Source organism: Halalkalibaculum roseum, from assembly GCF_011059145.1.
Classification (GTDB): domain Bacteria; phylum Bacteroidota; class Rhodothermia; order Balneolales; family Balneolaceae; genus Halalkalibaculum; species Halalkalibaculum roseum.
Genome location: NZ_JAALLT010000001.1, coordinates 865,073 through 922,743, shown reverse-complemented (window position 1 = coordinate 922,743; position 57,671 = coordinate 865,073). Strand labels below are relative to the sequence as shown.

Below are 57,671 nucleotides of genomic sequence, written 5' to 3'. Positions count from 1 at the left end.
GCATTACCGAGCGTGCCTCCGAACCGGGCATTCTCTGGCTTGCCACGCAGAATGGCGGATTGAACCGGTTTGATTCACACACAGGTTCGGCAAAACACTATACCATGGAACGGGGCCTTCCCAGCAATACGCTTTATGGCCTTCTTGTAGATGAAGCAGGAACGCTCTGGATGAGTTCAAATAATGGCATTTCTAACTTTGATCCGGAAACCGAAACCTTTCGCAATTACGGTCTCGATGACGGACTGATGGCGCTTGAGTATAGTCAAAATGCCTATTTCAAAGGCAAGGGAGGAGTAATGTACTTTGGAAGCGGGAAAGGTGTTACAGCCTTCAACCCGGAGCAGCTTCATATCAATGAAATTCCCCCACAGGTAGTCATTTCCAGTGTCAAGCTCTTCAACAAACCGCTTGAAGTCGGTGAAGATTCACCTTTGAAACAACCCTTAACTGAGGTTCCAACCATCACGCTTGCTCATACTCAGAATGAGCTGACATTCGATTATGTAGCGCTTCATTTCGCCAATGCTGCAAAGAATAGCTATGCTTACAGACTGGAAGGATTTGACAATGAGTGGGTGTCAGCAGGAACCAAACGCTCAGCCACCTATACTAACCTCTCTCCGGGTGACTACACTTTTAGGGTAAAAGCCTCAAATGCCGATGGCATCTGGAATGAAAACGGAGCATCCGTGAATCTTTCCGTGCTGCCGCCCTGGTATCAGACCTGGTGGGCTTATGGATTGTTTGTGGGAATATTCGGCTTTAGCGTATTCGGTGTGGACCGGGTTCAGCGTTACCGTCTTTCCAAAAAAGAAAAAGAGAGAAGTAAGTTAAGAGAGGCCGAGCTGCGTGCCGAGGCCGAAAACAGGCGCCGGGCCGATACAGAGCAACTCAGCAAAATCGGTAGAGCCATAACCTCCACCCTCTCCGTCGATAAAATCATTGAAACCGTATACGAAAATGTAAATAAACTGATGGATGCCGCTATTTTTGGGGTAGGCATATACAACGAAGAGCAAAAACAGCTTGATTTTCCGGCTACCAAGGAAGAAGGAGAAATGCTACCAGCCTATACCAATGAACTCGATGATGAGAAGTGGTTGTCGGTTTGGTGCTTTAAAAACCGCGAAGAAATCATCATCGGGGATTTTGAAAACGAGCACAAGCAATATTTACAGAAATACGAAGCCCCATTGGTTGGCAAAGTACCTAACTCCGTGATTTACCTGCCTTTGGTTCAGCAAGATCGAACCATTGGGGTTATCACCACTCAAAGTTTTAATAAAAATGCATACTCCCCTTATCATGTAAACTTACTGCGAAACCTGGCCACTTATGCTGCCATAGCTCTTGACAATGCTTCTGCCTACAGACAGCTCAATGCCACATTGAGTGAACTCAAAACTATGCAGCAGCAACTGGTGCAGCAGGAAAAGTTAGCCTCATTAGGACAGCTGACAGCGGGAATCGCCCATGAGATTAAAAATCCGCTCAACTTCGTTAATAACTTCTCGGATCTAAGCATTGAATTGATAGAAGAAGCAAGAGAAGAGATCAAAGCTAAGCTTCCTGCCGACGGTGAATTGATAAATGACATTTTGAAAGACATTGAAACCAACATCCGCAAGATTCATGAACACGGGAACCGGGCGGATTCTATCGTCAAATCAATGCTTCAGCACAGTCGAGGAGGAGCGGGAGCAAAAGAACCGATCCCACTTAATAATTTAATAAAGGAGTACACGAATCTCGCCTTTCACGGGATGAGAGCCGGAAAGCATCCTATCAACGTAGACATAGACTTTCATTTTGATGAAGAAATCGGGGAACTGTCACTGGTTGCTGAGGAGTTCAGTAGGGTGATTTTAAACTTATGTAACAATGCTTTTGATGCGATGAGGGAAAAGATTGACGGCAACAATGAAGGGAAAGATACCTACACTCCCAAATTATCGGTAGGCACCCATAAGAATAGCACGCATGCGGAGGTGCAGATTACCGACAACGGGCCTGGAATCCCTGAGGAGTTGAAAGATCTTATACTGCAGCCATTCTTTACCACCAAAAAAGGAACTGAAGGAACAGGCTTAGGACTCAGTATATCCCACGATATTATCAAAGCGCATGGCGGAACTTTAGAAATTGAAAGTAAAAAAGGAGAATTCACAAAATTTATCATTAACATACCAACATAAAACCTAATATTATGAAGTTTTTAGTCGTAGATGACGAAAAAGATGTAGAGATGCTATTTCGTCAAAAATTCCGAAAGGAAATCAGAAACAAACAGCTGGAACTGCTTTTTGCATTCTCAGGAGAGGAGGCTCTGGAAATACTGGAGTCAAAAACACCCCCTGATGTGATGTACATTTTCTCGGATATCAACATGCCGGGTATGTCAGGTATCGAGCTCTTACAGCATGTAAAAAAGCATTACCCGGATATAAAGGTCAGCATGATCTCTGCGTATGGGGATTCAGAAAACTATAACCGGGCTATTGATTCAGGGGCAAAGGAGTTTTTTACCAAACCCATCAATTTTGAAACTCTTAAAGAGGAAGTTCAAAAAGAGTATAACAATAGCAAAGATGAACAATAAGGAAGTAGGAAGATTATGAGAACGCATAAAATAATGGTAGTGGACGATGAGCCTGATCTACAAATGCTCATCCTCCAAAAATTCCGCAAAAAAATTCATAACGATGATTATGAATTTTATTTCGCTGAAAATGGCCAGGAAGCCCTGGATTTGCTAAACGTAACCAGTGATATCTCTCTGATTCTTTCTGACATCAACATGCCGAAAATGGATGGGTTGACCCTGCTTCAAAAGCTGCAGGAGAAGGAGGAACAGGCACTAAAGACGGTAATCGTCTCTGCTTACGGTGATATGGAAAATATTCGTACCGCCATGAATAGAGGTGCTTTTGATTTCGTGACCAAACCCATTGACTTTACAGATCTGGAGGTGACCATAGAAAGAGGACTCAAGGAGATTCATTACATACGGGAAAACCTGAAGCAAAAGAATCTGCTGAACTCGGTACAGCAAGATCTGGACACCGCATCACGTATACAGCAAAAAATCCTACCACAGGATTTTCCGGCCTTTCCGGACCGTAAGGAGTTCCAGGTATACGCAGAAATGCACACGGCCAAGGAAGTAGGCGGCGATTTTTATGATTTCTTCATGATCGATGATAATCACCTCGGCTTTGTAATAGGCGACGTATCCGGGAAAGGAGTTCCGGCATCGATCTATATGGCGGTATCAAGAACCATGTTAAAAGCTATTGCTTCACAACTTAAAGATCCTGCGGAATGCCTGCAGACTGTAAATACCATGCTCATTCCCGAAAGTGACCTGACTACCTTTGTTACGATTTTTTACGGGGTGCTAAATACCGATACCGGTGTTGTTAAATATTGCAATGGCGGACATAACCTGCCCTATCATATGAAAGACGACGGTTCGGTAGTACAGGTTGAAAATACGGAAGGATTGCTGCTTGGAAAAATTGAACCTATTCAGTTCCAGACCAAAGAGATACAGCTAAAGCCCGGTGAAAAGATGTTTCTGTATACCGACGGACTTACTGAAGCAATGAATGAAAACGACGAGATGTATGAAGACGAACGGGTAGAGGAATACCTGCGTACGCACAGCAAAGACAGTGACGGGAAACTGTTGCGCGGAATTATCGTGGACACCCTCAAATTCATGAATAAAGCCCACCAGTCGGATGATATAACTCTATTGGTAATGGAGTATGTAGGCAGGGAGTGAGTGAGGGATTGATTTACTGATTTACTGAGTTGGTGAGTTGGTGAGTTGGTGAATAGAAAAAATTGTTAGGGGTCTTTACTTTATCAAAATTATTTAGTTATCTGCAGAGAACTTATTTAAACCTTCATCAATCGCTGATGCAACGCTTATGAGTGGCCTGGGGAAACTTTTGGGACTCGTTTTTTTTATTTTTGTATGCTTTATCGTCGGTGATATTCTTTACAGAATTACCGGCAGCCTATTTATTACTCTGGTTATCGGTTCTGTTCTACTTTTGGTTTTCATGCGCTACAGGGCCAAAAATCACAAGGTATGAGCCAACCTCTATATTATCTTGCATCCTGAATTTATTATTCCCTAAACCTCAAGGTTACATCCTCAAAATATCATCAAGTGTGATTCAAACCTTTTTCAATTAAACTCGATTTACGTTCATAAGTGTAGGTCATTTCACCACAATCTTTAGAGGCAAAATGACTATTGACAACCTTTAGCTATAGCGTGTAATTGCAGGTAAAACAAGGAGGTTGTTATGGAAGAAACTAAAAAAGGAAAGACACCTTTTGACAGACAGGAACTCGAATATTTCAAAAGACTGCTCCTGGAAAAACGTAGTGAAGCCGAAAAAGAACTGGAAAATATTGACCGTAACATTGACAACCTGAATGAGGCCGATGACGCCGACTACTCATCCGTTGATCACCATATGGGGGATGTCGGATCTGATGTTGAAGAGCAGGAGTTAAGTTACCAGCTTAAAGAGAGGACGCAGAAGTTCATCCAAGAGATCAATGATGCTTTGGAACGTATTCAAAACGGCACCTATGGTATCTGCCAGGCTACCGGCAAAGTGATCTCCAAAGGCCGCTTGGATGCTGTACCGCATACGCGATTCAGCAAGGAGGCTAAAGAGAAGGGATTGAGTGAAACCCCTTAACAGCAGCACCATTCTCTGTTTTTGAGATTACATACCATATAGCTTGAGGTAAACAGCCATACATTTTTACGGGAAAAGTATTATTTTCGCAATGATATCTGCGAACTTCCCGTAAAACCATTTGCCATGCGACTCCCTTTGCTATCGGTAGCAATCATATTGCTGCTCTCTGTAAATACTACCCCTGCACAAAATTATTCAGAATATAACCAGCAACTGGTCGATGAACACATCTACCAGGGCATGCCGGGTTATGACAATATCCTTTTCCGAGAAGCTTATATACTCTCCTATAATCATAAACACCGTATCCCAAATTGGGTTGCCTACAAAGTGGAGCCGGGTTATACAAATACGGTCCCACGATACGGAATCTTCAACTCATTTCGAGTGGACCAAAATATCCCGAATCCGGTAAGAGACCAGGAATACGTAGGACTTTACAACGGCGGGGAAGGATATGCCAGAGGACACCTGGCGCCATTTAATATTTCCGGAGGCGACCGCGACGGAGACGGACTCTATGGAGTAGCTGATACCAATGGTGACGGAGTAGTGAATGCAGATGATATGAAAGATCTCGAATTGTGGGAATTTGTAAGCGATGCCAATGAAATATCGAGAGTATATGAAATCAATCATCTCTCCAATGTAGCTCCCCAAGACCATGACGGATTCAACGGTGGCGGAGGGATCTGGCGTGATCTCGAGCGGTATATTCAGGATACCGTAGTAGAGGAGCAGGAAAAAGAGGTGTGGGTCTATGCCGGCACCGTACTTGGAAGAGGTGAGATGGAAAATGTTGGCACTAACAATGACATCACCGTACCTCCGATGTTTTTTAAAATAGTCGTTCGTAACGATAATCACGGCAAGCCACTGGTACTTGCTTTTCTACTTCCCCATCACAAAGAAGCCCACGGTGAGATCCAGGATTTTTTGGTTAGCGTCGATATCATTGAGGCTCTTACCGGACTCGATTTCTTTTCCAAAATGGACGAGGATATGGAAGGGAAGCTCGAGGCTGAAGATACCTGGTTAAACTGGGGTGAATTTTAAATTTCGATTTAGTCTCACTCAAAAAAGCTGAATTAAATTTCAGATATATAGCTAATCGGGAGAGACAAAGGTGTACTGCAAGTTACTTTGCAAAGGAGCAACTCCTATCCCCAAATTTTTAAATCCTTTGTAATCTATCCCACTACAGCAAAAGCTTTTATTCTATTACATGTTCAATAGTACTAATAACTTATAATAGGTTAAGTAAAGTGTGTATCAGTAATTGAATAATTGTATCTATTCTATAATAAGGAGGTGTTAACAATGAAAAAATATAGAAAATTAAAAGCGGGATTTATGGTTCAGGTTCCCTTTCTCTGCCTTTTGTTATCCATATTCATACTGCAGAACAGCACCACTTATGCCCAGCAAGTAGAGGTTAAGAAAAAAGAGGTTCCGGCAGCTGTCGTTAAAGCAGTTGAATCTGATTACATGAGTTGTAAAGACAATATAACATGGCAGATTATGGATGAAGCTTCCGGGGTGGATTATTATGTGGCCAGGGCCAGTGGCAAAAACATAAAGTGTGAGGCTGTTTATGATGCCGAAGGTAATCTGATCAGTGCAAAAACAATTTTAACGAATATGAAATTGTCTGCCGAAATACAGGAAAGTTTATCAGCAAACTACCCTGGATGGAAAGTTTCCGGAGATCAGGTAGTAGTGCGTAATTTTGATCAGAATATAGGGTATACGGAAATCACTCTGGTAAACAAAGGAGAACGAAAAACAGTGTACTTTAATACCAGGGGTAAAGAAACAACCCCCGATCTGGCTCTCAATGTTCCAAAAGTAAAAGTGAGCAAGAGGAATATACCCCGAAATGTTACTAAAGCAGTTAACAGTGACTATCTCAGTTGTGGTGGCAAAAAAGTTTCTTGGTACAAGCACAATCGGGGCGGTGATGCCAATGAGTATATAGTTACGGCAACAGGCAAAAACATCAAATGTGAAGCCACGTATGATGCCATGGGTAGGCTCATAAGCTCAAAAACAGTTGCAACCAATGTTAAACTACCATTGAATATCGCCCAGTCAATTTATAAGGATTATCCCAATTGGACTATTACTGAAGACCAAATGGTAATCAGGAATTTTGACGAAAGTACAAAATACTATCAGGTTGTTATAGCCAAGGAAGGAGATGAACAAACGCTTTACTTTGATTCTAAAGGAAATAAAGCTAAAAAACCTAAGAACTCTATTTAAGGAAAAGCGATTACTACTATCTACTCAGATTTAAGAATGAGAAAAGTAATAATTAGCAATAAACTATTTCATTCCATATCTCATATTAAATCAATCTTTTTACCGAATGATTGCGGGGTCGTTTAAGGTGCCCCGCTTTCATCTTCTTTAACGGCACGCGCCTGTTCAGCCGGACTTGCAAAAAGAATCCAAAGATAGTCCTTAAAACCCTCAGCCTTCTTTAAATCCTTCCAAATATCAATGAATTCATGAAATACCAGATACACCGGATTGTAGGATTCAGGGGGTTTGGTAATACCGTAATTGGGCGTATTCAGTTCCGGCTGAAAGGTACCGAACATCCGATCCCAGATAATAAAAGTGGAGCCGTAATTCTTATCCAGGTAATGATCGTCCTTGGCATGGTGTACCCTGTGATGGGATGGCGTAGTAAAAATAAACTCAATAGGACGCGGAAGCTTGTCAATCATTTCCGTATGAATCCAGAACTGGTAGAGCACCGCGATCTGATGGCAAATGAAGAAGACCACCGGGTGGAAACCGGCCATGGCTACCGGTAAAAAGAAAAGCACCTTAAACCCTTGCACCCAAGAGAGCCTAAAAGAAACCGAAAAATTATACTGCTCAGAAGAGTGATGAGGCACGTGTGTAGCCCACCAGATGCGCTGCTCGTGCGCTATACGATGTGCCCAGTAACGACAGAAATCCAGAAAGATAAAACAGAGCGGATAGGACCACCACTCATAGGGAACCCGCCAGGGCATCATATTATAGAAGAAGAGTATAAGTCCGAAAATACTGACCTTCGTCAATGAACTCACAACGATGTTACCCACACCTATAGCAGTAGATGCCCAAAAATCCTTTGCTTCATACCTGTCCTTATTTTGCCAGGCACTAATCCCCCATTCCAGGAAAACAAGGGCAAACATTACGGGAGCAGCATAAATAATGATAGGCGGCAAACCCATTGCCAGGAGTTCTTGAACAGTAATTAATTCGGGCATAAAATGGGGTAGCAAACATTAATAATAAGAAGTGCACAAGATATCGCTTCTGCGTGCCAATCTAAAAGTATTTTTGAATTCTTGATTCTTTGGATGTTCCAAAAACCTTAGATAGTTAAAACTGACAGGACCCCACTGGTTTGTTATACTCTTATCAAATTAATCAAGCAGGAACCTTTAGACTCTTTTTTTACTTATAAGCATGCATTTTGTAAGCAATTAAAACGGACACAAAAATAATTGTCATTGAGATGATTTTTCGACTTTCACTATTACTGCTGTTTCTGATTCCGTCTTTCGTGGGCGCACAAAATATCGAGGACGATCCAGAAGCACGGAAAATATTTGAAGAGGTAGACCAGCGACGCAATAAAATCAACAGCGAACAAGCAGATATGCGCATGGTGATTTTTGACAGCCGAGGTAATACCCGGGAGAGAGACCTTCTCTCTTTCAGCATGAATGACGGTGAGATCAGCAAAAGTCTGCTGATATTTGAATCCCCGGCAAATGTCAGGGGCACCGCCTTTTTGAGCATCAGTGAGGGATCCGAGGAGGTGCAAAAGTTGTATCTGCCGGCACTCGGCCAGATTCAAATCATCTCGGCGGCTGAGAAAGGTGACCGGTTTATGGGAAGCGATTTTACATACGAAGATCTGGGCGATCAGGACCCTGAAGACTATGAGTTTGAATTGCGTTCAAAAAGCGACTCAACTTACGTATTGAGAGCTGAAAAAACGGAAAGCAGCGAATATAATTACCTCAATTTTTATATAGATCCTGAACGCTACGTCCTTCAAAAAATTGAGTATTTCAATGATGACGGGCAGATGATTAAAAGACTGGAAGCATCAGGCTATTCTGAGGTGTTGGATGAGGTATGGCAACCCGGAAAAATGATAATGTACGATCTGCGCAATGACAGAAAAACAGAACTATCCTGGTCAGACAGAAATGTTAATGCATCCATCCCCGGTTGGCGATTTACGGAGCGCGGACTTAGACGCGGTCTTTAAGATGATTCAAAGAGCTTTACTGTCTTCTTACTTCTTTTCTTCCAGGTCAGGCTTAACTGATATGACCGGTAGTCTAAGGTGCTGGGTGACTTTTTCTGCCGTTGAACCGAGGAACAAGTGAGAGAGCCCGCTGTGCCCGTGTGTAGCCATCACCACCAGATCAGCTGACTCAGCAGCGTATTCACGTATCGCATGGTGTGCAGAAACTCCCTTCTCAATTACGGTAGTTATATCAATGGTAGCACTTGAGGCCCCCTCGTTGTAAACAAGCTGATCATCATACCCTTCCCCGTCGCGCAACTCGATTTTGTCCCACGACTGCTTGAAAAAGGTATCCATGGCATCAAACAGGATGTCATAAATATTGTCTTTTTCTGACCGCATGGGATTTGGCTCAACGTTCTCAGTCATGCTTCCGTGAAGTTCAAGAACATGATACAATGTTAAGGTGGCATCAAAAGTCAGCGCCAGGGATACTGCAACCGGCATGGCTGAAAGCGAAGCCTGTGAGCCATCGGTGGGGACCAATATTCTTTTAACTCCTTCAATACCGGTTTTATCGGTTGCCAGTACGGGAATAGAAGAATATCGAATCACCTTTTCGGTGACGGTACCGCGTAACAAATCGGACTCATGTTTGCCATGAGTAGCCATTAAAATAAGATCATAATTTCCCCTTTCTCCCTCCTCAGCAATAGCTCTGGATGGCTTGGGAGCAATTCGTACAATAGATTCGCCCCTGTTTTCTTCCTTGATATAATCTTCCATCAGGCTGTCCAGTTTAGCCATGGATTCTTCCTGAACTTTGGGATAGATATCCTTTTCCATGCTGAAGGGAAGGCCAAGGTTGGAAATACTCTCATTAAAATACCTTAGCGTTGGTACAATATGTATGAAATCAATTTTGGCATTGAATTTAGATGCCAGCTGCTGTGCAGGATTGTATGCGTGAGCAGAATTTTTGGAAAAATCAGTCGGAACCAAAATCTTATTAATCGCAAACATGGCGTGATCCTTTATTTTAATGAGAGTTTAATATGATCGCATTCTAATTCCATTTTCGTAAAAAGTCCAACCCTATTACCATAACAAGACCTATCAGCATACCGATCAGTCCATGCCCAAAATGCTCGGTCCCAGCTCCCTCCTTGCTGTAATAAGGGATAAAAGGATCGGACTTCACCAATTTTTTCTTGACCGTCACCAGTTCGATTTGCTTCAGTTCGTCAAATGTAGCATTCGGATTTACAACTTCCCCCAGACGCCGGTAAGTAGGCAGGTTGGTTTCAGGTGGATTTTCCCGCAGCTCCATCGCCCGCTCCCCGGTATATTCGATGACCTCTGTTTCGGTAATAAACTCTTCATAGCTTCGATCCTGGTACGGCCAGATGACGTACAAAGATCCGATTAAGAACCCGATCAGAACCGCAATGGTCTGCACATAATAATGATCCAGGAGCCATGATAGCAGCCTGGTAAAAAGTGCCAATCCTGTAATGGCACCCAGAACGAATGGGAGTATCATCAATAGGCCTTCAGCTGTTTCAACGGTACCCAGCTTGCCTACCTGACTGAGGATATAATCATATTTGCGCAAGATTAGCAGAATATAAGAACCGGATATACCGGGAAGAACCATGGCACAAATAGCAATACTGCCGCTCAAAAATACAAATAGCGGGGATTCAGAAGTGTCGGCCGGTACCAGGGTAACCACCCAAAAACCAATCAATGTTCCCAGAAGTACATAAAAAGCATGCCACCAACCGAAAGAGTCCAATGCCTTGAGCAGTATCACGATAGAGCCAACGATGAGACCGAAGAATAGACCGTATATGAGTTCGGGATCCGTAAACATGTAGACCTGTAGCGGTACGATCTTGGTAAAAAATAGAATAGCTGAGAAAATACCGGCAAGCAGAACCGTCATGAAACGCCAGTGCACACCCGAAAGCGCGGAGGAGAAACGAAAGGTCACCAGATCTTTAACAAATCGGGTATCAAAACTTTTAATGGCATGTATCAGTCGTGAATATATGCCCACGATCAGTGCCATGGTGCCTCCGCTGACACCGGGCACGATATCTGCCGATCCCATCAGAAATCCCTTTATTAACAAGAATGGCGACTCTTTCCAGGTAGTTTCGTCCTGTTCTTTTTGTGATGCTGCTTGCTTATCCGTCTGCGTACTTTTTTCCAAGAATCTTGAGAATTATAATTTGAAAATTAGGAATTGAGAATTCGTTATATAACACGCATCATGCCACCAACTGATGTGCCGAACACAATGCTACTTTTCTAAATCACTGCTGCATTTCGGTCCACAATTTCCATTTCTAAATTCGTAATTCCTAATTCACAATTCGTAATTGCTAATCATCCTCTCCCTTCCACCCCTTCTTTCCTATGAGTGGCACAAACTTAAAGTCATGATAGGTCTCCTTCTCAAACTCTCCTTCCCTTATTTTAATAATGCGCTGCATCTCCTGTTTTTGGGCTCCCCCTACAGGAACCACCAGGCGCCCATTTATTTGTAGCTGTTCTACCAGGTCTTCAGGTACCACAGGAGCCCCCGCAGTAACTACTATGGCATCATAAGGTGCGTAGGCCGACCACCCCAAGGTGCCGTCGCCAAGCTTCTGATGGACACGGTACCCCAGTTTTTTCAAAATTGCCCTGGCTCTTTCATACAATTCTTCGTGCCGTTCAATACTGTAAACGGTTGTTCCCAATTCACACAAGATTGCTGCCTGGTAACCCGATCCGGTGCCTATTTCAAGTACTTTTTCACCTGGCATTATTTCAAGCAGTTCGGTCTGCCGAGCCACAGTGTAGGGCTGGGAAATGGTCTGATCTTTACCAATAGGAAGTGCCGTATCTTTGTAGGCACGGTCTTCCAGTGCGGTATCAATAAATTCATGCCGAGGTACCATATTAAAAGCCTCCAAGACCCTTTCGTCTTGTATACCCTTATCCCTGAGCGTGTCCACCAGTTTTTGGCGGCGTTTTTTGAATTTCAAATCCCTTTTACCCGATTTGTCCGAATTCCAGCTCAACATATTGTGATTTTAAAACTTTTCAGTATTTGAACGGAGCAAAGCTGCTCCAACTGCAAACTTAAGGAACTTGTATCAATTATTTGGACTTAAATTAACTGGTTACCATTTAAAAGTTGGTACTTTAACGTATATTATTTCTAAAGAGAATCAGTCATTCATCTATGAAAACATTTTTGAGAATTGCAGGAGGTATCCTGGCATTTCTTTTACTAGTCATTCTGGGATTAAATATTTATTTCACCGATGCGCGCCTTCAGAAAACGGTGATGCCATACGTCAACGAAGCTGTTGGCCGTGACGTACAGGTAGAATCCATGTCACTTACTTTTTTCAGTACCTTCCCCCAACCGGGACTGAGCATCTCCAGAATGAGCGTCCCCGGTGAAAGTCCGGATGACACGCTCATGTCGCTTGACGAACTCGTGGTCGGTGTTAAGCTATTTTCCCTATTCGGCAACGAAATCAGCATCAACGAAATCATTCTGGACAACCCGAAATTTACCTACCAGGTATACCCCGACAGCACCACCAATATTGATTTTTTGTTTGAAACGGAAACCGAAGATGATACTACAGCTTCCGGTTATGCCGTAAATATCCCCTATTTTGAAGTCATCAACGGTCAGTTTGGTTATGTTGACGAAACATCGGCGACTGACCTTCGCTTTCAGGATCTGAACGCTACGATCTCATTACGCTATGCCGAACTGATCGAAAGTACCGTTGACCTGGAACTGGGCGGTCTGTCTGCCACGGTCGACAATACTAGTTATGCCAGAGGGTTGCCTCTCAGTCTATCGCAAACATCCACAATTGACCTGGAAAAGGAAATTGTAAATCTGAGTTCCGGGACTTTTTCTATCCGTGGTCTTGCACTGGATCTTTCAGGTTCAATATCCGATTGGAGCAACACTACAAGCGTAGACCTCAATTTCAATACCTCCTCGGATAATTTCGGTGAACTTCTCCGTCTGGTACCGGCCCAATATCAGGAACAGGTAGAAGAGCTGGAAACAAGAGGCTCGCTGGCTATGCAGGGTACTATTAACGGGGCGCTAAACTCAGAACAACTCCCTCGTTTCAGCGCGTCCATTATGGTTGAAAATGGGTATTTGAAAAATCCTGACCTTCCGCAGGCAATAGAAAATATTCAACTCAACGCCAAGGCATCCAACGATGAGCTTACTATTGAGAACCTGAATGCAAAAGCCGGCTCGAACGCTATATCAGGCAGCGGAAATCTTCAAAAGCCGCTAGAGGAGAACGGCGCCTTCAGCTTTGATATCAAAAGTGATGTTGACTTAGCAACCATCAGCAGTTTTTATGATATCGGACAGTTCGATATTGAAGATATGAGTGGGCAGATGAATTTAAACGCCACCGGACAGGGAAACAGAGCTAAGCCGGAAGCGGCAACATTTAATGCTGACCTTCGCCTGTCAAACGGCACGCTTAAGTACAGCGGGGTTCCTAAAGCCATCCAGGATATCAATGTCGATGCTAAAGCTAACCAGGATCTTGTTACCATAAACCGCTTTGACTTGGCAGCTGCACCCAATACTTTTTCCATGAAAGGTTCTGTGAGGCAACCCCTACAGGAGGCCAATAGAACCATCAATTTGGATACTAACCTGAGATTTGACCTGGCCTCCCTTAAAGATTTCTACCCTATCAGTGAAGATACCCTAGAGATGAACGGTATTCTTACAGCACAAGCAACATTGGATGGGAAAGCCGACCAGATTGAGCGATCGGTAAAGAGCGGAAGCATCACTCTTAAAAACGGATTTCTCTTTTACAAACCACTCGGGAATCCACTCCGCGATATAACCTTTGAATCGGTACTCGAGGGTGCAAAGATGACCATCGTGGAAGCCAGTTTCAGAAGCGGTGAAAACAATCTCAAAATGGGCGGCCTGATCACCAATTATCTGGGCGAAGACCGCTCCATCGATCTGAAACTGGAAGGTTTTGCCATGCTGAACCAGATTACCAACTATTATAATCTCGAACCGACCATAAACCGCCTGGATGGTACTGCAAGGGTAAATTTACGGACACAGGGGCGTCCGGATACTCCTGCTGAAATGGCCTTCAATGGCAGCCTGAATATTGATAATATGAATATGGACGGTGAAGATTTCGTACATCCTATTACCGATCTTAATGGGGTAATGAGGCTTACCCCTTCCTCAGCAAACCTTGACTCACTGTCATTTAATTTTGGTAACTCCGACATGCTTCTCAGCGGGTCACTTGAGAATTACCGTGAATACCTTAAAGAGAAAAGTGACAGGAATACCACTCCCCTACTTAAAGGAAGCTATTACAGCCAATTTCTTCATGTAGATGAGATTATTGACTGGAGTGATACCACAGGAGCTGATGAACCGGTACTGATTGAACTGCCTGATCTTAATAGTTCGGTAACTGCCAATATTGACCGTATGCTGATAACCGGTGTCAATATTCGAAACCTGAAAGCCCAGGCAAGCACTACTCCCACACAGATAGAATTGAATGAGGCAGCTGCCGAGATGTTTGAAGGAAAAGCCACAGGTTCTCTTACCTGGGATGTTCCGCAACCTGACAGTACCATGATTACTTTCAACGGTTCCCTGCAGGGTGTACGTGCCGAGAGATTTTTCGAAGAGTACAAAGTACTGGGTAAAAAAAGCAGAATTCACGAGTATATTTCCGGAGCGTTCAGCAGTGACCTTCAGTACTATTCGGCGCTCAACCGGTTCCTGGATCCGATAATCGGCACTACGAAAATGGACGGGAATTTTGGTATGACAAAGTCCAGGCTCAAGAATCATCCCCTACAGTTGCGTATTGCTTCCATGCTCAAGGCTCAGGAATTGGAGAGCGTATCACTTGATGAATGGGAAAGTACCTACACGGTGAGTGACACCGTACTCACTCTTAAAGACCTAAGGCTCACCAGCAGCGACGTCGGTTTGGAACTGAACGGTACCCAGCACCTGGTCAGCCAGCAAGTCAATTACCAGATGAAGCTCCTGCTTCCTCCGAGATTTAAGAAGGGAATTTCAGCTATTCTAACCACACAGGCTACAGAAGCCCTCACCCAGGAAAACGGAACCATCATGATGCCTTTGAGAGTGACCGGCACACTCAACAATCTCAACGTAAAACCGGACGAAGAGGTCATCAAACCAATTATTCAGAAATATCTAAAGGACAAAGCCGGCAATGCATTAAAGAAAATTTTTGGGGATGGCTAGGGTACCTGTGCCGTGGTTTAAACAACTGTACACTGAGCACTTAAGATTGTATCTTTGCGCAGATTGTTTTTTTGAATGAAGCTTTTTCGACTGTTAACTGGAGGATACCGCTAAATGGACGATTTACATATCTACAACACCCTTTCGAGAGAAAAGGAGAAATTCGAACCCATTGAAAAAGGCTTTGTAGGCATCTATGTGTGTGGCCCGACAGTATACGGCGATCCGCATCTCGGTCACGCCAAAAGCTATGTATCCTTTGACCTGGTTATACGTTACCTGCGATACCTGGGATATAATGTCCGTTATGTGCAAAATATTACCGACGTGGGGCATCTCACCGATGATGCCGATCAGGGAGAAGACAAGCTTGAAAAGCAGGCCCGGAAGGAGAAGCTGGAACCCATGGAGATTGCCGAAAAGTACACCTATAACTACTTCCGGGATATGGACAAGCTGCAGGTACTGCGCCCCGATATCTCCCCACGGGCTACCGGACATATCATCGAACAGATTGAGATGGTAAAAAAGCTCATTGAAAATGATCACGCTTATGTTACCGACGGAAATGTGTACTTTGATGTCTCTTCGAATAAAGATTACGGCAAACTAAGCGGGAGGTCGGTCGAGGAGCTTGAAAGCGGCTCACGCATTGAAACTGCATCTGATAAAAAATCACCGGAAGATTTTGCCCTCTGGAAGCGCGCCGAAGAAGGACATATTATGAGATGGCCCTCTCCATGGGGTGAAGGTTATCCCGGTTGGCACGTAGAGTGCTCAGCAATGTCTACCAAATATCTGGGAGAACATTTCGATATACACGGTGGTGGTCTTGATAACCAGTTTCCTCATCACGAATGCGAGATCGCCCAGAGCGAAGGCGCTTACAATAAGCCTTTCGCCAATTACTGGATGCACAACAATATGGTAACCCTGGAGGGTCAGAAGATGGGCAAGTCGCTGGGCAATGCCATCTCCCTGGATGAATTTTTCAGAGGAGACCATGAGCTGCTCAGCAGAGCCTGGGACCCTCAAGTCATTCGCTTCTTTTTGCTGCAGAGCCATTACCGCAGTACAACTGACTTTTCTGAGGAAGCCCTGAACGGCGCGGAATCCGGACTCAGAAATTTACAGGATATCATTCGTCTGATCCGGCAAACCGAACCGGGTCAGGGCGATGCCTATGATGTAGACAGTCTCAGGGAGAATCTGGAGAGCAAGCTAAATGATGATTTCAACTCGGCTCAGGCCATTGCCATCCTTTTTGAAGAACTGAAAAAACTGCGAAAGCAAATCAACCAGAATCAAACGCCTGAAAATCTTGACGATATCAGCACTTATCTGGAGGAGTTTGTGGATGGAGTGCTGGGCATCTGGCCCGAAGAAGAGAAGGCCTCAGGCGACGATAAAACTGGAGAACTGGTCAGGCTGCTTATCGAACTCAGGAGCAGGGCAAGAGATAACAAAAACTTTGAGCTTGCCGATGCCATCCGCGACCGCCTGAATGATATAGGCATTGAGCTGATGGATTCACCTGAAGGCACCGATTTTAAGATTAAATGATTTTTAGTTGTGAGTCTTGAGTCGTGAGTACTAAACTGAAGCTAAATTTTCACTCATTACTCAAGACTCAAGACTCAAGACTCATGGCTATCTACTCACGACAAAAAAATATTCACACAACATTACTAGATGCAACCAAACAATTATTTTATCTGGGACGGTGATCCGATAGCATTCAGCCTCGGTACCATTGATCTTCCATTTCCATTAGCTATTTGGGGAATAGTCCTCGCCGTTGTGGTCTTTTTCTGGGGCTTTTCAAAGATGGTCCCTGAATCAAGCAAATACGAAGAAACAAAAGAACCCCCTGCCTGGAAAGTACTGTTGCTTGGACTGGGAGCACTCATCGGTGGGCAACTGATCTTCCTCATTTTACCCTCACCGACCATAGATCAAATCGGTCCCATAGAACCACGTTGGTACGGATTCCTATTTATGGGGTCGTTCGTCGTCGGTTTTTTCCTGATGCGCCAAATGTACATAGCGGCCGGCAGGACCATGGAGGAACTCGACAAATTGCTGCTCTATGTACTGATAGCCACGGTTGTAGGCGCACGACTGGGACACGTAATCTTTTATGACCTTGGGTACTACCTTCGTAACCCTTCGCAGATCATTGCCATATGGCGGGGTGGACTGGCAAGCCATGGTGCCGCCATCGGAATCATCCTGGCCATGTACCTCTACGTGAAGAAAGTGCCAAAAATGAGTTTTCTCTGGCTGGCCGATCGAGTAGTAATAGTAGTCGCCTTTGCGGGTGCCATGATCCGAACAGGTAACTTCATGAATTCGGAAATTATCGGTAAACCTACCGAGCTTCCCTGGGCTGTGGTCTTTGAAAAAGTGGATATGATTCCACGTCACCCCACCATGTTATACGAAGCAATACTCTGCCTGGTGATATTTGCACTGCTATGGATAATCTACAAACGATATGAACAACAGCCGCCGGAAGGATCTATTTTCGGACTCTTTCTTATGCTGTTATTCGGGGGGCGTTTCTTCCTGGAATTTACCAAGGTGAATCAGGCTGCATTTGCAGGTGAATGGACTATCAATATGGGACAATGGCTAAGCATACCGCTGGTAGCTATAGGCGTTTGGCTGGTTTGGAAAAAGGTAAACTGGAAGAAAAAGGGAAATTAAATCCACCTTCCATTAGAATGATAAGAGCATCCTTGCACCGACAGCCAGAGAATTAGGTGTCCCCGGCACCATATTTGGATTCATGATATATTGCAGATCTGCTTGAACACTAACCGATGGGTTTAGTACCGCCAGATAGGTAAATTCAAAATTTGTTTCTGCTCTCTCAGATGGACGATTATTCAGCTCAAGGCTGACCGACCGATATGCTGAGCTGTTAATAGCATGAGCTACTGAAAATCCCAAATCGTCCCGGGATCGACCGTCAATCAAGCCCCTATAGGTAATTCCGCCCCCAAGATATCCGGCTAACCTGTTTATTTGTTCATTTGCGATGCTCGCTCTCCCAAAAACTGTTATTCCTTGCACCGGATCAGCAGGTTCCGAATAAATTTGATACTCACCCATTGCATATAATCCTAAATCACGCTTTTCTGACTCATCCTGTATCCAACCCGAACGTCTTTGGGAATAAGCCCATCCCCCTATTGCAAATTTATAACCGCCCCTCTCGGCGGCTCCCCGATCCAGCAATCTCTGTAGCCGTGCGGTACGGCTGCGTCTTTCCAATTGATTGCCTTTTATAGAATACAGAGCTAGTTCAGCAAGATATAAGAGTCCGTCATCCTCTCTCCAGAATATTTTGGTCCCCCGGGTATTGGCAGGATTTGATGGTACTCCGTCCAGTACAGCTACTTTAAAAACCCAACCTCCGGAAGGGTTTATTTTAAAACGCCCACCTAAAGAAGTAAATGGAAAAGTTGAAGGGCCTAACACCCCACTCAGTGCCAATGAGGCATCCAGACCATGAGAACTGTTTAGAAAGAGCAGGCTGCTTTCCAATACATTAAATTCAGAGTTGATATCGTACAAGCCAACGAGTACAGAACTGTTTGCCAGAAAAAATTTCTTCTGAGCCCAAACTTCAAAGAAACGCCATGAATTTTGTGCTTCAATATTGCTTAACCCCTGCAAATCTCCGGTGAGCTGCGAGATGCTGTTCCCCTGGTTTCCCAGCCCGTAAATATAGACGGTCGTTCCTTCCAGCCCCAGGGGTAAAGCCTCGAAATCAATCTCAAGATTTACATCGATATTATCTAAATAGGCAGTTCCCCTTTCCACACCACCGGAAAGATTTCCCCAAAATTCACCCGTATAGGTTACACTAACCCTGAACGGATTTTTCTCATCCGCACTGTTACTCTGAGCGAGAGCCAGGGGATGGTATGTGTATCCCAAAATGAATATCAGAAACAGGCATATCTTAAAATTATGCTTCCGGTTATATTCTCTTGAGGTGTTTTTCATAAATTAGTGTGATTAACTTCCATCAAAATTTAACTTCATTTTATAGGCAAGTCATATTACTAAGATATAATCCTTGTCCCCTTTAGCATCCATACTTCCAACAGCAAAAACTAAAGAGAAAATTCAAGATTCGTTGTTTTGAAAATTGCACTCTAGTTAAAATGACTTATTAGCAACTGCCGAAAAGCTAACAGAATGCAGGTCCCTTCCGTTTATATAAAATGAGCCTCGGAGATAAAACATCTCACAGATCAGACAAATCAGAACCTTTTGTGTCTAATGACAGGTTAAAAAAGGCTTTACCAATACCATGTATAAAAAGGAAAAATAAATCCGCATCTTTTTTCCAAAATATCAGCTTTTTTATTTTTTTGAAGGTCTAGAGAGCAACCAGATTTTATTATGGAAAGCCAATTTAAATTTTATTAACCATAAGCATCATGAAAGCACTTGACCAGAACATACAGGATAAAATTAATAATTGGCTGGAGGGTAGTTACGACCAGCAGACCAAGAATGAAATAAGGTCAATGCTTGATAAGGAAAAATATGAAGAGCTGACGGATGCTTTTTATAAAGATCTGGAATTCGGTACCGGCGGAATCCGAGGTATCATGGGAGTCGGTCCAAACCGGGTTAACAAATACACCTTCGGAATGGCTACCCAGGGATTCAGCAACTTTCTGAAGAAGGAATATCCAAAAGAGCAAATCAAGGTGGCCATAGCGCATGACTGCCGCAACAATTCGGACACGCTTGCCCATACCGTTGCCAATATATTTTCTGCTAACGGCATTCATGTGTACCTGTTCGAAGGGCTGCGTCCTACCCCCGAACTCTCCTTCGCAATACGCGAACTCGGATGTAAAGGCGGGGTGATGCTCACCGCTTCCCACAACCCAAAAGAATACAATGGTTTTAAAGCCTACGGTTCGGATGGCGGGCAGCTGGTATCTCCACAAGACAAGCAGGTCATGGAAGAAGTGCAAGCTATTGACAGTGTAGGAGCTATCAAGTTTGAGGGTGTAGAAGAGCGGATTGAACGAATCGGGAAAGAGATCGATGAAAAATACCTGGAAGCTATTGCAAAGCTTTCTGTTTCCGGAGATGCCATAGAGCGGCAAAAAGATCTAAAGATTGTGTTCTCTCCCATTCACGGAACAGCAGGTGTTCTGGCCCCTCCCGCACTAAAAAGATATGGGTTTGAGAATGTAACACTGGTCAAAGAGCAGATGACCTTTGACGGTAATTTTCCAACCGTTGAATACCCTAATCCTGAGGAAGAAGAGGCGCTGACTATGGCGCTGGACAAGGCAAAAGAGATTGATGCCGAACTGGTGATGGCTACCGATCCCGATGCCGACCGTGTGGGTATTGCGGTGAAAGATTTAAATGACGAGTGGACCCTTCTCAATGGTAATCAGACGGGTACCTTGATCATTAATTATATGCTCAAAGCCTGGAAAGATGCCGGAAAACTTAAAGGCAAGGAGTATATCGTCAAAACTATTGTAACCACCTACCTCATCGATCGCATCGCCGACTACTACGATGTTGATTGCTATAACACCTTAACCGGCTTTAAATATATCGGCGAGTTGATGACAAAACTCGAAGGCAAAAAACAATTTATTGCCGGCGGCGAAGAGAGTTATGGTTATTTGATCGGCGAACATGTGCGGGATAAAGATGCTATTGTTTCTTCCGTAATTATTGCAGAAATGACTGCCTACTATAAAGACAAAGGAAGCAGCCTGTACGAAGCTCTGCTTGACATCTATAAGCAGCACGGTTTATTCCGAGAGAAATTGGTTTCTATCTACAAAAAAGGTCGTAAAGGGGCCGAAGAGATTCAGCAAATGCTGAAAAACTACCGCAGCAATCCGCCTGCTAAACTGGGAGGATCTCAAGTGGTAACCATCAAGGATTATAAAACAAGCGAAGAGAAAAATATAAGTACCGGGAAAACCGGAAAGATCGACCTGCCATCCTCCAATGTACTGCAGTTTATCACCGAAGACGGGTCTATGGTTACGGTACGTCCCTCCGGCACCGAGCCAAAGATCAAGTTCTACTGCAGCGTGAATACCAACATGAAGGACAAAAGTGACTACACCGATCTAAGTGAAAAACTGGATGATAAAATTGACCGCCTGATGGACGATCTTATGAAGTAGTCCTGGGCCGTGGAAGCTGGAGGTTGGATGCTGGATGCTGGATGCCGGTATACTACGCTGAAGCTTCGTAGCCAGCATAGGCTGGAAGTTAGAAGTTGGATTCTTANTTGGATGCTGGATGCTGGATGCCGGTATACTACGCTGAAGCTTCGTAGCCAGCATAGGCTGGAAGTTAGAAGTTGGATTCTTTTCACTCCTCACTCCTCACTCCTAACGCCTCACTCCTCACTCATTACTCATTACTAAAAAGACTATTTAATCCCATTCTAAATTTGCATCCCCTGGTGTAATACGACCTTCTCTTTAGTATATTCGCTTCTAAATCGAGAAGACACCCGTAAATGAACTTATTCAGCGACCCCATCATTGATGTTTTCATCTATGCGATGATTACGGCCTTGGCAACCGGCCTGGGGGCTCTTCCCTTCTTCTTCATTAAAAAAATGAGCCGCAATTGGCTCGGTTTATCAAACGCCATAGCTGCGGGACTAATGCTGGCGGCCAGCTTCAACCTGATCTACGAGGGACTCGAGTATGATGTCTGGATGGTGGTAGGTGGAATTCTGCTTGGACTCATTTTTATCGTGCTGAGCCAGCGTGTATTGGATAAATACAACAATAACTTTCGCATCTCCGACATAAGCAGAGCCGATACACAGAAAATTCTTCTTATACTCGGTATTATGACGCTTCATTCCTTCACTGAGGGGGTCAGTGTGGGCGTTTCCTTCAGTGGCAGCCTCGACCTGGGTTTGTTTATCACAACCGCGATAGCTATTCACAACATCCCCGAAGGATTAGCTATCAGCCTGGTGATGGTGCCGCGAGGTACCTCCCCAATCAAAGCAGTCTGGTGGAGTATTTTTTCAAGTCTTCCCCAACCGCTGATGGCCGTTCCGGCCTTTTTGTTCATAGAGATATTCAGAGAATACCTCCCCATGGGCCTGGGCTTTGCGGGCGGTGCCATGATCTGGATGGTACTGGCTGAACTAATTCCGGAAGCCAACAAAGAGATCGGCTCCAGAAGTACAGCCATAGCTGTGACTTTTTCTATAGCACTGATGATACTTTTTCAAGTACTTATTGAATAAGCGTCTCTCCTGATTCTCCAATAAAATGCTATAGAGTCAACCTTGGAGGTGATTGACTATTACAGGAACTTCCCTACACAAATTTTAATGGTTACCATTACCAAAGATCCTGCCTCAAAGATGAATCTTCCTGAATACAAGTAACGCTTAGCGCGAAATTCTGCTGACAAGCTACTTATGGAAGAGAATAAGGATATCCGTAAAAAGGAAGAGCCACCCGAACACACCTTGCATAGTAAGGAAGCCTTGGTTCATCGTTATCAGGAGTTTCTGGGAGAATTTGTCTACGGGGGAATAGACGGTAGTGTAACAACATTTGCTGTGGTTGCAGGTTCTGCAGGTGCCGGTCTGGATTCGTCAGTTATAATCATTTTGGGCTTTGCCAACCTTATAGCCGACGGCTTCTCCATGTCGGTGGGCAGTTATCTATCCAACAAAAGCGAGCGAGAATACTTTGAAAAACATGAGCAGATAGAGCACTGGGAGGTAGAAAATATCCCGGATAAAGAACGGGAAGAGATAAGAGAAATTTACAGGTCCAAAGGGTTTGAAGGAGAGCTGCTGGATGAGGTGGTTGATGTAATCACATCCGACAAAGACCGGTGGGTAGACGTGATGATGAAAGAGGAGCTTGGTATGATGAAACAGAACAAGTCTCCGCTGGCTATGGGAGTGGTAACCTTTATCTCTTTTATAATGGTAGGTTTTATTCCTTTGCTTATCTATGTAATGGACTATGTTACTGAAACAGAAATGAGCCACCTCTTTCTCACTTCCATACTGCTTACCACCATAGCTTTTATACTGATAGGACTGCTGAAATCGTTTGTCAATGAGAAAAGCATCTTAATCGGTATATCCGAGACCCTATTTCTGGGATCTGCAGCCGCAATTCTGGCTTACTATGTGGGAAATATCCTTGAGAAAATTATTTGAAATCACACTTAGCTACGCTTTTTACCAGAGCAAAGCTAATTATTAAATCAATCATACAGACTTTTTTACCTGAGTGTCTAAGTGCTAAACAGCACTTGTCTGACTAGACATTATTTACTTAATTCACATCAAAATGATCAACAGCTAACCTAACTGTCATTATGCAACTCCACCACACACGTTTTTCGGTTCTCTTCATTCTGCTTTCCTTCATGCTGGTGCTGCCACAGACTTCGAATGCCCAGCAGAACGCCCAATACAGCAGTGTAAAAGAGGCACTTCAGTCCTCTACAAAACTGCGCGGTTCTTCGGGTCCGCGAAATGTTAACTGGATTGATGATGGTGATCGCTACTCCTACATGCAATATAACAGTGACACTGAGAGCACTGAAATCCGTGCCTTCAATCCCGCTACCGAAGAGGACGTGCTGATCTTCAATAACAAAAATTACACCTTCCCTGACAGCCAACAGTCATTTGACTATCGCTCTTTCCAATGGTCGAAGGATTCAAAGTACATTGTGTTTCAATCTAACTTCCGTCCGGTGTACCGAAGATCGGGTATATCCGACTACTACCTCTATTCAATAGATGATGATAATTTGCAATTATTAGTCGAGGATGCCAGAACCGCTGAACTTTCACCAGATGGCACAAAAATCGGTTACGAGCGAGAAGGTGACCTATATGTTCATGATCTTAATACAGACACTGAAAAGCAGCTAACGGATAGCGGAAGTGACAACTTCTACAACGGACGGTTCGGCTGGGTTTATGAAGAGGAGTTCGGCCTTGCCCAAGCATGGGAATGGGCGCCTGACAGCAAAAGTATTGCCTACTGGCAAACCGACGAGACCCGGGTTAACATCTTCCAGATGACCAACTATTCCGGACAGCATCCCGAGTACGTCCAAATACCATATCCCAAAGTGGGAGATGAGAATCCAAAAGTGAAGATAGGAGTCGTGCAGATTGATAGTGGTGACAAGCAATGGATGGATCTGGATATCGGAGACGGATACGTGCCGCGCATTTACTGGACTTCTGTTGCTAACCAGCTTGCTGTCGTACATTTGAACAGGCCACAAAATCATTTAAAGCTCACCTTCCATAATACAAAAAGCGGTGAAGGACGTCTGGTTATGGAGGAACAATCCGAAACATGGATCGACGTTTTTGATTTTTTCGCCGGCATCAACCACCTGTTTTTCTTTCCAAAGCAGAGCAAGGAATTCTTCTGGATTTCCGACCGCGACGGTTTCAGTCACATATACCGCTACAATTACAGCGGGAAGCTGAAAAACCAGGTCACGAAAGGCGACTGGGAAGTAACCTATGTTCATACAGTCGACTACGGTCAGAACAAAATATTTTTCAACTCAACTGAGGTTTCTCCACTACAACGCCACCTCTATTCTGTTGATTTCAATGGGGAAAACAAGAAGAAGCTGACTACTACTGAAGGTACCCACAATATTACCATGGGGCCGAATGGTCGGTATTACCTGGATAGCTACTCCAATATCAATACACCAACACAGGTAGAGTTGAAAAGCACGGAAGGTGATTTACTTAAGCGTCTTGAAGATAACGCTTCCGTTAAAGAGTACCTGCAAGAGCATGTATATGCCCCGAAAGAGCTCTTCAGCTTTACAACTTCCGACGGCCAAAAACTTGACGGCTCTGTGATCAAGCCGGTAAATTTCGACCCGGAAAAGCAATACCCTCTGATAATGGCCATTTATGGCGGTCCGGGAGCCCAAGGGGTTTATAACACCTTTGAAACCTGGGGGTGGGCACAGTATCTTGCCCAGGAAGGGTATGTTATCGTGAATGTAAACAACCGCGGAAGCGGAGGCTATGGCAGCGAATTCGAAAAAGTGGTTTATAGGCAACTTGGGAAATGGGAAGCTCACGATTTTGTAGAAACAGCAAAATATATGGCTCAGAAACCTTGGGTAGATGGCGAAAATATGGCTATTCGCGGACACAGTTACGGGGGATATATGAGTTCCTACACGATGTTCACCCATCCGGATGCTTTCAAATTAGGCATCGTCGGAGCCCCTGTAACCGACTGGAAGCTCTACGACAGCATATATACCGAACGGTATATGGGGCTGCTAGAGAACAATGCGGAGGGTTATAAGCAAAGTGCGCCAATCACGCATGCTGATCAACTTAAAGGTAAACTTTTTGTTGCTCATTCAGCCTACGATGAAAATGTTCACGTACAAAACACCATGCAGTTGATGACCGCATTAGCTGAAAATGGTATTGATGCCGATTTACGTATTTATCCGCCCGGCGCCCATGGTGTATCTTTCAACTCTGCAAGTTACTACTTGCTTTATGAAACCTACACCGAGTATTTGAACCGATATCTCAAGTAAATTGCCTTAGAGGCACGGTCACCTGCTAAGGCCGTGCCTTTTATTTTTGAAGTTGCGAATCACGGCCAAGTCTCCCTCCATAAATTTTCGGAAACTACCGCAATTTTTTAAATCTTTTTGCAGCCTGAGATTAGACCTTGCCCCTCGAAATTCTTAACTACAGGCGCACCTTTTTCGGGATTAAATAAAACATCCATATGTCTCTAATAAGATTCATTGCAGGAGCATTTTTTTTTCTACTGTTACTGATATCCTCTTCTTCGGCACAACAGACCGAAACACTTAGAGTGTTCTTGGATTGCAACCGCTGCGACCGATCCTATATCAGGCAAGAGATACACTTCGTAGATTATGTACGGGATAAAGAGGACGCGGATCTTCATTTAATCATAACCCGTCAACGTACGGGTAGTGGCGGAATAGAATATACGCTTCGTTTTATCGGAAGATCTGCATTTAGCGACAAGGATAACAGATTAATCTATGTATCCCCGAATTCCGATACCCAGGACGAGGAACGTATAGGACTGGTTCGCTATATCAAAATCGGCCTTATTCCCTATGTTTCCGGCACTTCTGCAATAGACAATTTGGATATTATTTATGATGACACCGACTTAGTTCAAACTTCATCAGAGGAGGATAAATGGAACAATTGGGTGTTTGAGCTGGATGGCAGATCCTTTTTTGATGGGGAGGAAAATCAAAAAAGTCTTTTTCTTTCAGGCGGTGTATCGGCAGACAGAGTGACAGAAGATTGGAAAATAAATCTAGGCTACGATTACGACTATAATAAAAGGACATTTACTGATGAAGACTCCCTGGGTAATGAGATCACCGATATATTTATAACCAGAGGACAACGATTCGACGGCAGACTGGTAAAAAGTATATCCAATCACTGGTCGGCCGGTGTATTTACCGAAGCATTTTCTTCATCTCGGAATAATATTGATATCAGCGGTCAGGTGAGTCCGGCACTGGAATACAATATATTCCCCTACAGTGAATATGCTGAACATGAAATAAGTTTTCTCTTTTTAGTATCCACAGCTTTTTACAGTTATGATGAGACAACCATTTATAACAAGGATGCGGAAGTTCTGATAAAACCACAGCTGCGGTCACGACTTGATTTCACACAACCCTGGGGTGAAATAGAAGGGCGACTCAATATATCAACATATATCCATGATTTCAGCAAAAACAGAGTAGATCTTAGACTCGAATTTGACTTTAGAGTCTTCCGGGGACTGGATTTCAGCATTGACGGCCGATACTCTCTGATCAATGACCAGCTATCCATACCCAAAGGTGATATTTCAAATGCCGAACAGTTACTAAATCTCAGGCAACAACTTACCTCTTATTCTTACGGCGGATCCATTGGCATCGAATACAGCTTCGGTTCTATTTACAACAATGTCGTTAATCCTCGATTTTAAGATTGGCTAAAACAAGAAATGCCATGTTTTGGTTAACATGGCATTTCTTTTTGGTAGATCTACGTTTTACCTATTGACCATTCGAAACGTTTTTACCGTTTTGAAGCATCGTATTCAGTTTCTCACCGCCCCGTATTCCGAAATCCAGCGTGCGAATAGGGAATGGAATCATGATGTCATTTTCGTCGAAATGCTTAGTAATCGCAATGATTGCATCGCTTCGTGCTGACCAATAATCCGGGTTTTTGCGAAAATTAACCCAGAACCGAATCTTAAAGTTTATTGAACTGCCGCCGAATTCGTCATAGTAGAATTCAATACCTTTATTGGCGTCATAATTATCAAGCGTCTTGATTGCTTCAATTGCAACTTCTTTGGCTTTTTGCAGATCATCCCCATAGGAAACACCGCATGACAAGTCGATACGTCGCTCGCCGCTACTGGTGAAGTTTTGAAGCACATTTTCAAAAACACTTTTATTGGGAATGTAAACGATCTGTCCCTGAGGAGTTCTAATAATAGTGTTTCTAAGATTCATCTTCTGAACCGTACCATAGATATCATTGGTTTCAATGATATCTCCTATCCCAAACGGATGTCGAATGGATAAAATAATACCGGATATGAAATTGGAGGCAATATCCTGAAATGCAAAACCTAATGCCAAACCGATGATACCGGCACCTGCCAGCAGTGAGGTAACTGCTCCGTCGAGGTCCAAAATACTAAGCGCTATAAAAATACCGATACCCAGCACCATCACCCCTACGATTGTTTCCAGCAGGTTTATGATGTTTTTATTATCGGTAACTTTATCAAGCAGCTTCCCGATTGTGTTGCGGATAAGCTTGCCAATCACATAAAATGCAATCAGGACCAGCATTGCCATCACCAAATTTGGCAACATGCGGATGAGCTCGTCAATCCATGTTTCCAGTTTGTCGGTAATTAAATTATAGGCTTCGTTAATATTCATCAGTAATGCTTTGTTTTAATTTATTATTGCAGAAATACAGTTATTATAATTGAAAGCGTACAGCGAGCGTTCGATTACACTTCTAACGCGTTCCGGTGTACTCCTTCTTTAGTACCTGCTATTAATCGGGAATGTCTACATGGCTTATTCTGTTATCCAGTATGCTTTAATAAACTTTCAAAAAATTATTTTACCACTATGCCACAAAGAAAAGCTGATGCCGTTTGGAAAGGAGATTTAAAAGGCGGAAAAGGAACCATGAAATTTGGAAGCGGTGCTTTCGAGGGCGCTTTTTCTTTCGCTTCTAGATTCGAGGAAGGTACCGGTACCAATCCGGAAGAGTTAATCGGTGCTGCCCATGCGGGATGTTTCTCCATGGCATTTTCGAACGAGCTCGCAAAGGCAGGATTTACTCCCGAGTCAGTAGAAACGACCGCCACAGTAACTCTGGATGCCGGGGCGGGAGCTATTACGAAAATCAATCTTAAAACTACGGCGAGCGTACCGGATATTGAGAATGACAAATTCCAGGAAATCGCAAAGGGTGCCAAAGAAAACTGCCCGGTCTCAAAGGCACTTGGCGGCGTTAACATTTCGCTCGACGCCAGTCTAACCTAATTTAATTACTTGTTTGATAGGAGGTGCTCTTACAGCACCTCCTATTTCTCAATTTCGCAAACTGCACCAAAGAGGTACAGTTCATTCTATAAATCCACGCATCTCTTTATTATGGGTAGAATATTTACCGCTCTCCTTTTCTTTATTTCCACTTTGTCACTGCAGGCTTGTACGTTATCGGGTTCACCCGACTCATCGGACCCCGGTCTTCAGCCCGCTGATTTTGCCCAATCTGCCGAAGAGGTAACTCCGGCTTTAACAGGAACTACCGTTCCGAATATCACCCTGAACACGGTTGAGGGAGATAGCGTTGAGCTTTTACAGCTTGTCAAAGACAAACCGGCAGTTCTAATTTTTTATCGCGGAGGCTGGTGTCCATTCTGCAACCGGCACATGGCACAACTTCAGGAAGCCCATGCTCAATTGACAAATCTCGGTTACAATGTTTTGGCTATAAGCCCTGACAAACCGGAATACTTGCAAGCCAGCAAGCAGGAGAAAGAACTCTCTTATACGCTCCTCTCCGATAGCGATATGGAAGGAAGTATGGCATTTGGTCTGGCTTTTAAAGTAGATTCGACTACCGTTGCACGCTATAAGAAGAATGGCATTGACCTTGAAAAACGGTCGGGCTATGACCACCATTTGTTACCTGTGCCTGCCGTTTACCTTGTCAATCCGGATGGATTGATCACTTTTCAATATGTGAATCCCGATTACAAAACGAGGATAAAATCGGAGGTGCTACTGGCAGCTGCCAAAGTTTATTATCCGGATAATAACTAACACTCTTAATTTCTAGTCGTAAATATTCCTTTGTGTAGATTAATCGCCACTTAGCAATCTTATACGGTTAAACATCCTTACAAATAGTTTGTATCTTTGCGGATATGGAAGAACAAGTACAAACCAAAGAAAAAGTAGATTTAAAATCCCTTACCAAGGAAGAACTGCAGGAGTTCTGTGAGGAACAGGGGCTCCAATCCTATCGCTCTGACCAAGTCTTTCAGTGGCTTTACCAAAAAGGTGTGAGCAGCTTTGATGAGATGACCAACCTATCCAAAGACCTGCGTTCACAGCTGAGTGAGATAGCAGAGGTTAACCGTATCGAGCCTGTTACCAGTCAGGAATCATCTGACGGTACTATAAAATTTTTGTTCCGGCTTCCCGGCGATGAAGACTACAAGGTAGAGGCTGTTATGATACCTGACTTTTATCCGGATGGAGCAGCAAACAGGCTGACCGTCTGCGTATCCTCACAGGTTGGCTGTGTTTTCGGTTGCTCATTCTGTGCTACCGGTAAGATGGGATTTTTCCGAAGCCTGACTCATGGTGAAATAGTCGACCAGGTTCAATACATCAACGAAGTATGTGAAGAGAAGTTTGATAAAAAGATTACGAATATCGTGTATATGGGGATGGGAGAACCTCTGCATAATTACGAAGCAGTTGTTAATTCCGGCTCTATTATTTGTGATGATTTGGGCATAGGTCTTTCACCCAAACGAATTACCGTTTCCACGGTAGGTCTTACCAAGCAGATAAAGAGATTGGCCGATGAACGGCAGCCTTACAACCTTGCCATTTCACTCCATGCGGCCAACGATGAGAAGCGGGATGAGATTATGCCTATCAACAGCTCCATGAACCTGGCGGAGCTGAAGGAGGCCGTTCAATATTTCTATGCCAAACTTCATAGGCCGATCACCTACGAATACCTTTTATTCGATGAATTTAATGATTCCCCCAAAGATGCCCGGGAGCTGGCGCAAATAGCCCAGTGGGCACCCAGCAAGGTGAACATCATCATGTATAACGACGTAGCCGGCGTAGCCCTTAAGAGAGCCCGTGAGCAACGTCTTGACGCCTTCATGAAAGAGTTGGTACGTAATGACGTCACGGCTACCGTAAGAAGAAGTCGCGGTGATGATATCGACGCCGGGTGTGGTCAGCTGGCAATCAAGGAAGGGCAGGCTCGTGGCAAATCGATAGCCAAAAATTAAGAAAAGATTACATCCAAAACTCGAAATTCGAATGTTCGAAACGACTGCCATTTCGAATTTAGTTCATTCGAATTTTAAATTTGCTTGTTGTTTGAAATTTGAGCTCTGCTATTTATGCAAACCTAGTCGTGTATAAAGTTGAGCAGCCTTTCAAATCTGGGGAGCCATCGTTCTGAATCCCAGGAGAAGTAAATGAGGCCTGCCTTACCTACCACATGATCATGGGGTACAAAGCCCCAGAAACGACTGTCTTCACTGTCGTCCCTATTGTCGCCCATCATGAAATAGTAATCCTGCTGAAAGGTATATGTGTTTCTCTCCTCACCATTGATAATGAAGGTATCTCCGTTACGCTCCACATTATTGCCTTCATAGCGAGTGACAATATTTTCATAAACATGCCAGTTTTCAGGTGTCAATGTCACTTCCTGACCTTCAAACGGTACGACTGTAGGAGGCAGATGATCATGATTCATAAAACCGGATGAAAAACTGAAATCGACCCGAGAAAATTCGTTGTAACTCTCAGGCAAGACGAAGGGTTCAACATTGGTAACCTCAACCCAGTTACCGATGGCATTGGCTTCTGCCTGTGTCATATTTACCCTATAGCTGTTGGGACCTTCGGCTCGTATCAATTGAGCCCCCGCAGCGCGTACTTTAGCCGGGCTGAGCCTGACTCGCTCCTGTACCGTAACAATATAATTTTTCTGAATACCCGGAAAATCCTCTGCGCTTTCATTGTTAACAAACAGCTCTTTATCCCGAATAGAAAGCGTATCGCCCGGAATACCCACAGATCGTTTGATATAGTTTGTTTTGGCAGCGATAGGTGCAATATCTATAGGATAGTTAAACACTACTATGTCGTTCCTTTCGATATCCTCATAGCCCGGAATACGGGTCCACGGCAGCTTCACTCCCGGCAGGTATATATTGGTAAAAGGTACAGCCAGAACCATGGGTGTTCGAGGACCGTAACTAATTTTTGATACTACCAGAAAGTCACCCGTCAACAAGGTTTCTTCCATGGATGGGGTAGGTATTCGGTATGCTTCAAAGAAAAAGGTGCGAATGATGAGGGCGGCAATGGCAGCAAATAGCAATGCATCCATCCACTCCCTAAGCCAGCTTTTGGCTTTTTCGTGCTGATCTTTTTGTCGTTGCTTTCTCCGGGACTTGCGCTCTTCCAGCTCGTCCTTATTCTCCTTCTTTGCCAAAGTAGTTCCTTTTAAGTGTAGTTAGTATCGAAAATTAATAGTCATCCCGTCCGGCGAGTCGATCTTTCGGGTATTGTATTCACCGTCTTTATATGTCACGTTAAACCACTGATCCCGTTCGGGAGAATAAAAATAATCCTGGAAAGCTGCAGGTTCCACTTCCATCAACTTTCTGGTAAAGGTTCTTTTAATCTGCGGCATCAGATCGATGTATTTACTGGCTCCGCCATAAACGAGGCCCTCCCCGAAAGGTCCGTCCACATCCAGTATCATGAAAGGAATAGAATCGTCAACCGTAAACCAGTACTCAAACTGAATAGCTTCACCGGGTCGGAATCGCGGCCCATTGATAAGATCCTCCAGTGTTTTTGTCGGTTCCCCGAAAACAGCCTGCAGGCGGGCTCGTATCTTACTGGTTTCCATGCTGTCAATTTCCTGCTTGTCGTAGAGTCCCTGACCGGTCAACTTTACATTTTCAATTTTGTTCATAAACCAGCCCCACTTATCCTCAGTTACCTTCTCAAACTCAGGCTCACTGAACTGTGCAACAGACTGAGAGGTCAAACCGAGTACTGCAAGGCCAATTACCAGTACGAACGTAAAAAATCGTTTCTTCATATTTTTAAAATTATGTGCAAATGATAATACAAAAAGTAAGGGTGCTGTTGCACTATACCTTTTGTCAGCTTTTTTGTTTCAGTTAGTCATCATCCATAGACAAAACGGCAAGAAATGCTTCCTGAGGAACTTCAACAGATCCTACATTTTTCATTCGCTTCTTACCTTCTTTCTGTTTTTCCAGAAGTTTTCGTTTCCTGGAAATATCGCCGCCATAACATTTGGCTGTCACATCCTTGCGCATGGCTCGTATTGTATCTCTTGCTATAACGCGGGAACCTATCGCGGCTTGTATGGCAACCTCAAATTGTTGCTGGGGTATGAGCTCTTTCAGTTTCCCACATAATTTGCGGCCCAGGTCATACGCTTTGTCCCTGTGCGTGATGCTTGAAAGGGCATCAACCGGATCGCCGTTCAGCAAGATATCCAAACGCACGAGATCGCCTTTTCGGTATTCCAAAAATTCATAATCAAGTGATGCGTAGCCTCTCGTGCTGCTTTTGAGGCGGTCATAAAAATCAAAAACCACTTCAGCCATGGGCAATTCATAGGTTATCTCTACCCTGTTGCTCTGCATGTGCAGCTGGTTGATGTAATTGCCGCGCCGTTCCTGGCAGAGATTCATGATCGGTCCGATATACTCAGACGGAGTAATAATACTCGCCTTGATATAAGGTTCATACACCTGCTCCACTTTACCGGGATCGGGCATTTCACTCGGATTATCAACGATCTTCTTCACCACTTCGCTCTTCTCCATTTTATGAACTTCGTACTCTACGTTAGGTACGGTGGTGATTATATCTATATCGAATTCCCTATCCAGTCGCTCCTGAACGATTTCCATATGCAGCAGTCCAAGGAAACCGGCCCTGAATCCAAAGCCGAGTGCCTTAGAGGTTTCCGGTTGATAGGACAAGGATGCGTCATTCAGCTGGAGCTTCTCTAGAGCAGAACGAAGGTCTTCAAAATCATCAGAATCGGTTGGATAAATACCGCTGAATACCATCGGTTTCACTTCCTGGTATCCCGGAATAGGCTCTTTTGCCGGATTTTTGGTCGTAGTCAGAGTATCACCGACACGTGCATCCTGCAGCGACTTCACGCTGCCTATTACGTAGCCGACTTCCCCGGCTTCGAGCTTGTCGGTCTTCATTTTCTCAAGCTTTAGATACCCGATCTCTTCGGCATCGTATTCTTTATCGGTAGCCATGAATCGAATACCTTCGCCCTTATGAAGGGTACCCTCCATCACGCGAACATATACGATAGAACCGCGGTAGGTGTTAAAGATAGAGTCAAAAATGAGTGCTTTTAAAGGCTTGTCTTTCTCACGTCCGGGCCCGGGAATCAGTTCGTAGACAGCCTCCAGAAGAAGATCGACTCCATCACCCGTTTTACCGGAAACCTGCAAGATATCTTTGTGATCGCATCCTATAAGGTCCACAATCTGCTGGCTCACACCTTCAATATCCGCACCGGGCAGATCAATTTTGTTGATGACCGGTACAATCTCCAAATCCTGGTCAATAGCCTGGTAAAGCGTAGAGATGGTTTGGGCTTCTACCCCCTGTGCGGCGTCAACTACCAACAAAGCACCTTCACAGGCCTTAAGGGCACGGGAAACTTCATAGGCAAAATCCACATGTCCGGGTGTATCAATGAGATTGAATATCACCTTCTCGCCGTTCGGACGCTCGTAGTCCATCTTTATGGCGTGGCTCTTGATAGTGATACCTCTCTCCCGCTCCAGATCCATGTCATCCAGGATCTGTTCCTGCATTTCACGCTCGGTTATGGCACCGGTACGCTCCAAAAGGCGGTCGGCAAGTGTAGACTTGCCGTGATCAATATGAGCGATGATACAAAAGTTTCGAATTTCAGGCATAGATGTGCGTTTCTCAAAAGACGCAATTAACTTGCAAAAAAGAACGCTTAAGATACAAAATTAGCGCTGTTTTTTCATAGAGCTTTCTCATAATAAAAATGTCGCGAGCCCATCTGCTGCGACATTGATCTATGGGAGTATTCTAATAGTTAGATTTATTTATTTTCGATATCCAGAGGATCCTTCTCTGCAGGGACCGGGTTCAGCAACTCAACATGGAACCGGAAATCGTCACCTTCAAGGGTCATGGTATCGTATACTTCACGGATAAGATCAAAGACCACATCCGTTTCTCCCCTGATGCTCGTAGACAGATAGTTAACGTCAACTTCTACCTCATGTTGCGCTACCAGCTCAAGCAAAAAATCAACGCTTTCTCGAGGTTCGTTAGAATTAAGAGGTATGTAGGTAAATTGTGCCGTTGTTATCATTTTTTAGTGTATTTTATTTAAATCAAATTCGAGCCGGGATTGAAAATTTTAAGTTGGTTTAGCGGATGAATCCGGGCCGATAATTTTTGGCTTAAGAATAATTGATTAAATGCTTTTGATCAATGTTTAAACGGTACTGATTCCGCTTATCGATCTCAGAATAATTACCGGGTTTTAGGGAACAATATTTGACATATGTTGTTTAAAAGAGACAACGATTCATCTAAACCAGCTTTGCCTCAATACAATTATGATCAGAATCATTGTTTCACATTCAGTAACCCAGTTCATTTTGTTCAGCCTGGCACTGATAGCACTTGTAGCTCTACTATCGGCATAGAAGGTCGCTTGTAGCGTGATTAATGTTGTTTTATACGGATTTATGGCGGAACAAAATATGTTTTTATTTCTATAAATACGTGAGTAATTAGACTATAATGAAAGTAATCCTATTATGAAGATATTACGTTCCATTTCCCTTTTTCTATCGGCCGTTCTGTTTACCTTCGCTGCGGTATCATGCAGCGATAGCGGCCTTACAGAGCCCGACACGAATAAGAATATTAATGCTCCTTCATCATTGAAGGTAATCCTGACAGATGCCCCCGGCGACTACGAATCTGTTTTTATCGACATCCGGGAAGTCAAAGTGCGCAGAGTTGATAGCTCGGAGACTGACAGCACCGAGTCAGATTCAACCGAAAGTTACGAAGAGTGGGTAACCGTTTCCCAGGATCCCGTACGTGTTGATCTGTTAACGCTGCAAAATGGAAATACCATGATACTGGGTGAAACCGAATTGGAGCCCGGCAGCTACGATCAGATGCGTCTCGTACTTGGAGACGACAATGAAGTCGTGGTAGACGGACAGGGCTACTACCTGAAAACGCCAAGTGCTCAGCAGTCAGGACTAAAACTCAAGCTTGATGCTGAAATTGAAGAAGGAACCAGCTATTCTCTGCTCGTGGATTTTGATGCGGGTCGATCTATAGTCAAAACCGGAAAAGGCAAGAATCCGAACTTTAAATATCTGCTTAAACCGGTCTTACGTGCTGTGAACCTGGAGGCAACCGGCTCCATATCAGGGGTTGTAGTACCCAGTGACTTCACTACTTCTGTATATACTGTTATCAATGAAGATACCATTGCAACCAATACAGGCGAAGAAGGTGAGTTCCAGATTCTGGGACTGGCAGAAGGTTTCTACGACTTGAATTTTGAACCTGACAGCTCCGGTTTCCGGGATACAACTATTACCGGTATCGAAGTATTCTCCGGTGAGGACACCGCTATCGATACGGTCAGACTCAGTGAAAACTAGTTTCTAAGACTTTTAGGAATATGGCTCTGCAAAAATGCAGGGCCATATTTTTTTATGTTTAGTATCGAAATCCTGTACATGTAACTATATCATCTCAAACAGATATTCACATGCCTCTTTCATCAGCTACTCCAGAAAACCATTTTAAGTTTTTTTCTTTTTTCAGTGCAACCCTATTTCTGACATTAACCCTGATTTCAGGCTGCGGGGTCAATAGTTCTGATAATGCCGAAGGCACTCTGAATATTCGATTGACGGATGATCCTGCTACCTACCAGGCTGTGTATATTGACATACAGCAGGTAGAGTTGAACCGGGGTACCGAAGAACAGCCGCAGTGGCAAACCATCCGCTCCCAACCGATTCGGCTGGACCTGCTAAAACTCAATAACGGTGCCGATACCCTTCTGGCTTCATTTCAAATCGAGACAGGAACTTATAATCAACTGCGATTAAAATTGGGGACCAATAACGAAGTAATTGTAGCCGGAGAGAGCAATAGTCTGAGTGTCCCCAGCAGCGGAGAGTCAGGTTTCAAGGTCAATATAAATGCCACTGTAAGTGAAGATGCTCCGGTAACAAAAATCATTGATTTTGATGTTGCCCGTTCCATAGCCGTAACCGGAAACGGCCAATATTTGCTAAACCCGGTACTCAGCGTTTTTGATCCTGAAACCAGTGGCAGTGTATCCGGCCAAATGGTACCCCAAGGTGTTCCTGCGTTGGTTTCAGCGGTTATCGGTGACCAGATCATTTCCACAACTTACATAGAAAATGACGGCACCTTTTTATTGAATGGACTTGACGAGAATTTTTATAACATCCGCATTGAACCCAATAGCACGCAGTACGCAGATACCACAATTTTCGAGACCGAGGTTACCAATGCACAAACTACCGATCTGGGGATTATCCAATTTCCGGAAGAATAGGCACTCTCCCTAGTTATCTAGCATACCCGGTATGGACAGCTTCAGAAAATAACAGTAGAAGAGATAGAGAGCCATGGGTATGGCTCCAGCCAGCATACCTCCTCCGCTTGAGCCTGTACTTAAAACACCGTTCCAGGAAAAGAGGTAATAACTGGCAATGCCAGGCAACGCTACGAAAAGCATAAAAAATACGATCCATCCATATCTTTTCTCTTTAGCCAGCACATAGAGCATGTAGGGTGTAAAAACGACCACGGCAATCATGAAAAGAGTAGTTGCAATGTTGTAGAAAAAACTGATGGCGAAAAGCAGCGATCCCGGGAGTTCAAAACTCAGCCATTTTCTAAGTGTCAGAAGACGGTTATTATCCTCCAAAACGGATTCAAAGCTCATAATTGAAAATAACTTCGTACTCCTCTTTATGTCCCTCTTCAAAATGTACGGATCCTGTAATACCGGATAACTGTCCGCTCCCTGATCCTTCAACAACCGTCCATGTATCAGAGGCCACTCCTTTTTTAAAAGAACCGCGGTGTTCGAAAATAAAACTGCTTTTCATGTCTTTTAAACGACCTTCAACCTTTTCATACCCCACAAAATCAGCCGAACCATCAGAACGATAGGCCATGAGATATTCCACCGTTCCCTCTCCTTTTAATTCACCCTCGTAAATCTTTCCCACATGAGCTCGGGTCAGCTTCCCGCCTTCATCGAGATCAATTATTTTTTCCTCTTCCCATCCCGTAATTTTAAATATTGTTTTTGCTTTCATTCTACCTGTAATGGTTTTATTCAAATTGCTTTTTAAAAGCATAGGCTGCCAGCAACAAACAGATTAATGCTCCAATCCCAAACAAGCCTCGAGCTAAAGAAATATTTACCGCTTCAGGCAAAAAGGACAATCCACCCGAAAAATCTTCATCAGCACCAAAAATACCAATCCATCCGCCTATTAAGCCCAGTCCCGTAAGCAGTAATGCGGCCATCATATTATTAAATCGTGTATCCTCACCTGACAGCATCATCAGTCCCCCAATGACAAAAACAGCACCAGACATCCCGATTATCCATTTTGGAGCATTCAAATTCGAACCATCCAGCGGCAGCAATCCAAGGGCCAGAGCAATAACTGCCAAACCCAATCCGGTTACCGGCCATCCTAGCCTGACTCGAAGCTTCCTCTTTTTACCCTCCATCTCCATATCAACATATTACAATCCTTAGGGAAAAAAGCGAATATATTTTCGGCTAATTCACCTACAGCATCAGTTAATGGAATTAGAATGAATAGCCTACCTCAACTTTGAAGGCATAGTTGTTCTTGAAGTCGGGTGTTGACAGGGAAAAGTTTATCGGACCGATAAGTGTCAGGGCTCCCAATGACAATCCATACCCTTCATTCCAGTCAAAATCAGAGGGTTTCCAAATACCGGAATCGGAAAGATGGGCCGCATTCCAGCCGGTCTGTAAAAAGATATCCCTGCCAAGATGAAACTGCAGGGAACCGTGTAGGGCCGCTAAACTGGAACCGCTAAGCTGCTGCACAGCATAACCCCATAGAGGACCGTGCCGCTCATTAAAAAGAGGATTGACAGTCATTCCTCCCTGGTAGAATCGATAGTGAAATGGCAAGCTTGAAGTGTTTGACTGCCCTGCCATAGCTCCCATACGCAACACAAGTCCGTCATAAAGTGGCAGAGCAGCATCAAAGCCTGCTATCACTTGCGAAAAAGTGGCTTCGCTTAAGTATCTTTTATCACTGGCCTCACCGATTACTTTCAGATTGAAACCCCGGCTTGAAAAATAGGCCCGGTCAAGATTATTGAATTCCAGCTTCCCCACAGCGCTAAAGAGAAATTGCCGGTCAGCTAATAATACATTGCTGCCAATAGCTTCACTAAGCTCATAATATTCAGCTTTTAGACCTGTTTCCAACTCCAGGTAGTTGAAGAGTCGCACAGACAGATATGGATGCAAAACTGCCCGATCTATCTCAATTGTTGCCAACTGCTGCCCTGATTCATAATAGTCGATCGGTGAGCGATAAAGATTTAGATCTGCATTCGCAGAGATAGCAGGGGCAAGTGAAATCGGTGCCTCGTAGTGACTTCCAACACCCAGAACTTCCCCAAGCCTAAGATTCGAGTTCAATTGATCTCCAAGCCCGAATACATTTCTCATTTGAAGACCAAAAAGCAGTGACGCCTTGTAACGGGTATCATAGCGCATGCTAAAACCAAGCCTGTCAGGTTGGCTATCTGAAAAACTTATAGTGAGACTCTTCCCCCCTTCCGGAGAACCGTCGTTCTGAATCCTGTAGGTAATCAGGCTAAAATGACCGGTGGCATAGAGACGGTTTATCTTTCGTTCAATTTCTGAGTAGGCAATCTTTTCAGGCGGATTTATATCAAAGATTACTCTGGCCTGATTAAGAAGTCTTCGATCAATATCATCGAAATGAATACTGCTAATATCAATTTCCCTATCTCTGAGGCTAATATCAGGTTTCTCATTCCGCCCTTCCGTCGGAACGGAATTCAGCATGGCTTTAATGCGTGGCATCATCTCATGAGCAACCTCTTCCCCGCTTTTTATAAGGGCATCTACCTCTTCATAACTGAAGCTGTTAAAAGCTTCGATGTCGGGCCGGAGATAAAAGTCTGCCAGTTCCATCTGCGCAGAATCCGATTTGACCAAGTGAAAACCTACCGACTGAAAAAGTATATCCACAAAGTTGTTCAAATCCTCCACCGGTTTTACCGGTTCTCCCACATCCGATACCAGTACAATATCGGCACCCATATCCCGGGCATCCTCCGCAGGTATACTGCGCATCACTCCGCCGTCGATATAAAGCTCTCCGTCTATTGAAACCGGTTTAAAAATGCTGGGTATTGCCGCGCTTGCCCTGATCACTTCCGGAAGATAGCCGCTTTCAAACCTTCGGGATTCACCGGTTGATAAATTGGTAGCTATCGCAGCAAAAGGTATGGGTAGTTCTGAAAAATCATCAGTATCGTGAAAGGGAAGCAAAAGCCTGTGCAGCAGCATGGAAAGGTTTTGTCCGCCCACCAGACCGGCCGGCAATTGCGGTAGACCCTCAAGAATAGGGAAGGAAAGCATGTAAGTATCACGCGTGGAAATAAAAGTGCTCAGGTCACGGGAACTTGGCTTCAGATTATCATTGAAGAGTGCCTGCCAGTCGGTGTTTATGGCGATCTCTTCTATCTGCTCAGGGGTGTAACCGGCTGCATATAACCCACCGATCACGGCTCCCATACTGCTTCCGGTGACAAAGTGAATGGGTATGTTTTCTTCATCCAGAACCTTGAGAACACCAATATGCGCAAAGCCCTTGGCTCCGCCTGCACTCAAGGCTATGCCTACTTTACGGGGGGCTTGCGTATCCGGCCCATCACTTAGCTGGGCTGATCCTGCAAATGGTACTGTTAGCAGTAGTACTAAAAGAAAACTCAAAAATCGGAATAGCTTCATTGTAGCCGTCCATGAATATTATTTCAGAGCAAATATACTACTTTTACATGATTCATTTATTGCCATAACCCTCCAGGTCAATTAATAATAATTTGTTTACATAAAGTATGTCTGAAACAGATTTACACTGATTTAATTTGATAGGAATGTTTAATATAAAACCGGTTAACGACTATCTGAATTGATATAAAGTGCTGAATCTATAATGTGTGAGCTAACATCATAGTCAATCTCAGCTTGTGTTTGTGACTTTTCAGCATATTGTTTCAGATGAGTCACAACTAAAGATTCGATTTTTGATTTTGCCGGTAATATACAACGGGCTTGCCCCATAACTTCTCCATCCGGAGCATCCGGAGAAAGTGCTTTTACCTTTATCAGTTGGTAAGCGTTACCGGCGACATCGATGAGAGAATTCGGTAGATATACATAAATGGTATAATAAAGATACCTTGAATTTTTCTCAGGATTCTCCCAACTCACAGTACAACCAAAAGAAGTAGGCGGCGGTGGATATTCTTTAAGTTTAGGTTTAAAGCGATCAATAGATCCGGCATATATATCATCTACAACTTTGGGGCCATAGGGCGAACCATACGGGACAGCGGCAAAAACAAATGAAAATTTTTCGGGGTTATCACCAATAGTTGACTCTTCGGTGACAACCGCATCATTACAGGAAATGAGTATACCTATTAAAGCCAGCCAAAGTATCCCATAAAGCAATTTCATATTGTTGTGTTCTGTTTAATAATTAGAAAAATACCTCAAGAATGTCATCCATTACAGAACGTTCTCTATAGACACTGATGACTGATAACGTCCAGATCAAAATGTGGAGGTAGGTGTTTACCCAGGATATATCTACTTCAATTAATGCCAGTACCGGACCAAAAAGTACCATAAAGATAAATTTGAATCCGAATAGAAACACGTATAGGGGGATCAATGTACCCAGAAAAATGATAGCCAGGACAGTAAATTTGTTTTGATCTTTTTCCTGGATGCCGGAGATTTCATTTATCTCATCCTGAATCTTCAGATCCCGATTAAGATCGTACTGCAGCTCTCTCTCGGCCTGCTCTTTTTTTCGTTGCTCAATGAGATTCTGTCTTTCTTCTTCAGTCATAAAAAGGTATACCGATTCTTCTCTCTCTATTTTTAATCTAAGTTAATAGATTTAGAAAAGCTAAAGGGGGATTTTCATTGATTTAGTCCGGAATGAAAATAGTTTTAAGGTATTCCACGGAGTGGCACAGAAGGTGTACAGAGTTACACAGAGGTAAATTCAACACTCGGGAATGATCTCCCTGAAAAAATGTTTATATTGCCGCATATGATTTCAAAAGTGACACATATTCTCTCCTGCCATCATGGTGGCCTGCCCCACCATTGAGATTCATATGTCGGTCAACTACGGCCGCGCTCCCATCGATATTAAAACATCCTTTTAAATAAATCAGTATTACTTTACCAATGCACAGAACTGCCGATTCAGAAACTTCACTGCGTATTGCGCTCCAAAAAGACGGGCGCCTGACCGATAAAACTATCAACCTGCTGGAAGGCATAGGGCTTCAGTTTGACAATTATAAGCGCAGCCTCATGCTTAAATGCCGTAACTTTGATGTGGAATTGCTCCTGATTCGGGACGACGATATTCCTGAATATGTTCAGGATGGTGTCTGCGATCTCGGCTTTGTAGGTGCAAATGTCACTGCCGAGATGGGCGCTGATGTAACCACTCTTCGCGGATTGGAATATGGTATGTGCCGACTCTCTCTGGCAGCTAAAAAGGACGGTATTATTAAAACCGTATCAGACTTTGAAGGGAAAACCATTGCCACCAGTTATCCGAATCTTACCCGTAAATATCTTGAGGGTAAAGGTATCTCATCAAAAGTTGTGACTATATCCGGGGCCGTGGAAATCGCACCACGCCTGGAAGTGGCCGATGCGGTTTGCGACTTGGTATCCACCGGAAATACCCTACGGGCAAATGGACTGGAAGAGATTGAGACTATTTTCGAATCCGAAACCGAACTTATTAGGACCAACAAAGATCTTTCGCCGGGTAAGAAAAAACTTATTGAAAAATTCCTGGTACGTATTGACGGACATCAGCAGGCAGGAAGAAGCAGGTATATAATGATGAATGCCTCAGAAGAGAATGTTGATGAAATCAAGGATATCATCCCATCTCTCAAAAGTCCGACAGTAATGCCCCTGGCTGAGAAAAACATGGTGGCTATTCATACCGTGATACCGATCGACGAGTTTTGGGAAGTAATGGAACAGCTGAAATCAGCCGGCGCAAGCGGTATTGTTATTCTCCCTATTGAAAGCATGATAGTTTAAGGTATATAAAATAACTATGTCAAAGAGTCTCTGTGTAACTCTGTGTTATTGTCATCTATTTATTATGGATTAATATTTGAGAAACGATGAAAAGATATGTTTACAGTGAATTAACGGAAAAAGAGATCGCTAAGCTTTGCAAGCGTCCGAAGATGCATTTCGATGACATCTTTGAAGTCGTAAATCCAATCATCGACGATGTTCGCAGCGAAGGAGATAAAGCCGTAAGCAGGTATACCCGGAAATTCGATGGAGCGGCTCCCGAACCGCTGACTTTAAGCCCGGAAGATGAAGCGCCGGTCCTGAATGATGAAATTAAGGAGGCGATTGACACTGCTTTTAAAAATATCTATCGCTTCCACAAGGCACAGCTCCCTAATGCCATGGAGGTAGAGACTATGCCCGGTGTTCGATGCATGCGGGTAACACGCCCTATAGAACGTGTGGGACTCTATGTTCCAGGCGGTACAGCAATGCTTCCTTCCACTCTGATGATGCTTGGAATCCCCGCGGCACTCGCGGGATGCCGGGAAATCGTCATTGCCACTCCTCCCGGCAAAGACAACCTGGTAGCCGATGAGTTGACCTATATTGCAAAAAAGATAGGTGCCTCGGTAATTTTACAGTCAGGAGGTGCACAGGCTATTGCGGCCATGGCTTTCGGGACGGAGTCGGTTCCCAAAGTTAATAAAATTTTTGGCCCGGGCAATCAGTACGTGACAGCTGCCAAGATGCAGTTGCAGAACAGTGAAGCCCAGGTTGCTATTGACATGCCGGCCGGCCCTTCCGAGGTATTAGTCATCGCCGATGATTATGCCGAACCCGTATATGTGGCCGCCGACTTATTGTCACAAGCTGAACACGGCTCTGACAGTCAAGTTGTTTTGCTGGCAACCAAAGGCTTTGATTGGGACCAATGTAAGCAAGAACTGGACAAACAGCTGGAGCAACTCCCCCGAAAAAAAATGGCTGAGAAGGCCCTGAACCATAGCTTTAGCATTGAAGTAGAATCCTTGGAACAAGCTTTTAATTTTTCAAACAGGTTTGCACCTGAACACCTTATTATACAGTGTGAAAGCGCTGAATCTCACGTGGATGAAATTTACAGTGCCGGTTCCGTATTTCTCGGGAAATGGTCACCGGAAAGTGCCGGCGACTACGCCTCGGGAACCAATCACACATTGCCTACTTACGGTTATGCCCGAATGTACAGCGGTGTTTCCGTTGATTCGTTCTGTAAATACATTACCATGCAGCATCTTTCGAAAGAAGGATTAAAGAATATTGCATCTTCCGTTGAAAGGCTGGCTCAGCTGGAAGAACTTGAAGGACACAGAAGAGCGGTGTCCCTGCGACTGGAAGAGTGATTTAAAATATAAATTGTTATAAGAATATCAGTCGAATTGCCATCCCCTGGATTTGGCCAAGGCCAAATCCGCGCCCGTTCAGGGTGTGATTACGGGGGATGGAAGAAAGGAGACAATTTTATTAACACATTTAAAATTTATCTATAAAACGTATCCATGAAGCCGGAAATCAGTATTGAAAGCCTGGTTCGTCCCAATATTCGGAAACTGAAACCCTATCGCAGTGCCCGTGATGACTATGACAGCGGATTACTGCTTGATGCCAACGAAAACAGTATGGGTGCTCCATATCAGAAAGCCGAAGGATTGCATCGCTACCCCTCACCCTACCAGCTTGAACTCAGGAAAAGAATCGCGAATCTTCGCAACCTTAGTCCCGAAAATGTATTTGTGGGCGTAGGCAGCGATGAAGCAATCGATTTGCTTTACCGTATTTTCTGCGAGCCGAGAACCGATAACGTCATCATCACCCCGCCTACCTACGGCATGTACAAAGTATCAGCAGGCATCCATGATGTTTCGGTGAAAAAGGTGAATCTGGACTCTTCTTTTCAGCCAAAAGTGGATGAAATACTTGAGGCAGTGGATGAACAAACCAAAATGCTCTTTCTCTGTTCTCCAAATAATCCCACCGGCAATGAATTTGAACAGGAACGTATCGAAGTACTTATTGACAGATTCCCCGGAATTGTGGTCATCGATGAGGCTTATATAGATTTCAGTGAACGTGAAAGCCGTGCCAATCTCATTGAAAACAATCCCAATTTGGTAGTTTTGCAAACTCTGTCGAAATCATTCGGTATGGCCGGGGTTCGCATGGGCATTGCACTGTCCTCAGAAGAAATTAACCGATTCATGATGAAGGTCAAGGCACCCTATAATGTCAATGCACTCACCAGTAAATATGCACTGGAAGCTTTCGATCACCGGGATACCATCTCTTTTCATATAGAAAAATTGGTTGAAGAACGTGAAAAATTACGCCGGAAGCTCCAGGATGTACCGGGTGTTAGAAAAATTTATCCCAGTGACGCGAACTTTTTGCTGGTTAAATTTGATAATGCCATTAAGTTGTACAAAGAGCTGGCTGATAAAGAGATCATTGTCCGCTATAGAGGGGATGAACCTCTTTGTGAAAACTGTCTGCGTATTACCGTGGGCACACCTGATGAAAATGAACAATTGATCAACACACTAAAAGAATTGGTATAATGAACATCCGTATTGAGACGGAAGCACTAAAATCTTCAGATGACAAACTGTTAAGAGAGGGAGCTTTATACGGACTCAAACACCTACAGGAGCTTGGCCACGGTATTACCTTCGATAGTGCTCAGCTGACGGAGCAACAGCGGACTTTACTGAACAACGAACAAATATCCGGCGGAACTTTTTCAACAAAAGAAATCGATCTAACCGTACAACTTGAGGATGAGAGACTGATAGCCTACGGCAAGGAACAAAAAGCAGCCGAGGCGGAAAACTGGATAGAGCTCAGCAACCTAATCTGCTTTCCACGTCGCAAGGCAACCCTTACCCGCAATACCTCCGAAACGCAGATCAGCGTTACCGTGGATCTCGACGGAACCGGCAAGTCGAATATTGATACCGGTCTCGGCTTTTTTGACCATATGCTTGAGCAAATTGCCCGACACGGCCTGGTTGACCTGGAAATTACTTGTAAAGGTGACCTGGAAATCGACGAGCACCATACCATTGAAGATATCGCCATCACCCTGGGAGAAACCATACTTAAAGCTTTAGGTGAAAAAGTTGGAATTCAACGTTATTCATTTGTGTTGCCCATGGACGAAACCAAATGCGAGGTCGCTCTGGATTTATCAGGAAGGCCTTATCTGGTATTTAACGGGGATTTCGATCGTGATATGGTTGGGGATTTCCCGACTGAAATGACGGAACACTTTTTTTATTCCCTGGCGATCAATATGAAGACTACCCTGCACGTGTCTTTTGAAGGATCGAATGACCACCATAAGATAGAAGCTTGTTTTAAAGCTTTTGCACGTTGTCTGCGGGCAGCAGTCAGCAGAAGCGAACGCAATTTGAACATACTACCTAGCACCAAAGACCTGCTTTAATATGATTGCAATTATTAACTACGACGCCGGAAACCTTGCATCCGTTTCCAACGCGCTGGACAGACTTGATGAACCTTACATCATATCCAATGACCCGCAAGAGTTAGAGCTTTCGGATGCCGTTATTTTTCCGGGCGTAGGGCATGCTGTTCCGGCTATGAAGTCGCTTAAAAGGCGGGGCCTTGATCGCTTTCTGAAAGAGACTGACAAACCTGTTCTGGGCATCTGCCTGGGGATGCAATTACTTTTTGAGAGTTCTGAGGAAGGGGACACTAAAGGGTTGGGCATCATACCCGGTAAACTAAAGAAATTTGACGAAAGCAAAGGTAAAGTGCCTCATATGGGCTGGAATACCTTTACTGATACTGTCGATTGCCCCCTTCTTAATGGTATAAGCAATAGCCAGTATTTCTATTACGTACACAGTTTTTATGCCCCGGTTAACGAATATTCACTGGCCTCCTGCAACTATATCAACGACTTTTCTGCGGTTGTGGGTAAAGACAATGTCCTGGGCGTACAGTTTCACCCTGAGAAATCGGGCACCACAGGTTCCCTTCTGCTTCAAAACTTCCTGGAACATGTTCATGGCAGAGCATCCAAAGTGAAGAAATCTGCTCTTTAACCCATTAAGCCCTGCTTTACCCTCTCTAAAAAGTACTTCGGTAATTTATTTTAAAACATCCGTTGACTTTGAAATTATTTCCATCTAAATTTTGACTGAACGTTCAGTCAATGGTCTGTCATGTGTCCAAGATCGCCCACAAAGAATGAAGAAATCAGGCAGCAGACACGACGGCAAATAAGAAATGCCGCATTTGAACTTTTTGCGGCCAAAGGCTTTGCCCAAACCAGTGTTCGCTCCATAGCTGAAAAAGCCGGCATATCCAAGGGACTGATTTACCACTATTTTGATGGCAAGGATGATATCCTGCATGCAATCTTCAATGATCTCACCGAGGTGGGTAAAGAAGCTTTAAACTTTCCCGAAGACCTTTCCTCTTCTGAGCGCCTGCGAAAAATGCTGCATATGATTTTCAGCTATATCGAACATGCCACCGAAGTCGTGAGGCTGATGGTTTCACTTGCCCTTCAGCCCGATGCCGTAGAAAAACTGAAGTCTTCCATTGACGCCTATAACGAGCGTCAGATTCGAATTTTAGCTCCCCTTTTTGAAGACCTGGGTTACGACAACCCAAAATTGGAAGCTTACTACCTCGCCGCCAAACTGGATGGTATAACCCTGGGGTATCTCACACTGGGAAAAGACTATCCCTTTGCAAAGATGAAAGAAAAAGTGATGAATGACTATGGATCAAAAATATAGAAAAACAGTAGCACTCTGTTTGTTGATATTCACAGGCATAATAACTGTTCAGGCACAGGATGCCACAGAAATTGTTCGCCGCGCCGATGAGAAAATGAGAGGGGAAAGCTCCCAGGCTGAATTTACAATGGAAATTATTCGTCCGACATGGGAAAGAAGTATCTCCATGAAAGCCTGGTCACTTGGGATGGACTACAGCCTGATCCTGGTAACCGCTCCTGCGCGGGACGAGGGCACGGCCTATCTGAAAAGAGGCAATGAAATATGGAACTGGCTGCCGGATATCAATCGAACCATTAAGATGCCGCCATCCATGATGAGTCAGTCCTGGATGGGGTCCGATTTTTCTAATAATGACCTGGTGGAAGAGTCATCTATAGTGACCGACTATAACCACACCCTAGTCGGGGATAGCACACTCAGCGGATACGAGGCGTATAAAATTGAGATGATTCCGAAACCCCAAGCCCCGGTAGTATGGGGCAAGGTGGTCAGTTTTATTACCAAGGATGAATATTTGCAGTTGCGGACCGAGTTCTATGACGAAGATATGGAATTGATTAAAGTCATGGAGGGATCGGAGATAAAAGAGATCGGTGGTCGTACCATACCTACGATGATGGAGATGATTCCCCTGGATAAGGAGGGTCATAAAACGGTGCTGCACTATCGGGATATTGATTTCAATATCGATATTTCGGAAAACTATTTTAGTATCCGGAATATGAAACGCGTACAATAGAACTCGGATGACACCGATTTAACTGATATCCACTGATTACTGGTAAATGTTAATATTCAAACTGGCTTGGCGTAATATTTGGCGGAATAGGCGGAGGACGATTATTACCACGCTCTCTATTGTTGTAGCGGTGTTTTTGTCAGCCATCACCCGTTCCACCCAGGAGGGGCAGTACGATAATATGCTCGAGAATACAGTGGGCATTTTTTCCGGTTATATACAGATCCACCAGAATGGCTACCAGGATAATCCTACCCTGGATAACAGCTTTGCAATGAGCGATACACTGCGAAATATTGTAATCAGCCAGCCCGCTGTAAGCTCGGTAGTACCTCGAATTGATTCCTATGCTCTGGCAGCGACTTCCGAACAGAGCCGACCTGTGATGATCATGGGCATAGACATTGATGCCGAAAAACAGCTCAGCAATCCTGTCAAAAATCTGGAGACAGGTAATTATTTTGATTCTAACAACGAACAGGCTGCCATTGTTGGTAAAGATCTATTGAAACGTTTAAACGCTCGTATCGGTGACAGCCTGGTAGTAATCGGACAGGGCTATCATGGCATGAATGCTACGGGACTCTACCATATCAAAGGAACTGTCTCTTTCCCGAATCCGGAAATGAACAAGAGCCTGGTCTACCTGCCCCTCGAAACTGCTCAGTATTTATTCTCAGCCGATAACCGTTTGACCTCTCTGGCTCTGAATATCAGCAGTCCGGATGAACTTGAACCTACCGTCGAAGCACTCAAGCAGGATTTATCAGGTGAACATTACGAAGTATTAGGATGGCCTGAGCTCATGCCGGAACTGAAACAAGCCATTCAAGTTGACCGCGGCAGTGGGATCATCATCATCCTGATATTGTACATGATTGTAGGTTTTGGGGTACTGGGAACCGTACTTATGATGATTGCCGAACGGTATTATGAGTTCGGAGTGATGCTCTCTGTAGGTACACCAAGGAAAACGATTGCAAAAATACTCTCCCTGGAGGTCATCATTCTAAGTCTTATGGGTACCTTTCTGGGTATACTGCTGAGCATACCTGTAGCATGGTATTTCAATGTAAATCCCATTGATCTTTCCGGTGCCATGGCTTCGGCGGCAGAACAATATAACATGTCTCCTATGCTTCAGTTTTCCGTTTCACCGGAAATATTCACGAATCAGGCAATCACGGTTTTTATCATTACCCTCATTTTTAGCATTTATCCAATAATCAAAGCGTCTAGGCTGAATCCCGTAAAAGCAATGAAATCCTGATGATGATCTGGAGAATCATATCGCTTGGCTGGAAGAACATCTGGAGAAATCCCACCAGAAGTGCTGTGGTCATCATTGCTGTACTGCTCGGTATCTGGGCCGGAGTCTTCATTTCTGCTTTTTTCAACAGTATTACCCAGAGTTACCTGCAAAACCAGCTGGACCTGATGATTGGCCATGTTCAAATCACCAATCCGGAATTTCAGGATCAATTCAACCCGCGTTATGAAATAGATAATGCTGAAACTCTTCTCGGCAGACTCGAAAATGAAGATTACATCACGGGGATTCAATACGAAAGCCTGGCTACCGGTCTAGCCCAAAGTGCTGCCAATAGTTACGGTGTTACCATTCACGGTATTGATACTGCCGGTGTTTCGGTCCATCCCATTACCAGCCACTTAGTGGAAGGAGAGCTTCTGGGAAATATCAGCAGGAATCCCATTGTCATCGGCCGGGCTCTGGCTAATCGTCTGGAACTTGAACTGCGATCGAAAATGGTGGTCAGTTTTCAAGACGTGGAAGGTAATATTACTGCCGGTGCCTTTCGCATTGCCGGCATCTTCGACTCCTTCAACGAGAATTACGATAAAGGCAATGTTTATGTACTCAGGAAAGACCTTAACAGGCTGCTGGGAGAGCCGCAGTTGATTCATAAAATTACTCTCAAAATAGACGATTTCAGTAAAGCAAGTCTCAGGGCCAATACCTTACAGGAGAACCATCCCGACCTCAAGATTGCCGGATGGGGTGAAGTGGCACCCGAGCTGGAGTATGTATTCAACTCAATGGATATCTCCCTTTACATAGTTATGATCATTATCATCATGGCTCTGGTCTTCAGTATTGTCAATACCATGCTGATGGCGGTCTTGGAGCGCACCAAAGAACTCGGCATGCTGATGGCAGTTGGAATGAACAAAGCCAGGCTTTTCACCATGATTTTATGCGAAACCTTTTTCCTGACCATGGCAGGAACCCCGGTCGGACTATTCTTAAGCTGGTTAACAGTCATGGCTTTTGGCAATTATGGAATTGATCTCAGTGCCTTCTCTCAAGGGCTGAATGCATATGGACTCGATACAGTGATATATCCCGAGCTGAGCAGTACCTATTACCTGAATATTACCCTGCTAATAGCCGGAGCGGCACTCCTGTCAGCACTATATCCTGCCTGGAAAACATTGAAACTGAAACCTGTGGAAGCAATACGAAAAATTTAAACGCTGATTATGGCTGTCATAGAAACCAAAGGTCTCAAAAAAACATACAATCCTGACAAAGTGCCTGTCCATGCACTCAATGGTGTGGATTTGAAAATTGAGAAAGGAGAATTTACCGCTATTGTGGGACCCTCGGGATCAGGAAAAACGACTCTGCTTAATATCATCGGAGGCCTTGATGAGCCGACTGAAGGAACTGCCATTGTGAAAGGCACCGACCTGAGCACACTCTCCGACAGCGAGCTGATAAAATTTCGGCTTCAACACATCGGGTTCGTATTCCAGGCCTATAACCTGATTCCGGTATTGACAGCTATTGAGAATGTGGCATTTATCATGCAGATGCAGGGACGTCCATCGAAAGTGTGCCACGATAAAAGCAAGGCTCTGCTTGAAGAAGTAGGACTGGGGGATAAAATCAATAAGCGCCCATCGGAGTTATCCGGGGGACAGCAGCAGCGTGTTGCCGTGGCTCGTGCACTCTCTTCCACTCCCGATTTTGTATTGGCGGATGAGCCTACGGCCAACCTCGATTCAGTTTCCAGCACCGATCTTCTGGATATGATGGCGGAACTCAATGAGAAAGAAGAGATGACTTTTGTCTTTTCCACACATGACCAGCGCGTTATAGACCGAGCGCGCAGGGTGGTCACCCTGGTGGACGGCAAGATTGATAAAGACGAAACTCGAGAGTGATAATGAGAAGTTATTACACAGAGTTGCACAGAGTGAACCCAGAGTGTCACAGAGTGACCCCCCGTGAACCTCTGTGTAACAACCTGCGATTTCTATTTCTGGTAGCGGCCGGTATACTCATTATTAGCTCTCCTCTTCACGCCCAGGATAACGGTAACTTTAATATTGATCTGGGCGGTTACGTCAAAGAACTGGGACAGATTGCGGCAGGCAATGATTTCACAGAAATTCGCTATGATAACATCCTGCATCACCGGCTGGAAAGCGACTGGAAACTGACCGAACATATTGAGTTTCGGGCTGATATCCGCAATCGACTGATATCGGGATATTCTATTAAAAACACACCTGGTGTCGAGGAATTTTACGAGCGCGACCCCAACTATCTGGATCTGACCTGGGTCTGGTTCGACACCGAATACTCTATCCTGCAGTCAAATATTGACCGGTTTCACGCCAGCTACATAAACGGCCCCTGGGAGGTACATGCCGGAAGGCAGCGTGTAAACTGGGGAAGAACGTTTGTGTGGAATCCCAATGACCTGTTCAACAATTACGCTTTCCTGGATTTTGACTATGAAGAGCGACCCGGAGTAGATGCACTGCTTGCCCAGTATAACTGGAGCTATGCCTCGTCAGTTGAAGCGGGTATTCGTGTCGGTAATAGCTGGGACGAGAGTGTGGTTGGAGGAATCGTTAGAACCAGTTTGGGAAGCTATGATGTACAATTCATCGGTGGACATTATCTGGATTACATTGCTCTCGGTACAGGTTGGGCCGGATACCTGGAGGATGCCGGCTTCAAGGGAGAGTTTACCTACTTCCACCCGGAAGACAACTTTTTTGAAGAGCGAGGACATATCACGGCAACTGCGGGATTTGACTATATGTTGAATAACGGAATTTATCTTCAGACAGAACTTCTGTACAACGGAGGCTATAACCGAAGCCTGAATCCTTTAGACCGGCTGGTACGACCTCCCTCCGCGGACAACCTGTTTATTGCTACCTCGGGTTACCTGCTGAACGGATCCTACCAGATACATCCCCTGGTGAGCGGGAATATGAGCCTGCTCGGGAGTTTCGACCGGACGATCTTCATTATCATTCCCCAAATCAACGTGTCGTTGACGGAGAACCTGGACTTTCTACTGTTATCCCAGCTTTTGAAAGGCTCAGTATTCCGTGAAGCCGTTGACACGCCCAATCTTTTCTTTTTCAGATTGAAGTATTCGTATTAACAGTTAGAATCAGGTTGTACCACAGAGTGGCACAGAGAAGCTCAGAGGGACACTGAGAATTTGATTACCAGACACATTGATCACTATCTACTGTTACCTGAAATCCTTACTTTCAGCACTGTTTCTTATTAATCCTGAATATCCAATCATGCTCGTAATTCCTGCGATTGACCTCCTTGATGGCAAAGTCGTTCGCCTCCAAAAAGGAGATTATAACAAAGTTACTGTTTACAACGAAGATCCGGTAGCAGAAGCCCGCACCTTTAAAGAGGCCGGTTTCAGTTATATTCATGTGGTTGATCTGAATGGAGCGAAAGAAGGTTCCTTTGTAAACCAGGAGGTCATAAAACAGATTATGTCAGAAACCGGGCTGCGCATTCAGACAGGCGGTGGCATTCGTACTTATGAAGACGGTAAAAAATTGTTGGATCAGGGCATTGAGCGTGTTATTTGCAGTTCTATGGCGGTAAAGAATAGTAAAGATTGGTACAGGTTGATTGAAACCTATGGTGAGCGCGCCGTTTTGGGAATGGATCTCAAAGAAGGACAAGTAGCCTATGGCGGCTGGATGGAAACATCCGACCAGTCAATCGACAGTTTCCTTAAACCGATGATAGAGCACGGACTTAAGACCGTGCTCAGCACTGATATTGCCAGAGACGGCATGCTCTCAGGTCCGAATCTTAAACTGTATCAGAACCTGCAGGCGCAATTCCCAGACTTAGACTTCATCGCGTCGGGAGGTGTAAGCAACGCCAATGATCTAAAAGAGTTGAATGCTTTGAATCTTTATGGAGTAGTCGTCGGACGGGCCTATTACGAAGACCGCTTGTCCTTGCAGCAGATGGCTGACATTCATTCTCCTGCGTAATAAAAATCGACAGTTATGACCCATCAGATTGCATGGGACTTGAGATACTAACGGCCGAAGTCGTCCTGAACACGAACAATGTCCTCCTCATCTGAGGGATGATCCGCATCGGTGTGCTGCCAGATCTCGGCCAAGACGCCCCAGTCATTCAGACCAACCAGCCTGTGCCGTTCACCCTGTTTCAACCTGATCGAGTCGCCCTCTTCATAGGTTTTCAGCGGACCTTCTTCGTCCGTATCGCTTTTGATAACCCCGACGGGACCCGAAAGCACCTCCCATATTTCAGCCCGGCGATGATGATATTGCCAGGAGAGTCGCTTCCCTGGCTGTACTACCAGGATCTTGGGACTTAATTTACCTGAAATCTTCAGCTCATCAGCGGAAATATCATTGAAATATGTTTTGGTAAATTCCGGAGCCTCACTTTCATCAATTACAAAAAAACCTCCCCATGGTCGGTCATGATCCTGATCAATGATGGAGAATCCATTTTGTTTGATCTGCTCTTCTACCCTATTGAATATCTCTTCTTTTGACTGCATCACGCTTCTCGCGAATATCTAATTTAGTTTGTATATCTGAAGTGCTGAATCTACGAATATTCGCGGAACAGTTTAAATATAGAATTCAAACTAATAGTAAGCGTGACTGACAGATTCTATCCTCCGTTTTGAACACTCTTTATATAATTCTCAAGGTGTTTATTAGTCTTTTGAGCCTTTTGAAAAGAATGAGACTTTTGAGGTTGCGGCTTTCTTCTGTTTGGGCTTTTACTTTGGTTGGAAGCTGCGACAGAACTGCCGTTCCCATTGCCATTCAATTGACTACTGAGTCCGGAACCGGTTTTAACACCGGAGGTCGAACCGGCACTGGAACCTGAAGAGAATTTTGATCCGAATCGAGATCTGGAAGCAGTTTTTGATTTCGTCTTTGTACTGCCTGTACTGCTAATGCTTGAACTATTTGTCTTTGCCTCAGAGGCAGGAGTGGTCATTTTTCTGGAGCTAGAGTAGATTCGTTCGCTTAAGCGTCGTTCCAGCCTGTTAAAATACGACCCCTGCCCTTTCTGTCGTGCAAACCGAAGTACCAGGCTTATGGAAAATAATAATCCGAAAGAAAGTAAAGCAGCAAAAAAGGTGGAAATAGGCTGGCTGGAAAGGTTGCTCATTACAGTTTGAATATAAACAATGCCTCCATCCAGATAAGCAAACACACTGTTGACGGCATCCACCCCGTGTTTGGCTTTGAATGCATTAATACTCATCACATTATAATCATGGATCATAGCAGCAATGCCGGAGAGTTCCCCGGCCTTCTCAAATAATCCGCGCAGTGTCGGGGAGATAGAACTGAAACCTGAACCCAGTTTTGCTCCGAAACTACCATTGGTTACTAATACTACCCCGGTTACCACAAATGCCGAAATCTTAATACAGTACTCTAAAAAAAACAAAAACCCTTTGCCGGCTACTTTTCCGATTCGTTCCCAGTTAATGACCGTCATAATAAATTGCGTTAATTATAGGTGAATATTCAGTCTGTAAATGATGCTATGATACTTCTGATGAATTCAGTTGGTATTAACTAAGACCTATTGGGAAGGCAAATGTTACATATTTTTAATACTTAAAATATGTTAAAGGATAGTTTTAAGATTACATGTTAGAAGAAGAAAAGATTTTTTCGCCTGCCCTACGCTCCATTTTATCAATGACTGATCCCTGTCCTCTTTGACGAATAAAACGCATCAAGCGACTAAAAAGGTAGAGCAGCATAAAAACCAAAAGAGCTGCAAGAACCGTACTAACCGGTTCTGCTGTTATGTTCTGATATACATTTTGGAGGTAGGTTACTCCTTCATTTAAATACTGCATAACATTATTAATGGCATCCCCGCCGTACTTCTCATTGAAAGCGGATGCAGTAAGCGAGTTATAATCATTAATAATACCGGTTACATAATCCGTGTTATTCAATGTTCTCAGCAGCTCCCTAATCTTTTCAGGAAGCGAACCCAATCCGGACCCAATCTTAGACAAAAAGCCTCCCTGATCACCCAGACTTATGGCAGCTGCTATGGGGGCCAGAATTTTAAATCCCATTTCCATAATCCAAAGCAGTAAACTGGAACCTGCGCGTCCTGTCTTTTTTAAAACCTTTTGATTCGCCATATCAATATTTTCTTAATCAGTGGTATAAGTACCGGAATTATAAAAAAAACCCAATGTTTCTCTGTATATATAAGACATTGGATGTTAGAAGTCATCCATAAAAAGGGCCGCAGGTAATTACCCGCGGCCCGGCATGAGGAATTTTGTGTAAGTTTTAACTAATTATCTTCCCTGATACAGTCTTCTTTCGGTGGTTCTCTGTGACAGGATTCTGTAGCTGTAGCTCCGCATATTGGACATTCAAGAGGTTTGGTATTTTTCATAGCAAACACCTCAGTGGCTTTTTGCTTAACGAGAACAACTAAAATTAAGGTTAAACAGGAGCATCATAAATACCTGCCGGTAATTTATATCTCTTTTAAATTGATGGAATACAATTCTTATTTTAGTACTCATAAATTTTGAAAGTAATTGGGTTTTCTACTTCCCATTTAAATATCTAACTGAATGCTAGCAAAACGAATCATTCCTTGCCTCGACATTAAAGACGGGAGAACAGTCAAGGGAGTTAACTTTGAGGATCTCAGGGATGCCGGTGACCCGGTTGAACTGGCTACGCGTTACTCCGATGAAGGCGCCGACGAGCTGGTTTTCCTTGACATTACAGCTACAAAGGAGAAACGCAAAACCCTGGTAGATCTGGTCAAGCGCATAGCTCGTGAAATCAATATTCCTTTTACTGTCGGCGGGGGCATAAAAAAAGTAGATGAAATTGAGGATCTGCTGCACGCCGGTGCTGATAAAGTCTCGCTCAACAGTGCCATTGTTAATGACCCTGAACTTATCAATCGAGCCTCCGAAGCTTTCGGTTCACAGTGTATTGTGGCTGCCGTTGATGCCAAAAGGTTCGGCGATAGCTGGTCGGTCTTTATAAAAGGAGGCACCGAAGATACCGGGAAAGACGCACTGGAATGGATTTCGGAAGTCGAGCAGCGAGGTGCCGGGGAGATCCTGCTCACCAGTATGGATCGGGATGGTACCAAAGAGGGATTTGATATCGAACTGCTCAAAAAAGTAAACGACCGTGTACATATTCCGGTTATCGCAAGCGGCGGAGCAGGCAATATTGAGCACTGTATTGAGGCCGTGAAAGAAGGAGGTGCCGATGCCGTTCTAGCAGCAAGTATATTTCACTTCCAGGAAGTTGAGATTAAGAAGCTCAAAAAAAGTTTTAAGGATCATTCGATTCCGGTTCGTTTCCAAAATCATAACTGAATCAGAACTTATTTTATCAAACACATGGATATAGAAAAATTAGATTTTGAAAAAGGCGAAGGTCTAATACCTGCGATTGTACAGGATGCTAAAACCTACCGAGTGCTCATGCTGGGGTATATGAATGAGGATGCTGTAAAGCAGACCCTGGAAGATGAACTTGTAACCTTTTTCAGTAGAAGCAAGGGACGTCTATGGACCAAGGGGG

The 57,671-nt window shown here is 44.2% G+C and carries 53 protein-coding genes (2 of these 53 running past the window's edge); 34 read left to right on the top strand and 19 right to left on the bottom strand.

The annotated features are described in order from the left end of the window. The 6 genes from G3570_RS03820 to G3570_RS03795 form a co-directional block, all read left to right on the top strand. A protein-coding gene (locus G3570_RS03820; protein ID WP_165139322.1) for a sensor histidine kinase crosses the window boundary here: on the top strand, positions 1-2,198 show its 3' portion. It extends 1,780 nt beyond the left edge of the window; only the last 2,198 of its 3,978 coding nucleotides appear in the window; its start codon lies off the left edge, out of view; its stop codon occupies positions 2,196-2,198. Between the two features lie 11 nt (positions 2,199-2,209). Beyond that, a complete protein-coding gene (locus tag G3570_RS03815) occupies positions 2,210-2,602 on the top strand; it encodes a response regulator (protein WP_165139320.1) in 393 nt (130 codons plus the stop codon). 15 nt (positions 2,603-2,617) lie between these two features. Further along, positions 2,618-3,790, top strand: a complete 1,173-nt coding sequence (locus G3570_RS03810; RefSeq protein WP_165139318.1) for a SpoIIE family protein phosphatase — start codon at positions 2,618-2,620, stop codon at positions 3,788-3,790. A 532-nt stretch (positions 3,791-4,322) separates the two neighbouring features. Then, positions 4,323-4,727, top strand: coding sequence for a TraR/DksA family transcriptional regulator (locus tag G3570_RS03805; protein WP_165139316.1), 405 nt, complete (start codon positions 4,323-4,325; stop codon positions 4,725-4,727). A gap of 126 nt (positions 4,728-4,853) precedes the next feature. Then, positions 4,854-5,786, top strand: coding sequence for a DNA/RNA non-specific endonuclease (locus G3570_RS03800; protein ID WP_165139314.1), 933 nt, complete (start codon positions 4,854-4,856; stop codon positions 5,784-5,786). Between the two features lie 264 nt (positions 5,787-6,050). Continuing rightward, positions 6,051-6,995 carry a hypothetical protein gene (locus tag G3570_RS03795; protein ID WP_165139312.1) on the top strand — a complete coding sequence of 315 codons (945 nt, stop codon included), beginning with the start codon at positions 6,051-6,053 and terminating at the stop codon, positions 6,993-6,995. Between the two features lie 122 nt (positions 6,996-7,117). On the opposite strand, the gene G3570_RS03790 is transcribed toward G3570_RS03795, so the two are convergent. Further along, positions 7,118-8,002, bottom strand: a complete 885-nt coding sequence (locus G3570_RS03790; protein WP_165139310.1) for a sterol desaturase family protein — start codon at positions 8,000-8,002, stop codon at positions 7,118-7,120. A gap of 251 nt (positions 8,003-8,253) precedes the next feature. Here G3570_RS03790 and G3570_RS03785 point away from each other — a divergent pair, with 251 nt between their 5' ends. Then, entirely contained in the window at positions 8,254-9,018 is a 765-nt protein-coding gene (locus tag G3570_RS03785) for an outer membrane lipoprotein-sorting protein (RefSeq protein WP_165139308.1), read from the top strand. A 27-nt stretch (positions 9,019-9,045) separates the two neighbouring features. Here G3570_RS03785 and G3570_RS03780 read toward each other — a convergent pair whose 3' ends face one another. From G3570_RS03780 to G3570_RS03770, 3 genes are all read right to left on the bottom strand, one after another. Then, the gene (locus G3570_RS03780) at positions 9,046-10,023 is read right to left on the bottom strand and encodes a universal stress protein (RefSeq protein ID WP_165139306.1); all 978 of its coding nucleotides are present in this window, start codon (positions 10,021-10,023) and stop codon (positions 9,046-9,048) included. Positions 10,024-10,066: 43 nt separating this feature from the next. Beyond that, positions 10,067-11,218, bottom strand: coding sequence for a DUF368 domain-containing protein (locus G3570_RS03775; protein WP_249066638.1), 1,152 nt, complete (start codon positions 11,216-11,218; stop codon positions 10,067-10,069). 172 nt (positions 11,219-11,390) lie between these two features. Beyond that, positions 11,391-12,074 (bottom strand): protein-L-isoaspartate(D-aspartate) O-methyltransferase, encoded by a 684-nt coding sequence (locus G3570_RS03770; RefSeq protein ID WP_249066636.1) that lies wholly within the window; start codon positions 12,072-12,074, stop codon positions 11,391-11,393. A gap of 164 nt (positions 12,075-12,238) precedes the next feature. Here G3570_RS03770 and G3570_RS03765 point away from each other — a divergent pair, with 164 nt between their 5' ends. From G3570_RS03765 to lgt, 3 genes are all read left to right on the top strand, one after another. Then, the gene (locus G3570_RS03765; RefSeq protein WP_165139302.1) at positions 12,239-15,322 is read left to right on the top strand and encodes an AsmA family protein; all 3,084 of its coding nucleotides are present in this window, start codon (positions 12,239-12,241) and stop codon (positions 15,320-15,322) included. A gap of 114 nt (positions 15,323-15,436) precedes the next feature. Next, entirely contained in the window at positions 15,437-16,885 is a 1,449-nt protein-coding gene (cysS, locus tag G3570_RS03760; protein ID WP_165139300.1) for a cysteine--tRNA ligase, read from the top strand. 129 nt (positions 16,886-17,014) lie between these two features. Further along, a complete protein-coding gene (lgt, locus tag G3570_RS03755) occupies positions 17,015-18,031 on the top strand; it encodes a prolipoprotein diacylglyceryl transferase (protein ID WP_249066634.1) in 1,017 nt (338 codons plus the stop codon). 12 nt (positions 18,032-18,043) lie between these two features. On the opposite strand, the gene G3570_RS03750 is transcribed toward lgt, so the two are convergent. Then, positions 18,044-19,339: a carbohydrate porin gene (locus G3570_RS03750; RefSeq protein WP_165139298.1), complete on the bottom strand. Its 1,296-nt coding sequence runs from the start codon at positions 19,337-19,339 to the stop codon at positions 18,044-18,046. 440 nt (positions 19,340-19,779) lie between these two features. On the opposite strand from G3570_RS03750, the gene G3570_RS03745 reads away from it, so the two are divergent. The 5 genes from G3570_RS03745 (at position 19,780) to G3570_RS03725 (ending at position 27,381) form a co-directional block, all read left to right on the top strand. Then, positions 19,780-21,516 carry a phospho-sugar mutase gene (locus G3570_RS03745; protein ID WP_165139296.1) on the top strand — a complete coding sequence of 579 codons (1,737 nt, stop codon included), beginning with the start codon at positions 19,780-19,782 and terminating at the stop codon, positions 21,514-21,516. 341 nt (positions 21,517-21,857) lie between these two features. Further along, positions 21,858-22,607: a ZIP family metal transporter gene (locus G3570_RS03740; RefSeq protein WP_165139294.1), complete on the top strand. Its 750-nt coding sequence runs from the start codon at positions 21,858-21,860 to the stop codon at positions 22,605-22,607. A gap of 177 nt (positions 22,608-22,784) precedes the next feature. Next, the gene (locus G3570_RS03735; protein ID WP_165139292.1) at positions 22,785-23,543 is read left to right on the top strand and encodes a VIT1/CCC1 transporter family protein; all 759 of its coding nucleotides are present in this window, start codon (positions 22,785-22,787) and stop codon (positions 23,541-23,543) included. Between the two features lie 161 nt (positions 23,544-23,704). After that, a complete protein-coding gene (locus tag G3570_RS03730) occupies positions 23,705-25,936 on the top strand; it encodes a S9 family peptidase (RefSeq protein ID WP_165139290.1) in 2,232 nt (743 codons plus the stop codon). 197 nt (positions 25,937-26,133) lie between these two features. Continuing rightward, positions 26,134-27,381 (top strand): hypothetical protein, encoded by a 1,248-nt coding sequence (locus G3570_RS03725; RefSeq protein WP_165139288.1) that lies wholly within the window; start codon positions 26,134-26,136, stop codon positions 27,379-27,381. A 70-nt stretch (positions 27,382-27,451) separates the two neighbouring features. Here G3570_RS03725 and G3570_RS03720 read toward each other — a convergent pair whose 3' ends face one another. Further along, positions 27,452-28,357, bottom strand: coding sequence for a mechanosensitive ion channel family protein (locus tag G3570_RS03720; protein WP_165139286.1), 906 nt, complete (start codon positions 28,355-28,357; stop codon positions 27,452-27,454). Between the two features lie 198 nt (positions 28,358-28,555). Between G3570_RS03720 and G3570_RS03715 the strand changes: the two genes are divergently transcribed. From G3570_RS03715 to rlmN, 3 genes are all read left to right on the top strand, one after another. After that, positions 28,556-28,975, top strand: a complete 420-nt coding sequence (locus G3570_RS03715; protein ID WP_165139284.1) for an OsmC family protein — start codon at positions 28,556-28,558, stop codon at positions 28,973-28,975. A gap of 111 nt (positions 28,976-29,086) precedes the next feature. Continuing rightward, positions 29,087-29,761 carry a peroxiredoxin-like family protein gene (locus G3570_RS03710; protein ID WP_165139282.1) on the top strand — a complete coding sequence of 225 codons (675 nt, stop codon included), beginning with the start codon at positions 29,087-29,089 and terminating at the stop codon, positions 29,759-29,761. Between the two features lie 104 nt (positions 29,762-29,865). Beyond that, positions 29,866-30,978, top strand: a complete 1,113-nt coding sequence (rlmN, locus tag G3570_RS03705) for a dual-specificity RNA methyltransferase RlmN (RefSeq protein ID WP_165139280.1) — start codon at positions 29,866-29,868, stop codon at positions 30,976-30,978. Positions 30,979-31,100: 122 nt separating this feature from the next. On the opposite strand, the gene lepB is transcribed toward rlmN, so the two are convergent. The 4 genes from lepB to G3570_RS03685 form a co-directional block, all read right to left on the bottom strand. After that, a complete protein-coding gene (lepB, locus tag G3570_RS03700; RefSeq protein ID WP_249066632.1) occupies positions 31,101-32,198 on the bottom strand; it encodes a signal peptidase I in 1,098 nt (365 codons plus the stop codon). A gap of 21 nt (positions 32,199-32,219) precedes the next feature. Next, positions 32,220-32,816 (bottom strand): hypothetical protein, encoded by a 597-nt coding sequence (locus G3570_RS03695; protein WP_165139278.1) that lies wholly within the window; start codon positions 32,814-32,816, stop codon positions 32,220-32,222. Between the two features lie 82 nt (positions 32,817-32,898). Further along, a complete protein-coding gene (gene lepA, locus G3570_RS03690) occupies positions 32,899-34,704 on the bottom strand; it encodes a translation elongation factor 4 (RefSeq protein WP_165139276.1) in 1,806 nt (601 codons plus the stop codon). 155 nt (positions 34,705-34,859) lie between these two features. After that, positions 34,860-35,135, bottom strand: a complete 276-nt coding sequence (locus G3570_RS03685; protein WP_165139274.1) for a YkoF family thiamine/hydroxymethylpyrimidine-binding protein — start codon at positions 35,133-35,135, stop codon at positions 34,860-34,862. A gap of 454 nt (positions 35,136-35,589) precedes the next feature. Here G3570_RS03685 and G3570_RS03680 point away from each other — a divergent pair, with 454 nt between their 5' ends. Next, positions 35,590-36,456 (top strand): DUF4382 domain-containing protein, encoded by an 867-nt coding sequence (locus G3570_RS03680; RefSeq protein WP_165139272.1) that lies wholly within the window; start codon positions 35,590-35,592, stop codon positions 36,454-36,456. Between the two features lie 110 nt (positions 36,457-36,566). Further along, positions 36,567-37,388, top strand: coding sequence for a DUF4382 domain-containing protein (locus tag G3570_RS03675; RefSeq protein ID WP_165139270.1), 822 nt, complete (start codon positions 36,567-36,569; stop codon positions 37,386-37,388). A gap of 9 nt (positions 37,389-37,397) precedes the next feature. Here G3570_RS03675 and G3570_RS03670 read toward each other — a convergent pair whose 3' ends face one another. From G3570_RS03670 to G3570_RS03645, 6 genes are all read right to left on the bottom strand, one after another. Next, a complete protein-coding gene (locus G3570_RS03670; RefSeq protein ID WP_165139268.1) occupies positions 37,398-37,781 on the bottom strand; it encodes a hypothetical protein in 384 nt (127 codons plus the stop codon). After that, entirely contained in the window at positions 37,771-38,160 is a 390-nt protein-coding gene (locus G3570_RS03665) for a DUF3224 domain-containing protein (RefSeq protein WP_165139266.1), read from the bottom strand. Before G3570_RS03665 ends, G3570_RS03670 begins: the two co-directional genes overlap by 11 nt. 16 nt (positions 38,161-38,176) lie before the next feature. Continuing rightward, positions 38,177-38,584, bottom strand: a complete 408-nt coding sequence (locus G3570_RS03660; protein WP_165139264.1) for a hypothetical protein — start codon at positions 38,582-38,584, stop codon at positions 38,177-38,179. An 82-nt stretch (positions 38,585-38,666) separates the two neighbouring features. Beyond that, on the bottom strand, positions 38,667-40,883 hold the full coding sequence (locus G3570_RS03655; protein ID WP_165139262.1) for a patatin-like phospholipase family protein: 2,217 nt from the start codon (positions 40,881-40,883) through the stop codon (positions 38,667-38,669). Positions 40,884-41,048: 165 nt separating this feature from the next. Beyond that, positions 41,049-41,615 (bottom strand): hypothetical protein, encoded by a 567-nt coding sequence (locus tag G3570_RS03650; RefSeq protein ID WP_165139260.1) that lies wholly within the window; start codon positions 41,613-41,615, stop codon positions 41,049-41,051. A gap of 22 nt (positions 41,616-41,637) precedes the next feature. Beyond that, the gene (locus G3570_RS03645; RefSeq protein ID WP_165139258.1) at positions 41,638-42,012 is read right to left on the bottom strand and encodes a hypothetical protein; all 375 of its coding nucleotides are present in this window, start codon (positions 42,010-42,012) and stop codon (positions 41,638-41,640) included. A gap of 347 nt (positions 42,013-42,359) precedes the next feature. Between G3570_RS03645 and hisG the strand changes: the two genes are divergently transcribed. The 12 genes from hisG (at position 42,360) to hisA (ending at position 54,077) form a co-directional block, all read left to right on the top strand. After that, positions 42,360-43,241: an ATP phosphoribosyltransferase gene (hisG, locus tag G3570_RS03640; protein ID WP_165139256.1), complete on the top strand. Its 882-nt coding sequence runs from the start codon at positions 42,360-42,362 to the stop codon at positions 43,239-43,241. A gap of 86 nt (positions 43,242-43,327) precedes the next feature. Then, a complete protein-coding gene (gene hisD, locus G3570_RS03635; RefSeq protein WP_165139254.1) occupies positions 43,328-44,608 on the top strand; it encodes a histidinol dehydrogenase in 1,281 nt (426 codons plus the stop codon). A gap of 156 nt (positions 44,609-44,764) precedes the next feature. Then, complete coding sequence (gene hisC / locus G3570_RS03630) at positions 44,765-45,820, top strand: histidinol-phosphate transaminase (protein WP_165139252.1); 1,056 nt, start codon at positions 44,765-44,767, stop codon at positions 45,818-45,820. Then, the gene (gene hisB / locus G3570_RS03625) at positions 45,820-46,707 is read left to right on the top strand and encodes an imidazoleglycerol-phosphate dehydratase HisB (protein WP_165139250.1); all 888 of its coding nucleotides are present in this window, start codon (positions 45,820-45,822) and stop codon (positions 46,705-46,707) included. Before hisC ends, hisB begins: the two co-directional genes overlap by 1 nt. 1 nt (position 46,708) lies before the next feature. Beyond that, on the top strand, positions 46,709-47,332 hold the full coding sequence (gene hisH / locus G3570_RS03620; RefSeq protein WP_165139248.1) for an imidazole glycerol phosphate synthase subunit HisH: 624 nt from the start codon (positions 46,709-46,711) through the stop codon (positions 47,330-47,332). 120 nt (positions 47,333-47,452) lie between these two features. Further along, a complete protein-coding gene (locus G3570_RS03615) occupies positions 47,453-48,034 on the top strand; it encodes a TetR/AcrR family transcriptional regulator (RefSeq protein WP_165139246.1) in 582 nt (193 codons plus the stop codon). Continuing rightward, positions 48,018-48,776: an outer membrane lipoprotein-sorting protein gene (locus G3570_RS03610; RefSeq protein ID WP_165139244.1), complete on the top strand. Its 759-nt coding sequence runs from the start codon at positions 48,018-48,020 to the stop codon at positions 48,774-48,776. Before G3570_RS03615 ends, G3570_RS03610 begins: the two co-directional genes overlap by 17 nt. 46 nt (positions 48,777-48,822) lie before the next feature. After that, positions 48,823-50,046 carry an ABC transporter permease gene (locus tag G3570_RS03605; protein WP_165139242.1) on the top strand — a complete coding sequence of 408 codons (1,224 nt, stop codon included), beginning with the start codon at positions 48,823-48,825 and terminating at the stop codon, positions 50,044-50,046. Continuing rightward, positions 50,046-51,269: an ABC transporter permease gene (locus G3570_RS03600; RefSeq protein ID WP_165139240.1), complete on the top strand. Its 1,224-nt coding sequence runs from the start codon at positions 50,046-50,048 to the stop codon at positions 51,267-51,269. Before G3570_RS03605 ends, G3570_RS03600 begins: the two co-directional genes overlap by 1 nt. Before the next feature lie 9 nt (positions 51,270-51,278). Then, positions 51,279-51,965, top strand: coding sequence for an ABC transporter ATP-binding protein (locus G3570_RS03595; protein WP_165139238.1), 687 nt, complete (start codon positions 51,279-51,281; stop codon positions 51,963-51,965). A gap of 53 nt (positions 51,966-52,018) precedes the next feature. Further along, positions 52,019-53,206, top strand: coding sequence for a hypothetical protein (locus tag G3570_RS03590; protein WP_165139236.1), 1,188 nt, complete (start codon positions 52,019-52,021; stop codon positions 53,204-53,206). Positions 53,207-53,354: 148 nt separating this feature from the next. Then, positions 53,355-54,077, top strand: a complete 723-nt coding sequence (gene hisA / locus G3570_RS03585) for a 1-(5-phosphoribosyl)-5-[(5-phosphoribosylamino)methylideneamino]imidazole-4-carboxamide isomerase (RefSeq protein ID WP_165139234.1) — start codon at positions 53,355-53,357, stop codon at positions 54,075-54,077. 47 nt (positions 54,078-54,124) lie between these two features. On the opposite strand, the gene G3570_RS03580 is transcribed toward hisA, so the two are convergent. The 3 genes from G3570_RS03580 to G3570_RS03570 all read right to left on the bottom strand — a co-directional run bounded on the left by G3570_RS03580 (position 54,125) and on the right by G3570_RS03570 (position 56,248). Beyond that, on the bottom strand, positions 54,125-54,619 hold the full coding sequence (locus tag G3570_RS03580) for a cupin domain-containing protein (RefSeq protein ID WP_249066629.1): 495 nt from the start codon (positions 54,617-54,619) through the stop codon (positions 54,125-54,127). A 116-nt stretch (positions 54,620-54,735) separates the two neighbouring features. Continuing rightward, positions 54,736-55,581: a hypothetical protein gene (locus G3570_RS03575; protein WP_165139230.1), complete on the bottom strand. Its 846-nt coding sequence runs from the start codon at positions 55,579-55,581 to the stop codon at positions 54,736-54,738. A gap of 151 nt (positions 55,582-55,732) precedes the next feature. After that, a complete protein-coding gene (locus G3570_RS03570) occupies positions 55,733-56,248 on the bottom strand; it encodes a hypothetical protein (RefSeq protein ID WP_165139228.1) in 516 nt (171 codons plus the stop codon). 447 nt (positions 56,249-56,695) lie between these two features. Here G3570_RS03570 and hisF point away from each other — a divergent pair, with 447 nt between their 5' ends. Together hisF and hisIE are read left to right on the top strand one after the other, a co-directional pair. Further along, positions 56,696-57,463, top strand: a complete 768-nt coding sequence (gene hisF / locus G3570_RS03565; RefSeq protein WP_165139226.1) for an imidazole glycerol phosphate synthase subunit HisF — start codon at positions 56,696-56,698, stop codon at positions 57,461-57,463. 24 nt (positions 57,464-57,487) lie between these two features. Then, positions 57,488-57,671 carry the 5' portion of a bifunctional phosphoribosyl-AMP cyclohydrolase/phosphoribosyl-ATP diphosphatase HisIE gene (gene hisIE, locus G3570_RS03560; protein ID WP_165139224.1) on the top strand. 458 nt of this gene lie beyond the right edge of the window, so the window shows 184 of its 642 coding nt (coding positions 1-184); it begins with the start codon at positions 57,488-57,490; its stop codon lies beyond the right edge, outside the window.

Bases quoted from the DNA above. Each gene is read 5' to 3' on its own strand.
- hisA (WP_165139234.1), top strand. From the start codon at position 53,355: ATGCTCGTAATTCCTGCGATTGACCTCCTTGATGGCAAAGTCGTTCGC.
- G3570_RS03600 (WP_165139240.1), top strand. From the start codon at position 50,046: ATGATGATCTGGAGAATCATATCGCTTGGCTGGAAGAACATCTGGAGA.
- G3570_RS03740 (WP_165139294.1), top strand. From the start codon at position 21,858: ATGAACTTATTCAGCGACCCCATCATTGATGTTTTCATCTATGCGATG.
- G3570_RS03665 (WP_165139266.1), bottom strand. From the start codon at position 38,160: ATGAAAGCAAAAACAATATTTAAAATTACGGGATGGGAAGAGGAAAAA.
- G3570_RS03720 (WP_165139286.1), bottom strand. From the start codon at position 28,357: ATGAATATTAACGAAGCCTATAATTTAATTACCGACAAACTGGAAACA.
- G3570_RS03715 (WP_165139284.1), top strand. From the start codon at position 28,556: ATGCCACAAAGAAAAGCTGATGCCGTTTGGAAAGGAGATTTAAAAGGC.
- G3570_RS03610 (WP_165139244.1), top strand. From the start codon at position 48,018: ATGGATCAAAAATATAGAAAAACAGTAGCACTCTGTTTGTTGATATTC.
- G3570_RS03815 (WP_165139320.1), top strand. From the start codon at position 2,210: ATGAAGTTTTTAGTCGTAGATGACGAAAAAGATGTAGAGATGCTATTT.
- G3570_RS03615 (WP_165139246.1), top strand. From the start codon at position 47,453: ATGTGTCCAAGATCGCCCACAAAGAATGAAGAAATCAGGCAGCAGACA.
- G3570_RS03575 (WP_165139230.1), bottom strand. From the start codon at position 55,581: ATGACGGTCATTAACTGGGAACGAATCGGAAAAGTAGCCGGCAAAGGG.
- cysS (WP_165139300.1), top strand. From the start codon at position 15,437: ATGGACGATTTACATATCTACAACACCCTTTCGAGAGAAAAGGAGAAA.
- G3570_RS03745 (WP_165139296.1), top strand. From the start codon at position 19,780: ATGAAAGCACTTGACCAGAACATACAGGATAAAATTAATAATTGGCTG.
- G3570_RS03795 (WP_165139312.1), top strand. From the start codon at position 6,051: ATGAAAAAATATAGAAAATTAAAAGCGGGATTTATGGTTCAGGTTCCC.
- G3570_RS03780 (WP_165139306.1), bottom strand. From the start codon at position 10,023: ATGTTTGCGATTAATAAGATTTTGGTTCCGACTGATTTTTCCAAAAAT.
- G3570_RS03730 (WP_165139290.1), top strand. From the start codon at position 23,705: ATGCAACTCCACCACACACGTTTTTCGGTTCTCTTCATTCTGCTTTCC.
- G3570_RS03800 (WP_165139314.1), top strand. From the start codon at position 4,854: ATGCGACTCCCTTTGCTATCGGTAGCAATCATATTGCTGCTCTCTGTA.
- G3570_RS03725 (WP_165139288.1), top strand. From the start codon at position 26,134: ATGTCTCTAATAAGATTCATTGCAGGAGCATTTTTTTTTCTACTGTTA.
- G3570_RS03580 (WP_249066629.1), bottom strand. From the start codon at position 54,619: ATGCAGTCAAAAGAAGAGATATTCAATAGGGTAGAAGAGCAGATCAAA.
- hisG (WP_165139256.1), top strand. From the start codon at position 42,360: ATGCACAGAACTGCCGATTCAGAAACTTCACTGCGTATTGCGCTCCAA.
- hisB (WP_165139250.1), top strand. From the start codon at position 45,820: ATGAACATCCGTATTGAGACGGAAGCACTAAAATCTTCAGATGACAAA.
- G3570_RS03735 (WP_165139292.1), top strand. From the start codon at position 22,785: ATGGAAGAGAATAAGGATATCCGTAAAAAGGAAGAGCCACCCGAACAC.
- G3570_RS03765 (WP_165139302.1), top strand. From the start codon at position 12,239: ATGAAAACATTTTTGAGAATTGCAGGAGGTATCCTGGCATTTCTTTTA.
- G3570_RS03660 (WP_165139264.1), bottom strand. From the start codon at position 38,584: ATGGAGGGTAAAAAGAGGAAGCTTCGAGTCAGGCTAGGATGGCCGGTA.
- G3570_RS03685 (WP_165139274.1), bottom strand. From the start codon at position 35,135: ATGATAACAACGGCACAATTTACCTACATACCTCTTAATTCTAACGAA.
- G3570_RS03655 (WP_165139262.1), bottom strand. From the start codon at position 40,883: ATGAAGCTATTCCGATTTTTGAGTTTTCTTTTAGTACTACTGCTAACA.
- G3570_RS03670 (WP_165139268.1), bottom strand. From the start codon at position 37,781: ATGAGCTTTGAATCCGTTTTGGAGGATAATAACCGTCTTCTGACACTT.
- G3570_RS03785 (WP_165139308.1), top strand. From the start codon at position 8,254: ATGATTTTTCGACTTTCACTATTACTGCTGTTTCTGATTCCGTCTTTC.
- G3570_RS03605 (WP_165139242.1), top strand. From the start codon at position 48,823: ATGTTAATATTCAAACTGGCTTGGCGTAATATTTGGCGGAATAGGCGG.
- G3570_RS03750 (WP_165139298.1), bottom strand. From the start codon at position 19,339: ATGAAAAACACCTCAAGAGAATATAACCGGAAGCATAATTTTAAGATA.
- lepA (WP_165139276.1), bottom strand. From the start codon at position 34,704: ATGCCTGAAATTCGAAACTTTTGTATCATCGCTCATATTGATCACGGC.
- G3570_RS03810 (WP_165139318.1), top strand. From the start codon at position 2,618: ATGAGAACGCATAAAATAATGGTAGTGGACGATGAGCCTGATCTACAA.
- G3570_RS03805 (WP_165139316.1), top strand. From the start codon at position 4,323: ATGGAAGAAACTAAAAAAGGAAAGACACCTTTTGACAGACAGGAACTC.
- hisF (WP_165139226.1), top strand. From the start codon at position 56,696: ATGCTAGCAAAACGAATCATTCCTTGCCTCGACATTAAAGACGGGAGA.
- G3570_RS03790 (WP_165139310.1), bottom strand. From the start codon at position 8,002: ATGCCCGAATTAATTACTGTTCAAGAACTCCTGGCAATGGGTTTGCCG.
- G3570_RS03675 (WP_165139270.1), top strand. From the start codon at position 36,567: ATGCCTCTTTCATCAGCTACTCCAGAAAACCATTTTAAGTTTTTTTCT.
- G3570_RS03595 (WP_165139238.1), top strand. From the start codon at position 51,279: ATGGCTGTCATAGAAACCAAAGGTCTCAAAAAAACATACAATCCTGAC.
- G3570_RS03645 (WP_165139258.1), bottom strand. From the start codon at position 42,012: ATGACTGAAGAAGAAAGACAGAATCTCATTGAGCAACGAAAAAAAGAG.
- G3570_RS03710 (WP_165139282.1), top strand. From the start codon at position 29,087: ATGGGTAGAATATTTACCGCTCTCCTTTTCTTTATTTCCACTTTGTCA.
- hisH (WP_165139248.1), top strand. From the start codon at position 46,709: ATGATTGCAATTATTAACTACGACGCCGGAAACCTTGCATCCGTTTCC.
- G3570_RS03650 (WP_165139260.1), bottom strand. From the start codon at position 41,615: ATGAAATTGCTTTATGGGATACTTTGGCTGGCTTTAATAGGTATACTC.
- hisD (WP_165139254.1), top strand. From the start codon at position 43,328: ATGAAAAGATATGTTTACAGTGAATTAACGGAAAAAGAGATCGCTAAG.
- G3570_RS03570 (WP_165139228.1), bottom strand. From the start codon at position 56,248: ATGGCGAATCAAAAGGTTTTAAAAAAGACAGGACGCGCAGGTTCCAGT.
- lgt (WP_249066634.1), top strand. From the start codon at position 17,015: ATGCAACCAAACAATTATTTTATCTGGGACGGTGATCCGATAGCATTC.
- hisC (WP_165139252.1), top strand. From the start codon at position 44,765: ATGAAGCCGGAAATCAGTATTGAAAGCCTGGTTCGTCCCAATATTCGG.
- G3570_RS03695 (WP_165139278.1), bottom strand. From the start codon at position 32,816: ATGAAGAAACGATTTTTTACGTTCGTACTGGTAATTGGCCTTGCAGTA.
- G3570_RS03680 (WP_165139272.1), top strand. From the start codon at position 35,590: ATGAAGATATTACGTTCCATTTCCCTTTTTCTATCGGCCGTTCTGTTT.
- rlmN (WP_165139280.1), top strand. From the start codon at position 29,866: ATGGAAGAACAAGTACAAACCAAAGAAAAAGTAGATTTAAAATCCCTT.